49 protein-coding genes (2 of these 49 running past the window's edge) are annotated in these 56855 nt (G+C 65.3%); 24 read left to right on the top strand and 25 right to left on the bottom strand.

Annotated elements, in window-relative coordinates:
- The 6 genes from hutC to U5A52_RS29260 all read right to left on the bottom strand — a co-directional run.
- Positions 1-451, bottom strand: the 5' portion of a protein-coding gene (gene hutC, locus U5A52_RS29235; RefSeq protein ID WP_321915443.1) for a histidine utilization repressor. The gene continues 299 nt to the left of window position 1, outside the view; only the first 451 of its 750 coding nucleotides appear in the window; its start codon is at positions 449-451; its stop codon lies beyond the left edge, outside the window.
- Between the two features lie 13 nt (positions 452-464).
- On the bottom strand, positions 465-2081 hold the full coding sequence (locus U5A52_RS29240) for a histidine ammonia-lyase (RefSeq protein ID WP_321915442.1): 1617 nt from the start codon (positions 2079-2081) through the stop codon (positions 465-467).
- Positions 2082-2106: 25 nt separating this feature from the next.
- Positions 2107-2898: an ABC transporter ATP-binding protein gene (locus tag U5A52_RS29245; protein ID WP_321915441.1), complete on the bottom strand. Its 792-nt coding sequence runs from the start codon at positions 2896-2898 to the stop codon at positions 2107-2109.
- Positions 2899-2923: 25 nt separating this feature from the next.
- Positions 2924-3670 (bottom strand): ABC transporter permease, encoded by a 747-nt coding sequence (locus U5A52_RS29250; protein WP_321915440.1) that lies wholly within the window; start codon positions 3668-3670, stop codon positions 2924-2926.
- A gap of 17 nt (positions 3671-3687) precedes the next feature.
- Positions 3688-4419 (bottom strand): ABC transporter permease, encoded by a 732-nt coding sequence (locus U5A52_RS29255; protein WP_321915439.1) that lies wholly within the window; start codon positions 4417-4419, stop codon positions 3688-3690.
- A gap of 73 nt (positions 4420-4492) precedes the next feature.
- On the bottom strand, positions 4493-5344 hold the full coding sequence (locus U5A52_RS29260; protein ID WP_321915438.1) for a transporter substrate-binding domain-containing protein: 852 nt from the start codon (positions 5342-5344) through the stop codon (positions 4493-4495).
- Positions 5345-5765: 421 nt separating this feature from the next.
- Here U5A52_RS29260 and U5A52_RS29265 point away from each other — a divergent pair, with 421 nt between their 5' ends.
- Both U5A52_RS29265 and U5A52_RS29270 read left to right on the top strand, forming a co-directional pair.
- The gene (locus U5A52_RS29265; protein ID WP_321937163.1) at positions 5766-7061 is read left to right on the top strand and encodes an MFS transporter; all 1296 of its coding nucleotides are present in this window, start codon (positions 5766-5768) and stop codon (positions 7059-7061) included.
- A 58-nt stretch (positions 7062-7119) separates the two neighbouring features.
- Entirely contained in the window at positions 7120-8331 is a 1212-nt protein-coding gene (locus U5A52_RS29270; RefSeq protein ID WP_321937164.1) for a M20 aminoacylase family protein, read from the top strand.
- A gap of 14 nt (positions 8332-8345) precedes the next feature.
- Here U5A52_RS29270 and U5A52_RS29275 read toward each other — a convergent pair whose 3' ends face one another.
- Positions 8346-9071, bottom strand: coding sequence for a helix-turn-helix domain-containing protein (locus tag U5A52_RS29275; RefSeq protein ID WP_321937166.1), 726 nt, complete (start codon positions 9069-9071; stop codon positions 8346-8348).
- Between the two features lie 142 nt (positions 9072-9213).
- Here U5A52_RS29275 and U5A52_RS29280 point away from each other — a divergent pair, with 142 nt between their 5' ends.
- From U5A52_RS29280 to U5A52_RS29290, 3 genes are all read left to right on the top strand, one after another.
- On the top strand, positions 9214-10635 hold the full coding sequence (locus U5A52_RS29280) for an MFS transporter (protein ID WP_321937168.1): 1422 nt from the start codon (positions 9214-9216) through the stop codon (positions 10633-10635).
- Between the two features lie 106 nt (positions 10636-10741).
- Positions 10742-11146 (top strand): DUF302 domain-containing protein, encoded by a 405-nt coding sequence (locus U5A52_RS29285; RefSeq protein ID WP_321915433.1) that lies wholly within the window; start codon positions 10742-10744, stop codon positions 11144-11146.
- A gap of 169 nt (positions 11147-11315) precedes the next feature.
- Positions 11316-12650, top strand: a complete 1335-nt coding sequence (locus U5A52_RS29290; protein WP_415774070.1) for a multidrug efflux MFS transporter — start codon at positions 11316-11318, stop codon at positions 12648-12650.
- A 168-nt stretch (positions 12651-12818) separates the two neighbouring features.
- Here the strand turns inward: U5A52_RS29290 and U5A52_RS29295 are convergent, their stop codons facing one another.
- On the bottom strand, positions 12819-13076 hold the full coding sequence (locus tag U5A52_RS29295; RefSeq protein WP_321915432.1) for a hypothetical protein: 258 nt from the start codon (positions 13074-13076) through the stop codon (positions 12819-12821).
- A 622-nt stretch (positions 13077-13698) separates the two neighbouring features.
- On the opposite strand from U5A52_RS29295, the gene U5A52_RS29300 reads away from it, so the two are divergent.
- Positions 13699-15381, top strand: a complete 1683-nt coding sequence (locus U5A52_RS29300) for an alkaline phosphatase family protein (RefSeq protein WP_321937232.1) — start codon at positions 13699-13701, stop codon at positions 15379-15381.
- A gap of 184 nt (positions 15382-15565) precedes the next feature.
- On the top strand, positions 15566-16999 hold the full coding sequence (locus U5A52_RS29305; RefSeq protein WP_321937170.1) for a cytochrome-c peroxidase: 1434 nt from the start codon (positions 15566-15568) through the stop codon (positions 16997-16999).
- 76 nt (positions 17000-17075) lie between these two features.
- Here the strand turns inward: U5A52_RS29305 and U5A52_RS29310 are convergent, their stop codons facing one another.
- The 9 genes from U5A52_RS29310 to U5A52_RS29350 form a co-directional block, all read right to left on the bottom strand.
- Entirely contained in the window at positions 17076-18053 is a 978-nt protein-coding gene (locus tag U5A52_RS29310) for an alpha/beta hydrolase (protein WP_321937172.1), read from the bottom strand.
- A 138-nt stretch (positions 18054-18191) separates the two neighbouring features.
- Entirely contained in the window at positions 18192-18530 is a 339-nt protein-coding gene (locus U5A52_RS29315; RefSeq protein WP_321937174.1) for a cupin domain-containing protein, read from the bottom strand.
- Between the two features lie 9 nt (positions 18531-18539).
- The gene (locus U5A52_RS29320) at positions 18540-18968 is read right to left on the bottom strand and encodes an OsmC family protein (protein WP_321915428.1); all 429 of its coding nucleotides are present in this window, start codon (positions 18966-18968) and stop codon (positions 18540-18542) included.
- A 93-nt stretch (positions 18969-19061) separates the two neighbouring features.
- Positions 19062-19859, bottom strand: coding sequence for a c-type cytochrome (locus U5A52_RS29325; RefSeq protein WP_321915427.1), 798 nt, complete (start codon positions 19857-19859; stop codon positions 19062-19064).
- The gene (locus tag U5A52_RS29330; protein ID WP_321937175.1) at positions 19856-21481 is read right to left on the bottom strand and encodes a cbb3-type cytochrome c oxidase subunit I; all 1626 of its coding nucleotides are present in this window, start codon (positions 21479-21481) and stop codon (positions 19856-19858) included. Before U5A52_RS29330 ends, U5A52_RS29325 begins: the two co-directional genes overlap by 4 nt.
- The gene (locus U5A52_RS29335; RefSeq protein ID WP_233885424.1) at positions 21471-22046 is read right to left on the bottom strand and encodes a cytochrome C oxidase subunit II; all 576 of its coding nucleotides are present in this window, start codon (positions 22044-22046) and stop codon (positions 21471-21473) included. Before U5A52_RS29335 ends, U5A52_RS29330 begins: the two co-directional genes overlap by 11 nt.
- Before the next feature lie 28 nt (positions 22047-22074).
- Complete coding sequence (locus tag U5A52_RS29340) at positions 22075-22257, bottom strand: hypothetical protein (RefSeq protein ID WP_158759912.1); 183 nt, start codon at positions 22255-22257, stop codon at positions 22075-22077.
- 7 nt (positions 22258-22264) lie between these two features.
- A complete protein-coding gene (locus U5A52_RS29345; protein ID WP_321937234.1) occupies positions 22265-23548 on the bottom strand; it encodes a c-type cytochrome in 1284 nt (427 codons plus the stop codon).
- A 79-nt stretch (positions 23549-23627) separates the two neighbouring features.
- Complete coding sequence (locus tag U5A52_RS29350) at positions 23628-24233, bottom strand: c-type cytochrome (protein WP_321915491.1); 606 nt, start codon at positions 24231-24233, stop codon at positions 23628-23630.
- A 523-nt stretch (positions 24234-24756) separates the two neighbouring features.
- On the opposite strand from U5A52_RS29350, the gene U5A52_RS29355 reads away from it, so the two are divergent.
- Positions 24757-25497: a FadR/GntR family transcriptional regulator gene (locus U5A52_RS29355; RefSeq protein WP_321937178.1), complete on the top strand. Its 741-nt coding sequence runs from the start codon at positions 24757-24759 to the stop codon at positions 25495-25497.
- A gap of 78 nt (positions 25498-25575) precedes the next feature.
- On the opposite strand, the gene U5A52_RS29360 is transcribed toward U5A52_RS29355, so the two are convergent.
- A complete protein-coding gene (locus tag U5A52_RS29360) occupies positions 25576-27159 on the bottom strand; it encodes an aldehyde dehydrogenase (NADP(+)) (protein WP_321915423.1) in 1584 nt (527 codons plus the stop codon).
- A gap of 282 nt (positions 27160-27441) precedes the next feature.
- Between U5A52_RS29360 and U5A52_RS29365 the strand changes: the two genes are divergently transcribed.
- From U5A52_RS29365 to kdgD, 4 genes are all read left to right on the top strand, one after another.
- Positions 27442-28773 carry an MFS transporter gene (locus U5A52_RS29365; RefSeq protein WP_321937180.1) on the top strand — a complete coding sequence of 444 codons (1332 nt, stop codon included), beginning with the start codon at positions 27442-27444 and terminating at the stop codon, positions 28771-28773.
- A gap of 39 nt (positions 28774-28812) precedes the next feature.
- Positions 28813-29901 (top strand): lactonase family protein, encoded by a 1089-nt coding sequence (locus tag U5A52_RS29370; protein ID WP_321915421.1) that lies wholly within the window; start codon positions 28813-28815, stop codon positions 29899-29901.
- A gap of 65 nt (positions 29902-29966) precedes the next feature.
- Positions 29967-31316, top strand: a complete 1350-nt coding sequence (gene gudD / locus U5A52_RS29375; protein WP_321937181.1) for a glucarate dehydratase — start codon at positions 29967-29969, stop codon at positions 31314-31316.
- A gap of 51 nt (positions 31317-31367) precedes the next feature.
- Positions 31368-32285 (top strand): 5-dehydro-4-deoxyglucarate dehydratase, encoded by a 918-nt coding sequence (gene kdgD / locus U5A52_RS29380; protein WP_321937182.1) that lies wholly within the window; start codon positions 31368-31370, stop codon positions 32283-32285.
- Positions 32286-32399: 114 nt separating this feature from the next.
- Here the strand turns inward: kdgD and U5A52_RS29385 are convergent, their stop codons facing one another.
- On the bottom strand, positions 32400-32669 hold the full coding sequence (locus U5A52_RS29385) for an H-NS family nucleoid-associated regulatory protein (protein WP_321937183.1): 270 nt from the start codon (positions 32667-32669) through the stop codon (positions 32400-32402).
- 85 nt (positions 32670-32754) lie between these two features.
- Entirely contained in the window at positions 32755-33477 is a 723-nt protein-coding gene (locus U5A52_RS29390) for a cytochrome b/b6 domain-containing protein (RefSeq protein WP_321937184.1), read from the bottom strand.
- A 180-nt stretch (positions 33478-33657) separates the two neighbouring features.
- Here U5A52_RS29390 and U5A52_RS29395 point away from each other — a divergent pair, with 180 nt between their 5' ends.
- The gene (locus tag U5A52_RS29395; protein ID WP_321915416.1) at positions 33658-34257 is read left to right on the top strand and encodes a TMEM175 family protein; all 600 of its coding nucleotides are present in this window, start codon (positions 33658-33660) and stop codon (positions 34255-34257) included.
- A 54-nt stretch (positions 34258-34311) separates the two neighbouring features.
- On the opposite strand, the gene U5A52_RS29400 is transcribed toward U5A52_RS29395, so the two are convergent.
- Positions 34312-34881, bottom strand: coding sequence for a DUF4142 domain-containing protein (locus U5A52_RS29400; RefSeq protein ID WP_321915415.1), 570 nt, complete (start codon positions 34879-34881; stop codon positions 34312-34314).
- 414 nt (positions 34882-35295) lie between these two features.
- On the opposite strand from U5A52_RS29400, the gene U5A52_RS29405 reads away from it, so the two are divergent.
- A complete protein-coding gene (locus tag U5A52_RS29405) occupies positions 35296-36624 on the top strand; it encodes an MFS transporter (RefSeq protein WP_321915414.1) in 1329 nt (442 codons plus the stop codon).
- Between the two features lie 10 nt (positions 36625-36634).
- Complete coding sequence (locus tag U5A52_RS29410; protein WP_321937187.1) at positions 36635-38296, top strand: class I adenylate-forming enzyme family protein; 1662 nt, start codon at positions 36635-36637, stop codon at positions 38294-38296.
- A gap of 64 nt (positions 38297-38360) precedes the next feature.
- Here U5A52_RS29410 and metE read toward each other — a convergent pair whose 3' ends face one another.
- Positions 38361-40655: a 5-methyltetrahydropteroyltriglutamate--homocysteine S-methyltransferase gene (gene metE, locus U5A52_RS29415; protein WP_321937189.1), complete on the bottom strand. Its 2295-nt coding sequence runs from the start codon at positions 40653-40655 to the stop codon at positions 38361-38363.
- A 127-nt stretch (positions 40656-40782) separates the two neighbouring features.
- Here metE and U5A52_RS29420 point away from each other — a divergent pair, with 127 nt between their 5' ends.
- The 3 genes from U5A52_RS29420 to U5A52_RS29430 all read left to right on the top strand — a co-directional run bounded on the left by U5A52_RS29420 (position 40783) and on the right by U5A52_RS29430 (position 44626).
- Entirely contained in the window at positions 40783-41691 is a 909-nt protein-coding gene (locus U5A52_RS29420) for a LysR family transcriptional regulator (protein ID WP_321915411.1), read from the top strand.
- Between the two features lie 238 nt (positions 41692-41929).
- Positions 41930-42880, top strand: coding sequence for a choline ABC transporter substrate-binding protein (locus tag U5A52_RS29425; protein ID WP_321915410.1), 951 nt, complete (start codon positions 41930-41932; stop codon positions 42878-42880).
- A 99-nt stretch (positions 42881-42979) separates the two neighbouring features.
- Positions 42980-44626: an APC family permease gene (locus U5A52_RS29430; RefSeq protein ID WP_415774071.1), complete on the top strand. Its 1647-nt coding sequence runs from the start codon at positions 42980-42982 to the stop codon at positions 44624-44626.
- Positions 44627-44783: 157 nt separating this feature from the next.
- Here the strand turns inward: U5A52_RS29430 and betA are convergent, their stop codons facing one another.
- From betA to betI, 3 genes are read right to left on the bottom strand one after another with little or no spacing between them, the layout of a single operon-like run.
- A complete protein-coding gene (betA, locus tag U5A52_RS29435; RefSeq protein ID WP_321937191.1) occupies positions 44784-46511 on the bottom strand; it encodes a choline dehydrogenase in 1728 nt (575 codons plus the stop codon).
- 11 nt (positions 46512-46522) lie between these two features.
- Positions 46523-47992, bottom strand: coding sequence for a betaine-aldehyde dehydrogenase (betB, locus tag U5A52_RS29440; protein WP_321937192.1), 1470 nt, complete (start codon positions 47990-47992; stop codon positions 46523-46525).
- Between the two features lie 19 nt (positions 47993-48011).
- Positions 48012-48626 carry a transcriptional regulator BetI gene (betI, locus tag U5A52_RS29445; protein WP_321937194.1) on the bottom strand — a complete coding sequence of 205 codons (615 nt, stop codon included), beginning with the start codon at positions 48624-48626 and terminating at the stop codon, positions 48012-48014.
- A 346-nt stretch (positions 48627-48972) separates the two neighbouring features.
- On the opposite strand from betI, the gene U5A52_RS29450 reads away from it, so the two are divergent.
- The 6 genes from U5A52_RS29450 to U5A52_RS29475 form a co-directional block, all read left to right on the top strand.
- The gene (locus tag U5A52_RS29450) at positions 48973-50115 is read left to right on the top strand and encodes a porin (RefSeq protein WP_321915406.1); all 1143 of its coding nucleotides are present in this window, start codon (positions 48973-48975) and stop codon (positions 50113-50115) included.
- Positions 50116-50318: 203 nt separating this feature from the next.
- Positions 50319-51704 (top strand): L-serine ammonia-lyase, encoded by a 1386-nt coding sequence (locus U5A52_RS29455; RefSeq protein WP_321915405.1) that lies wholly within the window; start codon positions 50319-50321, stop codon positions 51702-51704.
- Positions 51705-51742: 38 nt separating this feature from the next.
- Positions 51743-52987 carry a sarcosine oxidase subunit beta family protein gene (locus tag U5A52_RS29460; protein ID WP_321915404.1) on the top strand — a complete coding sequence of 415 codons (1245 nt, stop codon included), beginning with the start codon at positions 51743-51745 and terminating at the stop codon, positions 52985-52987.
- Positions 52988-53000: 13 nt separating this feature from the next.
- A complete protein-coding gene (locus U5A52_RS29465; protein ID WP_321937196.1) occupies positions 53001-53324 on the top strand; it encodes a sarcosine oxidase subunit delta in 324 nt (107 codons plus the stop codon).
- On the top strand, positions 53321-56329 hold the full coding sequence (locus tag U5A52_RS29470; RefSeq protein ID WP_321937198.1) for a sarcosine oxidase subunit alpha family protein: 3009 nt from the start codon (positions 53321-53323) through the stop codon (positions 56327-56329). The genes U5A52_RS29465 and U5A52_RS29470 overlap by 4 nt, the downstream gene beginning before the upstream one ends.
- Positions 56319-56855, top strand: the 5' portion of a protein-coding gene (locus tag U5A52_RS29475) for a sarcosine oxidase subunit gamma (protein WP_321937200.1). It continues 99 nt past the right edge of the window; 537 of the gene's 636 nt are visible here — the first part of the coding sequence; the start codon lies at positions 56319-56321; its stop codon lies beyond the right edge, outside the window. The genes U5A52_RS29470 and U5A52_RS29475 overlap by 11 nt, the downstream gene beginning before the upstream one ends.

Genomic DNA, 56855 nt, shown 5'->3' on the forward strand with positions numbered 1-56855 from the left:
CTTCGTCTTCCTCGTAGTGAACGATGCGCGAATGGAACACGGAACCGCCGCTGAGCTCGAGCGCGGCCAGCGCCTGATCGTTCGCGCTTGCTTCCAGCGTCAGCACCCGTGCGCTGTGCCGGTGACCCCGCGCGGCGATTTCGTCGGCAATATTGCGCACCTCGAGGACGGTCGATTCGACATCGCGCGACGCGACGAACGTTCCCGCGCCCTGAACGCGCTTGAGGACATGCTCGGCCGACAGTTCGCGCAGCGCGCGCGATACGGTCATTCGCGCGACGCCGAATTCCTTGACGAGCTCCGTTTCCGACGGAATGGCCTCACCGGGTTTCCATGTCCCGTCCGTGATGCGATCGACCACGTAGCGCTTGATCTGCTCATACGCTGGAGCGACCTTGTGCGCGGTAGCGGAACGCGTTGAGGTGTCGATGAGCGAAGAAGGCGCGTGCATGCCTGTCCTCGCTTCAGACGCCGACCGCGCCGGGCAGCGCGTCGTTGCTTGCCGGGGCTGCGGTACTGCGCGCCACGGAGCGCATGTCGGGTTCCGCCTCCCGCGAGATGCCAGGCGAGCGCTCATGCGCGGGGCCGGGAAGCGGCGGCGGCGCGCCGTCGGCCACGAGGCGAAACGCAAACGTCATGTCGTCGGAGAGCGGGCGGTCGTCGCGATAGGTCGGCAGCGCGGCGCGCACGCTGGCGTAGAGCGCGTCCGTGTACGGCGCACGCGCCGCATCGAGCGGCTGCAGATCGTAGGCTTGCGCCGCGGCGAGCAGTTCGATGCCGAGAATCCGGTTGCTGTTCTCGATGATCGTGAGCGCCTTGAGCGCCGCGGGCGTCGCATGGCACAAGTGGTCTTCCTGCAACCCCGAGGTCACGCCGCCGTCGAGACTCGCGGGCGCGGCCTCACGGCGGTTTTGCGCGACGAGCGAGGCGGCCGTGTACTGCGCGATCATGAAACCCGAGCGCGTGCCGCTCGCGTGAGCGAGGAAGGCCGGCAGGCCGCTCACGAGCGGGTTCACCAACCGGTCGAGACGCCGTTCGGCCATGGCGGCGACCTGTGCAATCGCGGTTGCGAGACTGTCCATCGCCAGGGCGATCGAGGCGCCGACCGCGTGCGCCTGCGAGTACACCTGCGGCGATTCCGGTGTGCCCGCAACGATCGGGTTGTCGGTCACCGAGGCAAGCTCGCGGTTCACGACTTCGACCGTCGCGGCGAGCGTGTCTCGCGCGGCGCCGTGCACGTGCGGAATCGTGCGCACGCTGAGCGGGTCCTGCGTGCGCCGCCCGAGCGACTTTTCGAGCAGCGAACTGCCGGTGAGCGCTGCGCGCAGGCGCTCGCCGACACGCGCGAGGCCCGGCGACACGCGAAACGCGAGCGAATGCGTGTCGAACGCCGCGATCTGGCCGCCCAGATTCTCGAAGCTCATCGCGGCGACGACGTCCGCCCAGTCGAGCAGCCGCTCCGCGCGCTGAAGCGCGAGCGCGGCGAGTCCGGTTACGCACGGTGTGCCGTTTACGAGGCTCAAACCCTCTTTCGCCTCGAGCGAGAGGGGCTGCAGACCGAGCCGCTGCAGGGCGTGTGCGCCGCTCAGGCGTTCGCCGTTCCAGCGCACATGTCCCGCGCCCACGCACACGAGCGCGATGTGCGCCATGTGGCTCAGATAGCCGACGGAGCCGAACGCGGGCACTTCGGGCAGGCAATTCGCATCGAGCAGCGCGGCGAGCCGCTCGACGACATCGAGCCGCACGCCCGAATGGCCATGCGCAAAGTTGTTGATGGCCGCAGCCATGATCGCGCGCGTTTCCTCGGCGCCGAGCGGCTCGCCCACGCCCACGGCGTGGCTCATCAGGATGTTGTGCGACAGGTCGTGCTGTTCGTCTTGCGAGACGACCACGTCGCACAGCGCGCCGACGCCCGTGTTCACGCCATAGGCGCGGATGCTGCGCGCGACGATCTGTTCGACGAGGGCACGGGCGCTGCGAATGCTCGCCTGTGCGTGCGCGCCGAGCATCAGCGGTTCGCCCGCGGCAATGGCGGCGATTTCGCGCCAGTCGAGCGGATTCTGGGTACGTGTGATTGCCATGAGAGAGCTTGTGCGTTGCGCGGGTTCAGTGAGCGTTGCGATCCTGGTGACTCGAGACGAACTGGCGGAAGCGTTCGGATTTCAGCTCGCCGAAGACCTCGTCTGGCGTGCCGTCCGAATCCACCTGGCCCTGGTGCAGGAACATCACGCGATTCGAAACGTGGCGCGCGAAACCCATCTCGTGCGTGACGACGAGCATCGTGCGGCCTTCGGCGGCGAGCGTGCGCATCACGCGCAGCACTTCGCCGACCAGCTCGGGATCGAGCGCCGAAGTCGGCTCGTCGAACAGCATTACCTTCGGATGCATGGCGAGCGCGCGCGCAATGGCGACGCGCTGCTGCTGACCGCCCGACAGATGCGCCGGATAGTAGCCGCGCTTGTCCGCGAGACCGACCTTGGCGAGCAGCGCTTCGGCTTCTTCGACCGACTCGGCGCGGCTGCGCTTGAGCACGCGCATGGGCCCTTCGATCAGGTTCTCGAGCACGGTCATGTGCGACCACAGGTTGAAGTTCTGAAACACCATGCCGAGTTGCGAGCGCACGCGGTCGACCTGGCGGCGGTCGCCCGGATGCAGCTTGCCGTCGCGGCGGCGCTTCATCTTGAGCTCTTCGCCCGCGAGCGCGACCGAACCGTCGTCGGGCGTCTCGAGCAGGTTCAGGCAGCGCAGCAACGTGCTTTTGCCCGAGCCGCTCGCGCCGAGAATCGAAATGACGTCGCCTTCGTGTGCGTCGAGCGAAATGCCCTTAAGGACGTGATGGTCGCCGAACGATTTGTGGATGTTGCGTACCGACAGTGCAACGGGTGCAGATGGGTTCATCAATCTCTCCGGATAGGGCGGCGGGTCACGATACGGCGCGGCTGGCTTCGAGCGGCGCGGCGGGCTTGCGTACGGCGGGCGGCGCCGCGCGCAGATGGCGCGAGAGCCGTTGCTCGAGGAAGCCGATCACGCGCACGACGACGAAGTTCAGGAACAGGTAAATGAGCGCAGCGCACGTGAACACCTCGGTCGTGCGATAGGTCTGCTGGATGATCTGCTGCGCGACTCCCGTCACTTCCCACACGGTGACGAGGCTTGCCAGCGCCGTCGACTTGACGAGCAGCACGGCTTCCGTCGAATACGCGGGCAGGCACTGGCGCAGCGCGATGGGTCCGATCACGCGGCGCAGCAGGGCGAAACCGGAAAGGCCGATCGAGTAGCCGGCTTCGATCTGCCCGACGGGCACGGCCATGAGGCCGCCGCGAATGATCTCGGCCGTATAGCCCGCCGTGCACAGCGCGAGCGACAGGACGGCGCAAACATAGGGTTCGCGCAGCACCGGCCACAGAAAGCTCTCGCGAATCACGCCGAACTGCCCGAGGCCGTAATAGACGAGGAACATCTGGATCAGCAGCGGGGAGCCGCGAAATACGAGGATATATGCGCGCGCAAAGCGGTTCGGCAGCCAGTGCGGCGACACCCGCATCGTGACGATCACGAGCGAGAGCAGGCCGCCCAGCACGAGCGAGGCGAAGAAAAGGCCCAGCGTTGTCGGCACGGCGCCGATGAGCTGGCGCAAGGTGTCGAGCAGGAACGCGAAATCGATGGTCATGATTGAGCGCTCCGTGATCAGTTGCGCGCGAAGTTGCGCTTGAATGAGCGGCCGACGATCGCTTCGGCACGCCCGAAGACACGGTTCGACACGCCCGTCATGGCGAGATACAGCACGCCGCCGGCGACGAAGAAGAGGAAGTACTGGTGGGTCGAGCCCGCCGCGATCTGGCTCGAACGCAGCAGCTCGGCGAGCCCGGTCACCGATATCAGCGCGGAATCCTTGAGGCTCAGTTGCCAGACGTTGCCGATGCCGGGCAGCGCGTAGCGCAGCACCTGCGGGATCAGGATGCGGCGGAACATCGTGAGCGTCGGCATGCCTATCGCGCGAGCGGCTTCGATTTCGCCGCGCGCAACCGCGAGCACGGCGGCGCGATAGACCTCGGCCTGATAGGCGCCCGAAATCATGCCGACCGCGAACGCGCCAACGGCGAAGGGCGGCACGCCGACGAAACCGTCTGCGCCGAACCACTGGCCAACGGTGGTGACGAGCGAGGAGCCGCCGAAGTAGAACAAATAGATGACGAGCAGTTCGGGCACGCCGCGAAACACGGTCGTGTAGAAGTCGCCGAATACGCGCAGCACGCGCCAGCGCGAGAGTTTCGCGGCGGCAATGAGCGCACCGAACACCGCGCCGATCGCGAGTGCGGCAAGCGTCAGGACGACAGTCATCAACGCGCCGAGCAGCAGTACGCTACCCCAGCCGTCCGGCCCGAGGCCGAGTGTGTTGAAGATCGATAACAGAGACATGGCTTGGATCCACGCGGGTCGGGAAACAAAGGCGCGCGCCGGAAGTGGCGCGCGCGTGGCCTGGATGCGGCGCTTATGGCGTCACGTCGGTCTTGAACCACTTCAGGGCGAGTTTCTTCACGGTGCCGTCGGCAAGCGCCGCGGCGATCGCGGTGTCGAACTTCGCCTTCAGGTCGGCGTCCTGCTTGCGGAATGCAAGGCCTTCGCCGGGACCCCAGATCGGACCGGAGATCATCGTGCCGGCAATCACCACAGGCGACTTGTCGGAGTTGGCGGTGTAGTACGTCACGTCGTCGAAGGTGGCGTCGATGCGGCCGTTTGCGAGGTCGAGGTCTCGCTCGGGCGCGGTCTTGTACACGCGCACCGAGGCGACGTCCTTGAAGTTGGCGTTGATGAATCCCGTATAGACAGTGCCCGACTGGATGCCGATGGTCTTGCCCTTCAGCGCGTGGCGCATCGACTCGATGGCGGGCGCGTTGCTGCGCGAGTCGGCGTCGAGCTTCAGAGGCGGCGTGTTCGGGCCGCCCTTGGGCAGAACCTTCGTATCGGACACGGCGAACGTTGCCGGCGTGGATGCATAGGGCTTCGAGAAGGCGATGATCTTCTCACGCTCGGGCGTGATCGAGATCGCATCCATCAGGACATCGAACTTTCCGGCCTGGAGACCCGGAATCATGCCATCCCAGTCCTGAGCGACGAGCTTGCACTGGATCTGTGCACGCGCGCACAAGTTTTCGACCAGTTCCGGTTCGAAGCCACCGAGTTTGCCGCCGGGCAGCGTCAGGTTCCAGGGGGCATAGCTGCCGTCGAGCGCGATCGTCACGCTTTTCCATTCCTTCGCGCCGGCACTGCCGCTTCCAAGCAGCGTGACGCCGAGTGCTGCGCCGATCAGCGCTTTTGCCAGCCGGGTGTACTTCGCCTGCATGACCATGCTCCTTTGTCGGTGGGTACTGTGGACCCGTGGGTACGTTATTTCGCTCGCGTGACTTGCATAGACAAGAATGGCGAGAAAAGAATTTGAGTGCAAGAGAATTTCAGAAATACGGGCTCATGGAAAACCCTGTAAATCCGCGTGTAATGGCGCTAAATCCATGCGCTTGCGCGCGACGTTGCGTTGCCGGGCGGGCGGCGCTGGTGCTCAGGCGCGTTCCTTACAAATTTGTCTAGTCATGTCGATAGCCGGGAAATCGGGCCCCGGCGCGATGGCCGTTGCATTTCGCTGCGATTCCATCCGGTTATCAAGATGAAAATTTGTGACTTCTTTCAAAAATGAGAGCGGCCTGAATATCGTTCGGCCAGTTCCCATTCCCGCTGTCCCACCGCACCACCGCTCGCGGAGATCTGCCATGAATGACGCAACGCTCAGCGCCGCCGCCCCGATTGCACCGCCCGCGGCCACTCGCCAGAGCCAGTTCCGCCTGATCGCCGCGTGTTCGATCGGCAATGCGCTCGAAATGTACGACTTCACGGTGTACAGCTTTTTCGCGCTCCTGATCGGCCGGCTCTTTTTCCCCTCAGACAGCCCTTACGGCTCGCTGCTGCTTGCCGTGGCGACGTTCGGCATCGGCTTCGTCATGCGCCCGCTGGGCGGTCTCGTGATCGGCAGCTACGCCGACCGGCGCGGGCGCAAGGCCGCCATGACGCTGACCATCGCGCTGATGGTGGCGGGTACGCTGTGCATTGCGTTCGCGCCCACCTACGCGCAGGCCGGCGTGATGGGCTCGCTCGTGATCCTCGCGGGGCGGCTCCTGCAAGGCTTCTCGCTCGGCGGCGAAATCGGCGCGTCCACGGCCATGCTGATGGAGTCCGGCGAAGTGGGGCAGCGCGGCTTTCGCGTGAGCTGGCAACTGGGCAGCCAGGGCATCTCGGCGCTCATCGGCGCGCTCACGGGGGCCGTGCTCTACGCCACGCTTTCGCCGCAGGCGCTGGAGAGCTGGGGCTGGCGTCTGCCGTTTCTCGGCGGTCTGCTGATCGCGCCGGTGGGCCTCTATATCCGCTCGAAACTCGACGAAACGCACGAAGCCGAACCTGACGCACCGAGCCCGCTCGGCACGCTCATGCGCGAGTACGGCGCAAAGGTGGGACTCGGCATTCTCTCGATCACGGCGGGCACGGTGGGCATGTATCTCGTGGTGTTCTTCATGCCGACCTACATGATCCGCGTGCTCAAGATGCCGCCGTCGCTCTCGCTGCTGTCGGGCTGCGCCACGGGCTTCACCATGCTCGTCGCCTCGCTCGTTTCCGGGCGGCTGGCCGACCGGCTCGCGCGCCGCAAGCGGCTCGTGATGGGGGCGCTCCTCTTCAATATCGTGGCCATCGTGCCAGCGTTCTGGCTGATGACGCGCATGCCGAGCGTGCCGCTCGTGCTCGCGCTCTCGGTCATGATCACCGCCGCCGCGAATCTCGGCTCCACGCCCATGCTGCTGATGCTCATGGAAATGCTCCCCGCCAGCGTGCGAGCAAGCGGTCTTTCGGTCATCTATAGCGTGGGCGTGACGGTGTTCGGCGGCAGCTCGCAATTCATCGTCACGTGGCTGCTTGCGAAGACCGGCAATCCGCTTTCGCCTGCGTTCTATCTCGTCGTTTGCGGCCTCATCTCGCTGTGCGCCATCGGTGCGATTCGCGAGCAGCGCGTCAGCTAACGCTGCGTTGCGCGTGGTCTCTCGCCTTTCGATCCTTCACACGAATAACGGAATCCTCATGAAACGTGAACCGTCGCTCACCCCGTTCCAGTTGCTGCCGACCTTGCTGCCCGAGATCGAGATCGACGCCGAGACTTTCATCGGCATTCGTCGCCAGATTCATTCGCAGCCCGAACTAGGTTTCGAGGTCGGCGCCACGGCGAAGCTCGTCGCGATGCTGCTGGAGAAGTGGGGCTATGAAGTGCATACGGGCATCGGCAGGAGCGGTGTGGTGGGGCAGCTCAAAGTGGGCGAGGGCAAGCGGCGCCTGGGTATTCGCGCCGACATGGATGCGCTGCCGATCGTCGAGAACACGGGCCTGCCGTACGCGAGCCAGACGCCCGGCAAGATGCACGCATGCGGCCACGACGGCCACACGGCGATCCTGCTTGCCGCTGCGAAAACGCTGGCGGAGCGCCGCGACTTCGACGGCACGCTCAACCTGATCTTCCAGCCCGATGAAGAAAATCTGTGCGGCGCGAAGGCGATGATCGAAGACGGTCTCTTCGAGCGCTTTCCCTGCGATGCCGTCTACGCGCTGCACAACATGCCGGGCGTGCCGGCCGGGACGTTCCGCGTGCTGCCGGGCTCGGTGAGCTTGTCATCGGATGTGGCCGACGTGACGCTCAAGGGCGTGGGCGGCCACGGCGCGATGCCGCACCGCGTGAAGGACCCCATCGTGGCCGCGGCGGCGCTCGTGACGGCGCTGCAAACCATCGTTGCGCGCAACGTGGCGCCCGACGAATCCGCGGTGGTGTCCGTGGGCTACATTCGCGGCGGCGCGACCCACAACGTGATACCGGAGACGGTCACGCTCGGCCTGAACATCCGCGCGGCGCGCCCCGAAACGCGTGCGCTCGTGGAAGCACGCGTGCGCGAGATCGTGACGCTCACGGCGCAGGCGCACGGCGTAGAGGCGCAGATCGACTACCGGCAGCTCACGCCGCCGATGGTCAATACGCCGGAAGAAACCACACTCGCGCAGCAGGTCTGCGCGGAACTGGTGGGCGAGGACAACGTGGTCATGCAGGCGCCGAAGGGCTTGAACGGCAGCGAGGACTTCGCGTGGATGCTGAACGCGGTGCCCGGTTGCTACCTGCTGCTCGGCAACGGCGAAGGGGAATTCGGCGGCTGCATGGTGCACAACCCCGGCTACGACTTCAACGACCAGGTGCTGCCACTCGGCGCGGCGTGCTGGGTGCGGCTCGCGCAGCGGTTCCTCGTGGCATGACGAGGCGCGATTAGTTAGTCATTCGAATCATCTGCGTGGGTGCTCAGCAACTCGGGCGTCAGGCCCAGCCGCTCGCGCAGATCGATCCAGCCGCGCGGCGTGACCTGCACCGCGCGCGAAGCATTTGCGCGCCGCATCCAGCCGCGTTCGCAGAGCAGCGTGAGAAAGGCCACGCCGAGCGGCCCGGCCAGATGATGCTGGCGCTCGGTCCAGTCGAGACATTGGCGGGCGATGCCGTGACGCCCCGGCTTGAGCGCGGCGACGTCGAGCCCGAGTTCGCCGAACCATGCCGCGCCTGCGGGCGTCACCGCGAAGCGCTTGTCGGCTTCGGCGGTGATGAGGCCGGCATGCGCGAGACGCGTCGTTAGCGCCACGCCGACCTGGCCCGCGAGATGGTCGTAACAGCAGCGCGCGAAACGCAGGTTCTGCGCTTCGCGGCCGAGCGGCTTGCGGCGCACCGGCACGCGCGCGCCGACTGTCGCGAGGTTTTCGAGCAAGGCGGCGACCTGCGCATCCGCGAGCCGGTAGTAGCGGTGGCGGCCTTCCTTTTCCACGGCAAGCAGCCCGCCGTCCAGCAGTTTCGCCAGGTGGCTGCTCGCGGTTTGCGCGGTCACGCCGGCCGCGTAAGCCAGTTCGCCGGCGGGCAGGGCGCGGCCGTTGGCGAGCGCCATTAGCATCGCGGCCCGCGCGGGGTCGGCGATCAGGAATGCCGTGGCGGACACCCTCGGGTGCAGGTTCATGCGTTTCTCCAGGACATACCCATAGCGTAACGCGCGAGCAGGGTCGCATGTTTCGATACGCATCGAAGCATCGCCGCTGCCGTGCAACTGATACTGGGCTCATGGCCGGTGCCCAACGCGCGCCGGCGTTGCAGGAGAGCCCATGCAGACGCACGAATCACACAGCATCGAACAGCCACGCCGCGTGCTTTGGGCCACGAGCATCAGCTATGTCGTGGTGATCCTCGACACCTCGATCGTCAACGTCGCGCTGGAGCGTATCGGCGCGAGTCTTGCGGGCGGCGTGTCCGGGCTGCAGTGGGTCGTGAACGCCTATACGCTCACGTTCGCGAGTCTGCTGCTTTCAGGCGGCACACTCGGCGACCGGCTCGGCGCGCGCCCTGTCTATATGGCCGGCCTCGCGGTCTTCACCGCGGCCTCGGTGTTGTGTGGCGCCGCGCCGAGCCTCGCGCTCCTCACGCTCGGACGCGTGCTGCAAGGCATGGGCGCGGCGCTGCTCGTGCCCGCTTCGATGTCGCTCATCAACGGCGCGTGCGCCAACGCGCGCGAGCGCGCCGCCGCCTTCGGCGTGTGGGCCGGGATGGGTGGCATCGCGATGGCGGCGGGTCCGGTGCTGGGCGGCGTGCTGATCGGGCTCGTCGGCTGGCGCAGCATTTTCCTGCTCAACGTGCCGGTGTGCCTTGCAGGCATCGTCATGGCCGCGCGCGTGGCGCCGCAACCGCGAGGAGGCGTGCCGCGCAGGCTCGATCTCGCGGGCCAGACGGCGGCCATCGCGGCGCTGGCGCTGCTCAATGCGGCCATCATCGAGGCGCCTGCGTACGGCTGGCATGCACCGATCGTCGCGGGCGGTCTCGTGCTGGCGCTTGTGGCGGCGATCGCCTTCGTCGCGCTCGAAAAGCATCACGCGCAGCCGATGCTGCCGCTCGGCTTCTTCCGCGAGCCCGTGTTCAGCGCCGCCGTGCTGGTGTCGATGATTTCGGCGTTCACGTTCTACGGTCTGCTATTCGGACTGAGCCTCTATCTGCAGCAGGAGCGCGGCTATGCGCCGTTGCGCGCGGGCCTCGCTTTCTTGCCGCTCACGGTGATGGTGCCGCTCGGCAGTCTGCTTTCGCGGCGCGCAGTCGCGTGGCTTGGGCCGCGCGCGCTAGTTGCGCTCGCGTGCCTGCTCGCGGCAGCGGGCTACCTCAGTGCGGCCATCGGCGGCTCGACGGCGCGATACGGCTTGCTGGCCGTGCCGCTGCCGGCCATTGGTTTCGCCGCGAGCCTGATGATGCCCGCGTGCACGGCGGCGCTCATGGCGACAGTCGATCAGGGCCGCGCGGGCATCGCGGCTGGCGTGCTCAATGCCGCCCGGCAGACGGGCGCGGCGCTCGGCGTGGCCGTTGCGGGCGCGATGATCGCACGGCGCGCGTCGATCGGTGCGGGCATGCGTGTGAATCTGCTGATCGCCGCCATGCTCTCGGCGGGCGCCGCGTGGGTGTGGTGGCGTGCGTGGTCCCACCGCGCCCATGCCGCCCAGTCGGGCGACGAAACAAAGACGCGTGCCGCCAGGCAGGGAGCCTGAGTCCTCCCTGCGTGCGCCCCGAATCATTCGCTGTGAATTCTGGGATAAAGTGCCGTTGCATGCATCGCGCATTCGCGCGGGCCGTGCGCCATAGGAGGAGTTTGTCATGGCCGAGTACGGGCAACATCCCTCGTCGGTGCTGTCGCTCAAGAGCGCGCACGACTTCGACACGACGATCGCGCGCCTGAAGGCGGCGCTCGCCAAGGCGGGCGCGGATATCTTCGCCGACGTCGACCAGCGCGAAGCCGCCGAGACCGCCGGGCTGAGCCTGCGCCGCACGCGTCTGATCCTGTTCGGCAATCCGAAGGCCGGCACGCCCGTCATGGCGGCCAACCCGCACGCGGCGGTGGAACTGCCCCTGCGCATGGTGATCTGGGAAGACAACGAAGGGCACACGCGGCTCGACTATCGCGACGTCTCGCAGACGCTCGGCCCGCTCTACGGCATCGACACCGAAGTGCTCGTGCCGCTGCAGCGCGTGGTGGGGCTGCTGCAGGTTGCCGTGCAATAAACGGCCAACGCGACGCCGGCAAGTGAGCAAACCGGGCGAACTGGGCACCCATCTTCGGCGGATGCTTAACAAATTGACAGACGCGGCGCGCTTCGCTTAACGTAGGCGCCTTGCAGCTTCACCCGGCAAGCGGGTGAAGCGCGTTGCCCGCCGCTGCCTCGATCCGCCGATGACCTCCCGCGCAGAAGACCCCGACGATCCGCCACGCGATCGCGCCGGGGCGTCCGCTTCGACTTCCGTTTCTTCATCCACGCCTTCGCCCGCCGTATCCGGCGCGAAGCCAGCGCGACCCGAAAATCCGCACGATGCGGCGGTTGCGCAACACTGGCGGCGCAATCTCGCGGTCTGCGTGGTGGGATCGTTCACGACGCTCGTCGCCATGACCCTGATGCTGCCGTTCCTGCCGCTCTACGTGGAGGAGCTGGGCGTGCGCGGCCACGCAGCGATCGTGCAGTGGTCGGGCATCGCGTACAGCGCGACGTTCTTCACGGCCGCGCTCGTCGCGCCGGTGTGGGGGCGCCTCGGCGACCGCTACGGCCGCAAGCCCATGCTCGTGCGCGCGAGCCTCGGCATGGCGATCACGATGTCGCTCATCGGCATGTCGCGCAACATCTGGCAGCTTGTCGCGCTGCGTCTGCTCGCGGGTTTCGCGGGCGGTTATTCGTCGGGTTCGACCATCCTCGTTGCGACACAAACGCCGCGTCACCGGTCGGCGTGGGCGCTCGGCGTGCTGTCGTCGGGCATCATGGCCGGCAATCTCATCGGGCCGCTGCTGGGCGGCGCACTGCCGCCGCTCATCGGCTTGCGCGCCACGTTCTGGGTGGCGGGCGCAACGATCTTCGCGGCCTTCATCGCGACCTGCGTGTTCGTGAAGGAAGCGCCGCGCCCCGCGCGCGTAGCGCATGCCGCGCACAAGGGCGGCTGGTCGGCGCTGCCCGACAAGCGCCCGATCGCCGCCATGCTCGTGACCGGCATGCTGCTCATGCTGGCCAACATGTCGATCGAACCCATCATCACCGTGTACGTGGCGACGCTCGTGCACGACCCCGCGCGCGTGACTTTCGTCGCGGGCCTCGCGATGTCGGCGGCGGCGCTCGGCAGCATCGTCGCGGCTTCTCGCCTCGGGCGCGTCGCGGACCGCGTGGGGCACGCGAAGGTGATCGTCGGCGCGCTCGCGGTCTCGGCCGTGCTGCTCGTGCCGCAGGCGTTCGTCACGGCGGGCTGGCAGCTCGTCGCGCTGCGCTTTCTCATGGGCGTGTCGCTCGCGGCGCTCCTGCCGTGCATCGCGACGGTCATTCGTCACAACGCGCCGGACCATGCCGCGGGCAGTGTGCTCGGCTATTCGGTGTCGGCGCAATTTGCGGGGCAGGTGCTCGGGCCGCTGATCGGCGGCTTCGTCGGCGGACATCTGGGCATGCGCGCCGTGTTCCTCGGCACGAGCCTGCTGATGCTGGCGGGCGCGCTGTTTACCTGGCGCGCCGTGGGTTTCGCCCGGCGCGCGTAAAGCGGCCCAGGCGGCGACTGCGGCGGCGACCACGCCGCGCGCAGGCATTCAACGATCGAAAGACGAGGGCGGCGGATCGTGCGCGCCGCCGCCTCGGGCGTGCCGGCGCTCGATTAGCGGCGCGGCCCAGTGGCCCAACAGCAGTGGCCAAACCTCGGCAGCCAGATTTCAGTGCCCGAAAAACACGTCGCAATCGGGACGCGGCCAGCACATCTTGCCCGTGCGGTGGCCCGAGGCGCTGTGCGTTTCGGGCGTGCCGCCGTACGACATGTCGGTGCTGGCCTGAGCCGAAGCGTCGGCGTCATCGGTCATCGTCTGATGGGCGCGCTCCTGCGAGGCAGGGTCTTCCTTCGCGCGCGCCGTGCCGGGCGCAACGGCGGCCACGGCCGCCACGCATATGGCGATCAATGCCAGGCGTAATGTCATATCAACCTCCTTTCTCGAGTTCGTGAGTGCGCCTTCGCGGCAATGACGAAGTCACTGCGGGATAACTGCGGAGCAACTCCGCGGCGAAGGTGCGCGCGAGCAAGAGGCCAAGCCTGAAGTCGCACACTCATCTGGAAAGTCGGGATGCCTGCGCGCAGCGCACGGCTGCCGAACGTCTTAGCTCACTACTCACGTAAGAAGCGCGCCCACGCATTCGGGGGCGGCACAGCGCGGCGCGACGCAAGAAGAAGGGGCGAGCGGGCGCGCAGAGAACATCCGCACTGTATTTCCAGTTATAGCTCGCGCCGCACGGAGTGCAATGGACCGAACCGGACCTCGCGCGCAGCCGCAATCCGGGGCCGAATCCACAGCTCAGCGCGCACGGCTGCTTGCGCGATTCTTTCGGCGGTGAAATCCGATGAAAGTATTCGGAAATTAAACGTTCGCCGTGTAGTCATCTTGCGATGTTGTAATGCGCTCGCTCTGATGTAAGGCGCATGGGGGCCCGTGCGCAGAATCGATCGGGCCTCACTGAAGGCGTGGCGGCAGGGCGCACTTGTGCGCGCCGCGTCGGCAGGACTCTAAAAAGCAACTCAAACAATCGATGGAGCCTAACTACATGTTGTATCGCCGAGCATTACTCGCCCTGCCTTGTGCGGGCCTCGCTGCCGCGCTGTTTGCATGCGGCAGCAGCAATTCGAATCCGGGGACCTCTGCCGCCGCCGCGTCGGCGCAAGATACGTTGACGACGGCCACGCCGATCAAGCATCTCGTCGTGATCTACGGCGAGAACGTTTCGTTCGACCACTACTTCGCCACCTACCCGAACGCCACGAACCCGGGCGGCGAGCCGGCCTTCACGGCTGCCTCGGGCACGCCGACGGTCAACGGCCTCACGGGCGCGCTGCTCACGGCGAACCCGAACTCGAACGCGACGCTCAACGGCACGGACGCCGCCAATCCGTTCCGCCTCGACCGCACCCAGGCCGCCACGGCCGACCAGAATCACGCCTACACGGCCGAGCAGCAGGCCGGCGACAACGGCGCACTCGACCTGTTCCCGAAGTACACGGGTAAGGGCACGAGCGGCGGCGCGGGCGCCTTCGGCACGAAGGGCCAGGTGATGGGCTATTACGACGGCAACACCGTCACGGCAATGTGGAACTATGCGCAGAAGTTCGCCATGAGCGATAACGCATGGACCACGACCTACGGTCCGTCGACGCCGGGCGCGCTCGAAGTCGTGTCGGGCCAGACCAACGGTCTCGAACTCGTGAACACGTCGAAGCAGCCTTCGACGGTTGCCACGCCCACGTACTACATCGAAGACGGCGCAGGCGGCCTGACGCTGATGGGCGACGTGGACCCGGGCTACGACACGTGCTCGAGCAAGACCGACCAGGGCATGATCAACGCGCAGAACATCGGCGACCTGCTGAACGCGCAGAAGATCACGTGGGGCGGCTTCATGGGCGGCTTCAACCTGCAGACGGTCAACGCGAACGGCACGACGGGCTGCCTGCGCAGCACGGTCGCGACGGCCGTGAATGCGGCGACTGCCGACTACAGCCCGCACCACAACTGGTTCCAGTACTTCAAGACGACGGCAAACCCGCAGCACTTGCGCCCGAGCTCGACGGCGGCCATTGGCTCGACGCTCGAAACGGACGGCAAGACGCTCGACCCGGCCAACCACCAGTACGACTCGGACGACTTCTTCGCGGCCGTGAAGGCGGGCAATTTCCCGTCGGTGAGCTTCCTGAAGGCGCCGGCTGCCCAGGACGCGCACGCGGGCTATTCGGACCCGCTCGACGAGCAGCAGTTCGTGACCAAGGTCGTGAACTTCCTGATGCAGCAGCCCGACTGGAAGAACACGGCAGTCGTCGTGACCTATGACGACTCGGACGGCTGGTACGACCACCAGTACATGGCGCCGGTGCATTCGTCGCTGAACGCGGCCGACCAGCTCAACGGCAACGCCGTGTGCGGCACGGGCACGCAGCCCACGGGTATCGCGGGCGCGCCGGTCAACGGCCGTTGCGGTCCGGGCACGCGCATTCCGTTCCTCGTGATCTCGCCGTGGGCGAAGGCCAACTACGTCGACCACACGTTCATCGATCAAGCATCGGTGGTGCGCTTCATCGAAGACAACTGGCTCGGCGGCGCACGCCTTGGCGGCGGTTCGTTCGACTCAGCCGCTGGCGACATGCGCGCGCTGTTCAACTTTGGCGGTACGGGTAATTTGCCGGTGTTGTATCTCGACGGCACGCTGGGCACGCAGTTGAGCTCCGCGCCGTCGATCTGAACGACGTCCGGCGCGAGTCCTGGCCGCCCGCACGCATAAGTCTCGCGCGTGCAGGGCGGCCGGCCTCGCGCCGTTGTCACGTCGTGTGGCTCTCGCCGCGTTGCACGCCAGCTTCGATGTTCGCTGGCTGCTCGCGGCGTTCGGCTTTTCCTTCTCGTGGTATTACGCAAAGAAAGATCGAATCATGTCCGAGCTTTCCACTTCGCCTGGCTCCTCCTCACCCAAACCGCGCAGCGCGTCGAGCCCCGTGCGGCTCGTTCTGCGCGCCGTAGCCGCCGTGATCGCGCTCGGCGCACTGGGCTTTTGCGCCTACGCCGTGGCGTTTCCGGCCAACGTGCCGGACGCTGTGGGCGAGGTCGTCGAGAACCTGACCGGCGCGAATCCGCACCCCGTGGTGCTGCAGCGCCCGCCAGTCGCGCCGCTTTCGGCGATGGCGCAGCTCGGCAAGCAGCTTTTCTTCGACCCGGCGCTCTCGGGCTCCGGTCAGCAGTCCTGTGCTTCGTGCCATAGCCCCGAGCGTTCCTACGGTCCGCCCAACGGACACGACGTGCAGATGGGCGGCCTCGCGATGAACCAGCAGGGTTATCGCCCGCCGCCTTCGCTGATGTACCTGTACCGTCAGCCGAACTTCAGCATCGGTCCCGATCAGGGCGAAAACGACGACGCGCCGACGGTCGCTCAGCAGGCCACGGCCGCAGCCGATGTCGTGAAGTCGCAGAAGGTGGCGGGCGGCGCATCGACCTCCGTGGAGATGGTGCCGCAGGGCGGCCTCTTCTGGGACGGCCGCGCCGACACGCTGCAGCAGCAGGCGTACGGCCCGCTGCTCAATCCCGTGGAAATGGCGAACACGAGCATCGAACAGGTGGCCACGAAGCTCACGAAGGCGCCGTACGCCAAGCACTTCACGGAGTTGTTCGGAGACCGAATCTTCAGCGACCCGAAGATGGCCGTGGCGGAGGCCATGTTCGCGATCTCGCGCTACCAGGTGGAAGATCAGTCGTTCCATCCGTATAACAGCAAGTACGACCGCTGGCTCGAAGGCCACGCGCGCCTCTCGCAAGCGGAGCTGCGCGGCCTGCGTCTGTTCAACGACCCGAACAAGGCGAACTGCGCGGGCTGCCACCTTTCGAAGCCCGGCAAGGACGGTCTGCCGCCCATGTTCACGGACTACCAGTACGAGGCGCTCGGCGTGCCGCGCAACAACAAGCTCGCGCAGAACCAGGACCCGCACTTCTTCGATCTGGGGGTATGCGGCCCGTTCCGTTCGGACTTCAAGGACCAGACGCAGTACTGCGGCATGTTCCTCACGCCCACGCTGCGCAACACGGCCACGCGCACGGTGTTCTTCCACAACGGCGTGTATCACAACCTCGACGACGTGATGGCGTTCTACAACGATCGCAACACGGACCCGGGCAAGTTCTATCCGCGCGGACCCGACGGCAAGATCGACAAGTACGACGATATTCCGCCGCCGTTCCAGAAGAACGTGGACGTGACCGATGCGCCGTTCGACCGCAAGTTCGGCGACAAGCCCGCGATGACGCAAAGCGACATTCAGGACATCATCGCGTTCCTCAAGACGCTCAACGACGATCCGGTGCCGTCGAAGCCGTGAGCGCGGATGCGGGCCGCTACTTCGGCAAGCCGGCCGGGTAGCCGCCCGCATCCGTCACTGCGTGCCACCTCGCGCTTCAACGCGCACCCGTGCCGCCGACGAACCGCTCGATCGCAGCGATTGTCGGTCCCGGCGCTTCTTCCATGAGCCAGTGCCCCGCGCCCGGGATGACCACGCCTTGCACGTTCGTATCGACGAGCCGGGCCTGATCGATGAGGAACGTGCCGGAGGCCTTCTCCCCGGCCAGCACGAGCATGGGCATCGTGAGCGGTGTTTGCGCGAACGCCGCGAAATCGGCGGCGTCCTGCGGGAACGCGTGGAAGTATTCGAAGCCGGCCTTCATGCGGCCTGGTCGGGCGTAGGCAGCGGTATAGCGCTCGCGGTCCGCTTCGGGTACCGAGTGCTTCGGGTCCGCGGCGAAGTCATTCCAGAAGTGCTCGAAGTAGATGCGCTCGCGGCCGTCCACGAGCGCAAGCGGCGTGGTCCCGTAGAAGTTGAAGTGCCACTTGTCGCGCAGCAGCCAGACCTTTTGCCAGTCGCCAACGCCTGGCAGGAAGGCGTCCATCAGCGTGATGCTCTCGACTTCGTCCGGATATTGCGCGGCGTACGCATACGCGACCATTAGCCCGATGTCGTGGCCCACGAGCTTGACCTTGCGATAACCGAGGGCCTGGACCATTGCGTGGATGTCCTGCGCGAGCGTCTTTTTGTCGTAGCCGCGCGCCGGGATTGCCGAATTGCCCGCGCCGGGCAGGTCCGGCGCGATCACGACGCGCTGCTCGCCCAGTTGCGTCATGAGCGGTTGCCACATATGGCTGGTCTCGGCATAGCCGTGCAGCAGCAGAACCGGGGTCGCGTCGTTCTGCGGGTTGCCCGCCTGCAGATAATGCAGGCGCAGGCCGTTCGCTTCGATGTCGTGTTGCGTAATGGCAGCGGCAACGCCAGCGGCAGCGGGTTGCGGGACGGTTGCCGACATCGAGGGCATGGCCGGCGCCAGCGCGGCAGCGCAGAAGAGGGCGGCGCCAAGCCGCTTGAGCAAGCGTAAGGGTTTCATCGCGGAACTCCGTGGGTTGTCTGAACGCGTTTGCGTTGGAACCCATGATCGTTCCGCTGGCACGGTTTGCCGTGCTACGGGAGTGATGCAGACGTTCGAAAGTTTCGAACGAGTTAGCGGGGCGGCCCCAAGGCGCGGCTACTTGCCCCCATGCGCAAGATGAATCGTGACGATCACCGAAGCGTCGTCGAGCGCTTCCAGCGCGTGCTTTTCGCCGCCGCCGAGCAGCAGCATGTCGCCGGCGTGCATGGTGCGCGGGTCGCCGTTCACGAAGAAGCGGATCACGCCTTCCACGCACTGCACCGTGATCTCGCCGGGCACGCTGTGCTCCGGCAGGCGCTTGCCTGCCGGCAGCACGATGCGCATGACTTCGAGTTGCTGCGCGCGGATCAGGGTGATCGACTTCGCACTCTTGAGCGCGCCGCCTAGCGGCCGTACGTCGAAGACCTCACCCGGCGCAGCATGGGGGATGGCCATGAGCGTCTCTCAAACGAGCTTCGCGTTGAGCGTAATCGTCGCGTTGTTGGCGAACAGCTTCGACACCGGGCAGTTCTCCTTGGCGCCCTTCGAAAGCTCGTCGAACTTCGCTTGATCGATGCCCGGAATCTTCGCGGTCATGTCGAGCTGGCAGCTCGTGATGGCGAAGCCTTCACCGACCTTGTCGAGCGTGACGGTCGATTTCGTCTCGATGCTCTCGGCCGTGAAGCCCGCCTGGGTCAGGAAGAGCGAGAAGGCCATGGTGAAGCAGCCCGCGTGGGCCGCGCCGATCAGTTCCTCGGGGTTGGTGCCGGGACCGCCTTCGAAACGCGAGGCGAAGCCATAGGGTGCCTCTTTGAGCACGCCGGTTTGCGTCGAGATCGTGCCCTGACCGTCCTTGATGCCGCCGTGCCATTTTGCCGATGCCGTCTTTTGCATGATGTCGCTCCGCGAAGTTGGGTAACGATGTTGAGGTGAGGGACGTGCAGGGCGCGCAATTTGCCTACCGCCGCACGCCCCGCGTGGTTGGGTTCAGGGTTTGGCCGGCGGCGTTTCGCCCGCGTACCAGGCGGCGGCCGCGTCGATTTCCTCGGGCGTCATGTTGCGCGCGATGTTGCGCATCTGCTCGGAAATGTCGTTATGGCGCGTGCCGTTCGCGAACGCGAGCAGTTGCGCCTTCGTGTACGCCGCGGGCAGGCCGTCGAGCCACGGGCTGCCGACCTTGCTGTCCACGCCGCCATGGCAGGACGCGCAGGCGGGAATATTGCGCAGCGGCGCGCCGTGCGCCACGATGCCGGGCGCGCCGCCATGCAGGTGCGCGATCGGCTGCAGAGAGGCGTAATAGGCCGCGAGGTCGCGCATGTCCTCGTCGGACAGGTCGCGCGCCATGGGCGACATCACCGCGTTCTGACGCGCGCCCGTCTGGAAGTCGTGCAGTTCCTTGAAGACCACGATAGCGAACTGGCCCGCCAGATTCGGCGAATTAGCCATGCTGATGCCGCGCGGGCCATGGCACATCGTGCAGCGCAAGGCGAGCGTCGCGCCGCGGCCAATCGAGAGGGAAGTCGCGCCGTCTAGCATGTGCGGCGTGAGTTCGACCTGGCTCAGCTGGTAGCCCGGAGCGACCGCCGATTCGACCGGATGCCACGCGCGCGGCACGCCGGCCGCGCTGCAGATCGCCGTCCAGATGCCCTGAAAATACGGGTCGCTCTTGGCGGAAGGCAGCCAGATGAAGCCGATCAGCACGGAGACGACGAACACGACGATCGTCGCGCCCACCCCTGTGCGAAACCACACATTGCGAAACGAGAACAGGCGTTCGTCGCTCATCGCTGCGCTCCAATCGGGATCGCGGGCACGGCCGTTTCGGGCGTCGCCAGCAGCTGCGCGATCGGGTAGCCGTAGTTGGTGATCGTGAGGGCGATCATCAGCACGATCCACAGCCCGAAGCTATTGAGCGCCACCGGCAGCGTGGCCGACTCGTGCACCGGCTTGGCGAAGCGATATTCCTCGGGCGCGGCCGCCTCGCTGCGGTGACCCTGGCGCAGCACGATGAAGAACAGCACCGCCGAAATCACGAGGATCAGACCGCCAATTGCAGAAAGCACCACGAGCGCGCCCTGGCCCGCGAGCGCCGGGTCGCTGTAATCGTAGTAGGCCATGCGCCGCGGCATGCCCATGAGGCCGACCAGGTGCCACGGGAAGGTCGTGACGATCATGCCGATGAACCACAGCCAGAGCTGCCAGCGCATGAGGCGCCAGTTGTTGAGCGCGCGGCCGGTGATCTGCGGCCACAGGTCGTAGGCGATGGCGAAGTACATGATGACGATCGCGCCGCCATAGATGAGGTGAAAGTGGCCCGTGATCCACTGCGTGTTGTGCACCGCCTGGTCGAGCTGGTAGCTCATGTTGATGAGGCCGCCCGCGCCGCCGAAGCCGAGCATGACGAACGAGAACGCCACGGCCAGCATTTGCGGGTTCTCCCACGGCAGCTTCGCGATCCAGCCGAACGGCCCCGTGCCGCCGCGCAGCCGCCCGGCGATTTCAACGGAAGCGCAGATCGTGAACACGGTGAGGAGCGTGGGCACCGAGACGAGCGCCGTGAACACCGACTGCACGAACTTGAAGCCCGAGCCCACCTGCGGATCGGTGAACAGGTGGTGCAGGCCGATCGGCATGGCCACCACGAGGAACAGGATGAACGAGATGCGCGCCATCACGTCGCTGTAGAGCCGGCCGCCAATCGCGCGCGGAATGATCGTGTAGTACGCGATATAGGCGGGCATGAGCCAGAAGTAGACGATGGCATGCAGCGTCCAGGAGAAGAACACGCGCGCGAGGCCCGCGTCGATCGTATTGCGCCATCCGAAGGCCACGGGCAGGATCTGGAACAGCACTTCGATCGCCGCGCCCACCGCGGTCCAGCCCCAGAGGTACGCGCCCGCCGTGGTCGCGAACATGGCGAGCGGCAGGGGTTTGCCGCGATTCTCGCGCTTCCATTTCGCGGTGTTCACGCCCATCAGCGCGACCCAGACCCACGAGCCCACCACGACGAGCACGACACCGAGGTAATAGAACACGTTGCCGATCATCGGCGGATAGAACGTGTAGAGCACTGAGGCGAGGCCGAGCGCGACGGGCACCGAGGCGGTGACGGAGCCGAGCGCGAGCAGGATGAAGCCGAGCCAGGCCCACTTCACGCCCACGAGCGGGCGCTTGAGCGCGAGTTCGCTGACCGCGTAGCCAAAGCCCATGGCGATGAGCGTGGGAAACACGTAGCCCATCACGGTGCCGTGCTCCGTGACCGAGCGGTAGTAAAGCTCGGGGTCGTTCAGCCACGGGTGCATGGGGCTGCGCACAAACATCTGCCACGCGCCGAGCAGCAGCGCCACGCCGAACACAATGAACGCGAGCCAGAAGTGGGCGAGTACGAGTCGCTTGTTATTTAACACAGCTGAGTCTCCGCGCTGAATTGCCTGCCTGGTTCGCCATCTGCATGAAGGCATCCTTGTCGATGACCTTCACGTGGGCCCACATGCCCTGGTGGCCCGTGCCGCAATATTCGTGGCACGGCATGAGGTGGTCGGCGGGTTTGTCGAAGGTCGTGCGGAACGTGGAGATGTAGCCCGGCTCGACCATCGAGTTCAGGTTGGTGTCCGTGACGAGAAAGCCGTGCACGACATCGGCGCTCGTTGCGCGGAACGTAATGGGCGTGTTGGCCGGCACGACGATGCATTGCGGCGTGAACGAGTACTGCTGCGCAAGAATGCGCACGGTCACGGAGCCGTCGGTTTCGACTGCGCTGCCGAGATTCGATTCGACGAATTCGCCGGACACGTGCAGCGTTTCCGGATTGACGAGTTCCACGCGCGAGGGCGGCATCATGGCCCAGTGCAGGCCCGTGAAGACCACCACGGCCACGAGCAGGGAGACGAACGCCACCATGAGCGTCGCCCAGCGGCGCTCCACGCGCGCGGCGACTTCGGCACTGGCATGGTTATCGAGCGGATTCGACATGAGGCCGGCCTTTTCTTGTCTGTCTGGTCTATTGGATGACGCCGCGCGGCAGGAACACGACGAAGTAGAAGACGAACCAGATCGCAGCCACGATCGCCGTGGCGATGCCCGCTACCGCGAGCGCGCCGCCCGGGCCGCTGGCCACGATCTCGTCGACCTGTTCGTGTTGCGGGCGCTCGCCCGGTTGTTCGGGTACGGGAGTTTCGATCATCGCAGCCTCAGAAAAGCGGCGCGGAACGCAGCGCGTTCACTTCATGTTCGGAAACCGGCGTGCCATGGTTGCCCCACGCCGTGCGGATATACGTGACCACGGCCGCCACTTCTTCATCGGAGAGCGACTGCGCGAAGGGCGGCATGCCATAGGGCATGGGGTTCTTTTGCGTGCCCGGCGCATAGCCGCCGTTGAGCACCATGCGAATGGGGTTCACGGCCGAGTTCATCTGAATGGACTGGTTGTCGGCGAGCGGCGGGAAATGCGGCGGCTTGCCCTGGCCTTGCGCCGCGTGGCACACCGCGCACTGCGACTCGTAAATCTTCTTGCCGAGCGGCACGAGGCGCGCGGCTTCCTCCGTCACGAAGGTGCTCTTGGGCGACTTGTCGACCTCGTTGTTGTGACCCGGCAGCGACTTCAGATACACGGCCACGGCGCGCACGTCTTCTTCCGTGAGGTACTGGAAGCTGTCGTAGACCACTTCGGCCATCGGTCCGTATACGGCGCCGCGTTTCGAAACACCGGCGTGCAGCAGATCGACGATGTCCTCGATGCTCCAGTCGCCGAGGCCCGCTTCCTTGTTCGAAGTGAGCGAAGGCGCATACCAGTTCTGCACGGGAATCAGGCCGCCCTGGAACTCCTTCGAGGCCGAGTTGCCGCCGAGCGCGTTGATGGCCGTATGACACATCGTGCAGTGGCCGAGGCCTTGCACGAGATACGCGCCGCGATTCCATTCGGCGGACTGCGTCGGGTCGGGCTTGAATTCGCCCTGGCGGAAGAACAGCGTGCGCCAGCCGAGCAGCAGCGCGCGCTTGTTATACGGGAAGCGCAGATCGTGCGCGCGGTTCTCCTTGTGCACGGGCGGCGTGGAGAGCAGGTACGCAAAAATGGCGTCCGAGTCCGCGCGCGTGACCTTCGTGTACGACGCGAACGGCATGGCCGGATAGAGCAGCGTGCCGTCGCGCGATTTGCCCTCGTGCAGCATGCGGTAGAACTCGTCGGCGGTCCAGGCGCCGATGCCGAACGTCTTGTCCGACGAGATGTTTGGCGTATAAAGCGTGCCGAACGGCGTTTCCATTGGACGGCCGCCGCCGAACATCTGCTGGGAAGGCACCGTGTGACACGCAATGCAGTCGCCGGCGCGCGCGAGATATTCGCCGCGTGCGATCTGCTCGGCGTTGCTCGCGATCGGCTTCGCATTGGCCGCGGCGGCTGCCGCTGCGGCGCTGGCCGCGTTGGCTGCGTTCGCGCTGGGCGCGGCCGTTTGCGCGTGCGCGAGCCCGGCGCCCATGCAGAGCGCGAGCGCCGCGCACGACAGGCGAAGCGAAGTGGGGAGAAGGGATCGAAGTCTGCGCACGTCGAGGCCCCGGCTAGTTATGGACGCTGCCGCACGCGAGCGGCAGCGGCGAGGCCGCTGCTGGCGTCGTATCGGCAGGCGCGGGTTGCGACGAGAGCCACGCCGCGATCGCGGTGATGTCGCGGTCGGCGAGACGGCTGGCGATGTCGTGCATGCAGTCCGGCGCGGCGGCTCGGCGCGTGCCGTAGCGGAACGCGCCGAGCTGCGCGCTGATGTAGTTCGGATGCAGGCCCACGAGACCCGGAATGGCCGGCTGCATACCGGTGAGCGAGGCGCCGTGGCAGAGTGCGCAGGCGGGCACGTTGCGCTTGCTGTCGCCGTTCATGACGAGCGACTTGCCGAGCGCGAGCGTGGCCGCATCGACCGTGGGTTTGGCTGGCGGCGGATAGGGCGGGTGCTCCTGCGCGAAGAACTCCGCGATCTGCTTGAGGTAGGCGTCGGGCAGATACGCCAGCAGATAGTTCATGGGCGGATAGCTGCGGCCGCCGTCGCGGAAGGCGACGAGCTGGTTGAACAGATAGCCGGCCGGCTTGCCCGCGAGACGCGGAAAGTAGTCGTTGTCGGTGCCTTCGCCGTGTGCGCCGTGGCAGGCCGCGCAACCCATCACGCGGGCCTGCATCGTGTCAGGCGCGGGCTCGGCGGGCGGCGCCGCGAAGAGCGGCGCCCAAGGCAGCGCGAGCGCAAGGATGAGGAAGACGATGCGGTTTCTCAATGATTCCCTCGGTACGGAATGTGACTACACAAACGCGTTGCGATTCGATATCAGTTGAGGCGTCGTCCGTGGGGATTCTGGTTTTCTTTGACGGCCGGGCGCGCACCTTGTTGTGGAGATTATCGGAGAACGCCGACTTGTGCAGCCAGGATGCGCAAATAAATTCGCTCCGATCGCAGCGTAACGATATGTTTGCTAACACAACGACATGCGCGTCTCATTGCGAAAAGATGAGGCGTGAATTGCATCGGAATACGAAATAAAATGAGGATCATTTCGTGGGCGAACCTGTGTGGTGTTCAGGCCGTCTCGCGCGCAGTCCATCGCGCAGTCATAGGATGTCCTTAGTCGCTTGTGCACAGGCTTTTCCTGTGGTTGTCCGACAACGTATAATGCAGCGATATACGCATATCGAGCCAAGGAGAGCCACATGGCGGAGTCGCTTGCCACGCCCATCGCCGCGCGTAGCCGCAATCTCGCCGAGCAGGTCGTCAACTTCATCAACGAACAGATCGCCACGCGCGCGCTGAAGCCCGGCGACAAGCTGCCCACCGAAAGCAACCTCATGACGCAACTGGGCGTGAGCCGCACGGTGGTGCGCGAGGCCATTTCGCGTTTGCAGGCCATGTCGGTGATCGAAACGCGTCACGGCATCGGCAGCTTCGTGCTGGAGCCGCGTCGCGAGCCGCTCGATCTCGACGTCGTGCCGGCCAGCACGCTGGACGATGTGCTGTCCGTGCTCGAGCTGCGCATCAGCCTCGAAACGGAGGCCGCGGGTCTTGCCGCGCAGCGTGCGAGCGAGCGCGACCTGGCCGGCATGCGCGCCGCGCTCGACGCACTCGACGTCGTGATCCGCTCGGGCGGCGACAGCTCGGGCGCCGACCTCGAATTTCACGTCTCGGTGGCGCGCGCCACGGGCAACCGCTATTTCGTCGATATCCTCACGCAAATGGGCGCGGCATTGATCCCGCGCCGTCGCGTCGATTCGGCGGGCATTGCGCATCGCGATCCGCAGGCTTACGCCGAACTCGTGAACCGCGAGCACGAAAGCATTTTCGACGCGATTGCCCGCCACGATCCCGAAGGCGCGCGTGCGGCCATGCGCATGCATCTGTCGAGCAGCCGCGAGCGGCTGCGCCGTGCGGCGGCGGAGTCGGGGGGGAAGGCGTAGGGCGCTTGAACTTCGAGCGCGCATGAAAAAACAGCGGCCAAGGCCGCTGTTTTCATTGACATCAACGAAAGAAGGCGATTACCCGCGCACGAGTTCGCCGTTCTTGCGGCGCCAGAGGTCGAGCGGATTGGCGTCCGCGAGCGCCTGCGGCAGCAGCTCGGCGGGGAAGTCCTGATAACAGACCGGACGCAGGAAGCGCTCCATCGCGCTCGTGCCCACCGACGTCGCGCGGCTGTCGGACGTGGCCGGGAACGGGCCGCCGTGCACCATTGCGTGCGTGACCTCCACGCCGGTCGGAAAGCCGTTCACGAGCAGGCGGCCGGCCTTGCGCTCGAGAATCGGCACGAGGCGCATGGCGGCGGGCACGTCGCTGCGATCCATCTGGATCGTCGCGGTGAGCTGGCCCGCGAAGTGCTCGGCCACCGCGAGCAGTTCGGCCTCGTCCTTGCAGCGCACGAGCGTCGAGGCTGGGCCGAACACTTCGTCTTCGAGCGCGGGCTGCGCGAGGAAGGTTTGCGCATCGGTCACGAACAGGGCGGCGAACGCCTGGTTCGGGCCGCTCGCGGGCTGGCCTTGCGCGAGCGCGCTCACACCCTGGGTTTCGGCGAGACGCCGCGCGCCTTCTTCATACGCGGCATGGATACCCGACGTGAGCATGGTCTGCGCGGGCTTCACGCCCAGCGCCTGCGCGGCGGCCTGCGCGAACTGGTCGAGCGCCGGACCTTCGATGCCGATCGCCAGACCCGGATTCGTGCAGAACTGGCCCGCGCCGAGCACGAGCGAATCGACGAAGCCCTGCGCGATGGCCGCGCCGCGAGCCGCGAGCGCTTCGGGCAGCAGGAACACGGGATTGATGCTGCTCATTTCCGCATAGACGGGAATCGGCTCGGGGCGGTTCGCGGCGATGCGCATGAGCGCCGTGCCGCCCGCGCGCGAGCCGGTAAAGCCCACGGCCTTGATGGCCGGGTGCGCCACGAGCGCTTCGCCCACGGTGCGGCCCGCGCCGACGATGAGCGAGAACACGCCTTCGGGCAGCCCCATCTCCTGCACGGCTTGCTGGATCACGCGGCCGACCATCTCCGAAGTGCCGAGGTGCGCGCCGTGCGCTTTGACGACCACCGGGCAGCCCGCCGCGAGCGCCGCCGCCGTGTCGCCGCCCGCCACCGAGAACGCGAGCGGGAAGTTGCTCGCACCGAACACCGCGACCGGGCCGAGCGCGATTTTCTGCAGACGCAGATCGGCGCGCGGCAGCGGCTTGCGCTCGGGCAGGGCGGCGTCGAGCGTGGGTGTGAGCCACAGGCCCTGGCGCACTTCCTGTGCGAACAGCTTCAGCTGACCAACGGTGCGGCCGCGCTCGCCTTCGAGGCGCGCCTTGGGCAGGCCGGTTTCCGCGTGGGCGCGTTCGGTGAGCGCGTCGCCCAGCGCGGCAATGCCGTCGGCGATGCGTTCGAGGAACGCCGCGCGCACGGCGAGGGGCAACGTGCGGTAGGCGTCGAACGCTTCGGCGGCGAGCCGGCAGGCGGCGTCGACGTCGGCTGCCGTGCCGCTGCCGAAGGCCGGCGCGGGGATCGCTTCGCCCGTGGCGGGATTGAAAGCCGCGAGCGGCTTTTCCGAGCCGCGCACAGCGCGGCCTCCAATGAGCATGTCGCCAGTGATTTGCATGTCGTCTCCGAGTTTCGTTGCAGTGATGGTTACCATGAGTTAAGTCATCGTACAACTATCATACGCCAGATCACGGTCGCCGAACATCTGCGGCAGGCACTTTTGGGACGTGATGGGCGTAGAAAGTGCGTCAATATAAGCCTTATCGGTTATGATTCCCGTTCCATGGCAGGGTAAACACGACGTTGGTTCCCGGTGCAGGCACGCTTAGAATGTCATCAGACAACGTACCACGAAACATCCAATCCGCGCGCCACCGGCACGCCTGAAGGAGACAACCCGATGTCCGCCCCTGCCAACCGTTATGAGGACCTGCTGGAGTCGGCTAGCGCCAAGGTCCTGCGGCACGTGCTCCCGCTGTTCCTCATCATGTTCATCGCCAACTATATCGACCGTGTGAACGTCGGCTTCGCCGGCGCGCACATGAAGGCCGATATCGGTCTTTCGGCGGCGGCGTACGGGTTCGGCGCGGGGCTGTTCTTCGTGGGTTACGCGATCTTCGAGGTGCCGTCCAACATCCTCATGCAAAAGTATGGCGCACGCGCCTGGCTCACGCGCATCATGGGCACGTGGGGCGTCGTGGCGGCCGCCATGGCGTTCGTGCACAACGACACCTCGTTCTACGTGCTGCGTTTCCTGCTGGGCGTTGCCGAAGCAGGCTTCTTTCCCGGCGTGATCTATTACTTCGCGCAGTGGCTGCCGCAGAAGGAGCGCGGCAAGGCGGCGGCGGTGTTTCTCGCGGGCTCGGCGTTCGCCTCGGTGCTCTCGGGCCCGATCACGGGCGCGTTGCTTTCGGTGCGCGGCCTGGGTCTGGCGGGCTGGCAGTGGATGTTCCTGATCGAAGGCGGCTTTTCCATCGTGCTGTGCGGCGTGAGCTGGGTGTTCCTCAAGTCGCGCATTCGCGACGCGCACTGGCTCACGAACGACGAGCAGGGCGCGCTCGAAACGTATCTGGCGCGCGAGCAGGCCGAGCGCGAAGCCGCAACGGGCGCGCACGTGCCGGTGCTGCGTCTCTTGAAGGACCCGCAGATCGTGCTGTTCTGCTTCCTCTATTTCGCCATTCAGCTCACCATTTACGCGGCCACGTTCTGGCTGCCCACGATCATCCGCAAGATGGGCGGCTTGAGCGACTTCCAGGTGGGCCTCTACAACGCCATTCCGTGGATGATCGCTATCGTCGCGATGTACGGTTTCGCGCTGCTCTCGGCGAAGTACCGCTTCCAGCAGGCGTGGCTCGCCATCGCGCTCGTGATCGCGGCCTGCGGCCTGTTCGCTTCGACTTCGGCGGACCCGGTGTTCTCGTTCGTGGCGATCTGCTTCTCGGCTATCGGCTTCAAGGCGGCTTCGTCGCTGTTCTGGCCCATGCCGCAAGGCTATCTCGACACCCGTGTGGCCGCCGGCGTGATCGCGCTGATCAATTCGCTCGGCAACCTGGGCGGCTTCTTCGCGCCGGCCACCTTCGGCTATCTTCAGCAGCATACGGGCTCGATTACGGGCGGTCTCTACGGCCTGGGCGTGACGTCGCTCATTGCCGCCGCCGCCGCGTTCCTTGCCCGCAACAAGCCGTCGCGCCGCACGTTTGCGGACGATTCCGTGCACAGCGGCGCGCACTGAACCCGAGCGCAACCATTAATCGAGAAGGACACACACACCATGAACCAGCCGAACCCCGACCGCTTCTTCGTCTACGTCGCGAATTCGAAAGACGGCGACATTGGCGTGTTTCATCTCGACGCGCGTAATGGCGCGCTCACGTCGCAAGCGCGCGTGGCCGCGCAGGACAACGTGATGCCGATGGCGCTTTCGCCCGATCGCCGCCGCCTCTATGCGGCCACGCGCGGCGCGGACAAGCGCATCAACGACTATGCCATCGACGCGCAGACCGGCAGCATCACACCGCGTGTGCAGACGCCGATCGAATCGAGCCTCGCGTATCTGTGCGCCGAGCCGCAAGGGCGTTTCCTGCTCGGCGCTTCGTACGGCGAGCATCGCGTGAGCCTGTATGGCGCGAACGCGCTCGAGAACGGGCAGGGCGCGCCGCTCCAGGTGATCGGCGACATCGAGCACGCGCACGCGGTGATCGTTTCCGCCGATGGGCGCTTCGCGTACGCGTCGTCGCTCGGCAGCGACCGCGTGTTCGCCTTCGCGCTGGAAGACGAAGGACGACTCGTCGAAATCGGCGCGGTCGATCTCGGTGCGGGCTTTGGTCCGCGGCACCTGCGCTTTTCGCCAGGCGGCGACGTGCTGTATGTGCTGAGCGAATTCCGCGCGACGGTGGCGGTATTCGCGCGCGACGCCGCCAGCGGCAAGCTCACCGCGCAGCACGTTTCGCCGCGCGCCGCCGCCCTCGCGCATCTGAACGACGGCTTCGCGCGCCCGAGCCCCACGGACCCCGTGCAGCCCGACCCGGCGGTGCTCGCGAAGAACGTTTGGGCCGCCGATATCCATGTTTCGCCCGATGGGCGCTTCGTCTACGTGTCCGAGCGCACGACGAGCCAGATTCTCACGCTGCGCGTGGCTCATGATGGCGCGCTCGAATACGTGGGCGCGACTGCGACCGAAACGCAGCCGCGCGGTTTTCGCATCGATCCCACGGGCCGCTTTCTCGTGGCGTGCGGAGAAAAATCGCAGCACGTCTCGGTCTATGCAGTCGATGCAACCACCGGCGCACTCACACCCCTCTCGCGCGGCGAGGGCGGCAACGGTGCGAACTGGGTGGAGATCGTCGCCGCGAGCGCTTAATCGGTTCAACCCCAAGTTTCGATTGTCAGGGCGCAGCGCGCCGCACTTTTACAGGTAATCCGTTCATGTCTACACAAACCGTTCAACCGAACGCCACGCCCGTTGTGACCGAGCTGCGCGTCGTGCCCGTGGCGGGCCGCGACAGCATGCTGCTGAACCTCTCCGGCGCGCACGGTCCGTTCTTCACGCGCAACGTCGTGCTGCTGCGCGACAGCGCGGGCCATACCGGCATCGGTGAAGTGCCGGGCGGCGAGGCGATCCGCAAGACGCTCGAAGACGCGCGCGCGTTCGTGGTCGGCCAGTCCATCGGCAATATGCAATCGGTGCTCAACACCGTGCGCAAGCAGTTCGCCGACCGCGACTCGGGCGGCCGCGGCCTGCAGACCTTCGACCTGCGCACCACGATTCACGCCGTCACCGCGCTCGAAGCCGCGCTGCTCGACCTGCTCGGCCAGCATCTGAACGTGCCCGTTGCCGCGCTGCTCGGCGAAGGGCAGCAGCGCTCCGAAGTGGAGATGCTCGGCTACCTGTTCTTCATTGGCGATCGCAACAAGACCGATCTCGAGTACGCGAGCGGCGCCGATGGCCGCGACGACTGGGAGCGCGTGCGCACCGAAGAAGCGATGACGCCGGACGCGGTCGTGCGCCTGGCGGAAGCCGCGAAGGCGCGTTACGGCTTCAACGACTTCAAGCTCAAGGGCGGCGTGCTGGCGGGCGACGCGGAAATGGAAGCGGTCACGGCGCTGGCCGAGCGCTTTCCCGAAGCGCGCGTGACGCTCGACCCGAACGGCGCGTGGTCGCTCGCGGAAGCGATCCGCCTGTGCCGCGACAAGCACGACGTGCTCGCCTACGCCGAAGACCCCTGCGGCGCGGAAAACGGCTATTCGGGCCGCGAAGTGATGGCCGAGTTCCGCCGCGCCACGGGCCTGCCCACGGCCACCAACATGATCGCGACCGACTGGCGCCAGATGGGCCACGCCATTCAACTGCAATCGGTGGACATTCCGCTTGCCGACCCGCACTTCTGGACCATGCAGGGCTCGGTGCGCGTAGCGCAGATGTGCAACGACTGGGGCCTCACGTGGGGCTCGCACTCGAACAACCACTTCGACATTTCGCTCGCCATGTTCACGCACGCGGCGGCTGCCGCGCCTGGCAAGATCACCGCGATCGACACGCACTGGATCTGGCAGGACGGCCAGCGCCTCACGCGCGAGCCGCTGCAGATCGTGGGCGGCAAGGTGCAGGTGCCGCAAAAGCCGGGCCTTGGCATCGAGATCGACATGGACGAGCTGGAAAAGGCGCACGCGCTCTACCAGGAGCACGGCCTCGGCGCGCGCGACGACGCGATCGCCATGCAATACCTCGTTCCCAACTGGAAATTCGACAACAAGCGTCCGTGCCTCGTGCGCTGAACGCCACCTTCGACTGAACACCTTTACTGACTTCGCAACAGGATCAAGACCATGACCACGCCGCAAGAACTCAAGCAAATCGTCTCCGAAGGCCTGCTTTCGTTCCCCGTGACCGACTTCGACGCGCAAGGCAACTTCCGCGCGAACACGTACGCCGAGCGCCTTGAATGGCTGGCCCCGTATGGCGCGAGCGCGCTGTTCGCGGCGGGCGGCACGGGCGAATTCTTCTCGCTCACGAAGAGCGAATACTCGCAGGTCATCAAGACGGCCACCGAAACCTGCAAGGGCAAGGTGCCGATTCTCGCGGGCGCGGGCGGCGCGACGCGCGTGGCGATCGAATATGCGCAGGAAGCCGAGCGCAACGGCGCGCAGGGCATTCTGCTGATGCCGCACTACCTCACGGAAGCCTCGCAGGAAGGCATTGCCGCGCACGCCGAGCAGGTCTGCAAGGCCGTGCCGAACATGGGCGTCATCATTTACAACCGCGCCAATTCGAAGCTGAACGCGGACATGCTCGAGCAACTCGCCGATCGCTGCCCGAACCTGATCGGCTTCAAGGACGGCGTGGGCGAAATCGAGGCGATGGTGACGATCCGCCGGCGTCTGGGCGACCGCTTCTCGTACCTGGGCGGCCTGCCCACGGCCGAGGTCTATGCAGCGGCGTACAAGGCGCTGGGCGTGCCCGTGTATTCGTCGGCAGTGTTCAACTTCATTCCGAAGACGGCCATGCAGTTCTATCGCGCGATTGCCGCCGACGACCACGCGACGGTCGGCAAGCTCATCGACGAATTCTTCCTGCCGTACCTCGCGATCCGCAATCGCCGTGCGGGCTACGCGGTGAGCATCGTGAAGGCGGGCGCGAAGCTCGTGGGCCACGACGCCGGCCCCGTGCGCGCGCCGCTCACCGACCTCACGCAAGAGGAAGTGGTGCAGCTCGACGTGCTGATCAAGAAGCTCGGCGCGCAGTAACGCGCCCGGTGTTCACGCCATGCTCGCGCCAGCCGGCGCGTGGCATGGCTGGCTGCACGACACGCGACAGGGCCCTTGCGGCCCTGTTTGCGTATGAAGCGCGAATGCGGTTGGTCAGGCGTTGTCGGCGGTGTCGCCGAACAGGTCCAGATTGGCGCGCTCGCGCTTTTTGCCTTCATTGCCTTCATTGCCTTCGGTCTTGCGCGCGCGGCGCACGGCTTTTTCGCGGCGCGGCTTGCCGAACACCTCGTCGGGCGTGAAGCCGAATTCGGCGATTGCCGCGCGCACGGTAGCCAGCGCCTCGTGGGCCGCTTCGGCGCGCGCCGCTTCGATGCGCTCGTCAAGCTCGCGCTTCTGGGCGAGCAATTCGCGGTAGGTAGCCATCAATCATTCTTGTCGAGTGAAAACGAGCCGCTGATTTTACGCGCTGTGCGGGCTTCGCGTGGGTTTGACACATCAATTTGCGGCATCACACATAGGCGGCGAGGAGGGCGGTCACGACGCCCGATAACCCCATCAGCAAGGCCGCGAGCCAGAGCGATCCGCGCGCGGGCGCACGCACCGAGGCGGGCAAGCGCTTTTTACCGCTTACCATCGGGCCGATCAGATTGTGGCCTTTCACGAGTGCATAGACGGCAATCGCGCACACGTGCAGCACGACGGCCGCCGCGAGCAGATCCCAGCCCCACGCGTGCAGGCCGGCGATGGCATTGGCGATTTTTGCGGGCACGATTTCGCTGAGCGGGCCTTCGTCGGCGATATCGTTGTTGTCGTAGAGTCCGGTGAGCGTTTCGATTAGCAGCAGTGCGAGCAGCAGCAGAACCATCCAGCCGCCCGCCGCGTTGTGGCCCACCTGCACGTCGGGCTCGTGCCGCAACACGTGGCGCAGATGTTCGATCGCCCTGCGCGGCGAGGCGACGAAGCGCGAGAAGCGCGCCGTCTCGCTGCCGAAGCACCCCCACAGAATGCGAAACAGCACGAGCGCGAGCAGCGTCTCGCCAAGGCGCACGTGCATCTGCATCCAGTTCATGCGCTGCGTGACGTAAGCGGCGGCCACGAGCACGACGCTCAGCCAGTGGAAGAGCCGCGTGGGCAGGTCCCAGACGCGCACGCGGCGGTCCGGGCGTTCAGCGTGTTCGGGGTGCTTGGGGTGCTCGGGGCGGTTGCGGGATGCGGAGGTCGGGGCGTTCATGATCCGTGGCTGGCTTTCTGGCGGGCGTGGCGCTCAAAGGCATCATAGGTCAGGAACGCTTGCGCGCCATGTGCAGCGCACGATACGCAACCGTGTTGCCCCCGCGGCTACGTGGCGTCGCGCCGCGACTTCGGCCATACTTGCCGCTTGCCTTACATCCCTTGCAGACCGATCCCACAGATGGAAAAAAATCGACTCGAAGCATTCAGCGATGGCGTGCTCGCCATCATCATCACGATCATGGTGCTGGAACTCAAGGTGCCGCACGGCGACACGCTCGCCGCGCTCGCGCCGCTCTGGCCGGTTTATCTGAGCTATGTGCTGAGCTTCATCTACGTGGGCATCTACTGGAACAACCATCACCATATGCTGCAGGTGGCGCGCCGTGTGAACGGCTCCGTGCTCTGGGCCAACCTGCATCTGCTGTTCTGGCTTTCGCTGCTGCCGTTCACCACGGGCTGGATGGGCGAGAACGAATTCGGACGCTGGCCGACCGCGCTTTACGGCGTGAACCTGCTGCTCTGCGCGGTGGCCTATGTCGTGCTGCAATTCACGCTTGTGCGCTATCACGGCACGCAAAGCCCGCTTGCCATTGCATTGGGCAGTGACGTGAAGGGCAAGATTTCGCCAGTGATTTATCTGGCCGGGTTTGCGCTTGCAGCGCTCGACTATCCCCGCGTTGGCGCGATTTTCTATTTCATTGCGGCGTTGCTCTGGCTCGTGCCCGATCAACGCATGGAGCGGCTGGCTCTCGCCGCGAGCGAAAAGAAGGAAGAGTAAACGCCAAAGGGGCCGGCGCGCGAGCGGCCGGCCCCTTTGCGCATCACATCGTCATCAGCCTGCCAGGTGCTTGCGCTTGGCAAGTTCCTGCGCCTTGGCATAGTCGGCCTGGATCACGGGCAGGCCTTCCGTTGCGGCCTTCTTGAGGCCCGCGTCGCGGCCCGAGGCGATCTCCGCCTGGAACGCCGAGAGCGTTTTCTGCTGGCCGGCCAGCGCGACCTGCTCGATATACGTCTTGTCGAAATCCGCGCCGCGCAAATTGTTGATGCTGCTGATCACCGCCGCATCCGGGTCGTTGCGCGGCACGTCAACGCCGCGCGGGCTCGCCGCGCGCATCGAGTCGGAGAGCTTCGAATAGTCGGCCACCAGTTTTTCCGCGAAGGCCTTCACTTCGCGGTCGGTCGAGCGCGAGTCGGCAATGCGCGCGGCGTCGCGCTGCGTGGCGACGGTTTGCGTGCCGTCTGCGATGAAGGCCTTGTCGGCTTCGTGAAGCCGAACGGCCGCGCCCGAGGTGGAGGCAGAAGCCGCGGAAGGCGCGGGGGTCTGCGCATGAGCGCTCAGCGAAACGGCGCAAAGGCTGGCGGCCGAAGCCGCGATGAGCGAGGCAAGCGAGAGGCGAGTCATGTGAACTCCTTTCTGCATAGTTGGTATCGATTACGCGCGCAGTGCCGCGCCATTCCATGTGGCATGTGGTGCGGCTTTGTGCGCGACCGTTCTGGCGTGTCAGCCTTGCTGCTCAACGGTCTGAGGAATTCTATGAACTCGCTTGCCATTCAGGTGAAACGATTGCTTCGCTTGTGTAACGGTTGGTAAGAGAGCATGCGAGAGCCATAACGATCCGCGTATTCACATCGACGTCATGGGTTTATGCAAAACGGCGTTCTCCATTCGCGTCAACCGGCGCACAATGTCCCTCGCGCGTATTGTTGCCCCCACAGCGAAAAGTCCCACGATGTGGGCACGAACGCGGTTTGAGTCCCACGAGCGCGCGCAAAAAGCGCGCGCAAAAAAAACGTAGGCCAACGAGGAGGAGACAGGATGGACGACAAACTGGTTGCACCCGCATCCACCAGCACGCCGGCAGCCTCAACCACCGCCGCCGCGAACTTTCGCTGGCGCGTGCTGATCTGGCTGCTGTTCGGCGGCATCATCAACTACCTCGATCGCGCGAATCTCGCGATCGCCGCACCCGGCATGATTCACGACCTGGGCCTCACGCGCACGCAAATCGGCCTGCTGGGCACCGTGTTCGCCTGGACCTACGCGGTCATGCAATTGCCTGCGGGCTGGATCATCGACCGCTTCGGCGCGAAGCGCGCCTATGCAGTGGGCATGATCTGGTGGAGCGTGGCGACGTGGCTCACCGGCGTGGTCGGCTCGATCTCGGGCCTCATCGTCATGCGCGCGCTGCTTGCCGTGGGCGAGGCGCCGTGCTGGCCGACCTCCGCGAAGATCACGGCGGCATGGTTTCCCGCCAAGGAGCGCGGCTTTGCCACCGGCATTTGGGATTCGTCGTCGAAGTGGGGGCCTGCGCTCGCACCCGCCGTGCTGGTCGCGCTGATGATTGCCTTCGGCTGGCGCTCGCTTTTTCACGTGACGGGCGCTATCGGCATTGTCTTTGCGGTGCTGTTTCTGTTTCTCTATCGCAACCCCGTGCAGAGCAAGCGGCTCACGCGCGAGGAGTTCGCCTACATCGAAGCGGGCGGCGGCGGCCACGAGCGTTCGCTCACGACCGCGCCCATTCGCTGGCGCGCGCTGTTCGCTTCGCGCAGCGTGTGGGGCATGATTTTCGGTTACTTCTGCGCAATCTGGCTGTGGAATATCTTTCTCGTGTTCCTGCCGCTCTATCTGCTCGATCGCTTTCATATTTCGTTCGCACAACTGGGCTTCTACGCAAGTATTCCGTGGTTCGGCGGTGCGGCCGGCGAGATCGTCGCGGGCTGGATCGCCAAGAAGCTCGTAGATCGGCATGTGGCAACGCCCATGGTCGCCAAGCGCTTGCTGATCGTGGTGGGCGCGATTGGCGCGGGCGTGTGCGCGGCGGCGTTGCCGCTCGCGGGCACGATCGGCGCGAGCGTTGCGCTGATGACGCTGGGGCTCGCGTTCATCGCCGCCACCATCGGCAACGCGTGGGCGCTCGCCGCCGACATCGCGCCGTCTTCGATGGTCGCTTCCGTGAGTTCGATCCAGAACTTCGGCGGCTATTTCGGCGGCGCGTTCTCGCCGGTCGTGGCGGGCTTTATCGTCGACCGCACGGGATCGTATTCGCTCGCGTTCATCATGGGCGGTGCGATTGCGGGGTGCGCAGCGCTGTTCTACTGGTTCATGGCGCGCAAAACGGTGGGTCAGCCGGCCGAAGCGGCTTGAGGAGGCCAACGTGAACGCCTACGAAAGCTTTCCCTGGCGCACGCTATACGACACCGGTATCCAGGCGAATCCTCAGCAGGACTATGCGAACGGTCTGGACATGTTCGCGGCGGCGCTCGCTCGCGCGCCGCACGAAAGCGCGCTGCTTTACTTCGACGGCAGGCTCGACTGGCAGGCGCTCGACGCGTGGAGCGACCGCATCGCCTGCGTACTGATTGACGAAGGCGTGCAGCGCGGCGATCGTGTGGCGCTTTACTTGCAGAACGTGCCGCAGTTCGTGATGGCCTTGCTCGGCATCTGGAAAGCGGGCGCCGTGATGGTGCCGGTCAATCCGATGAACCGTGCGCGCGAACTGAAACTGCTGCTCGACGATTCGCAAACGCGCGCGCTGATCTGCGATGCCGCGCTCGAAGGCGATGTCGTTCGCGAAGTGCTAGCGGGCATCGAAGCCGATGGCAACGCCGCGCCGCGTGTACTGAGCACGCGCGCGCGTGCGCTGCAAACACGCGACGATCCACGCGTGTTCGGTGCACACGGCGAAGAGAGCGGGGAGGCACGCGATCTTTTGCAGGCAGCCCAGTCCGTGCAGAAAGGGCGCAAGCCGCCGCCAGTCACGCTTGCGGCGAGCGACCCCGCCATGCTCGTCTATACCTCGGGCACGAGCGGCCGCCCGAAAGGCGCGATCTGCACGCACGGCAATTTCGCGTTCAACGCGCAGACCTACCGCGACTTCTGCGGCCTGCGCGAAGGCGGCCCGATACTGGGCGTCGCGCCGCTCTTTCACATTACCGGCCTGGTTGGCCATATTGGCGCGGCGTGGATTGCGCGCGCACCGCTCATTCTCACGCACCGCTTCGACCCGGCAGCCACGCTCGACGCCGTCGAGGAGCACCGCGCGGAGTTCACCATCGGCGCGATCACAGTGTTCATCGCGCTGCTGCATCACGCCGATGCAACCCGCGAGAACCTGGCCACGCTCACGAAGATCTATTCGGGCGGCGCTCCCATCGCGCCGAGCGTGGTGGAGGCGTTCCGCGCGAAGTTCGGCCACGTGATCCACGGCGCCTACGGGCTCACCGAAACGAATTCGCCCACGCACATGGTGCCGCTCGGAAAGATGGCGCCCGTCGATCCGCGCAGCGGCGCGCTCGCCATGGGCGTGCCGGTGCCGGGCGCCGAAGCGGCGATCGTCGGCGACGACGGACAGGTGCTCGCGGCCGGTGAAACGGGCGAGATCGTCTGCCGTGGACCGATGGTCGTGCCCGGGTACTGGAACAACGCGGCAGAGACGGCCCATGTGTTTCGCGGTGGCTGGTTCCATACCGGCGACGTCGGCTTCATGGACGAAGCGGGCTGGTTCTATCTCGTCGACCGCAAGAAGGACATGATCAACGCGGCCGGCTTCAAGGTTTGGCCACGCGAAGTGGAAGACGTGCTTTACGGCCATCCTGCGGTGCGCGAAGCGGCCGTGGTGGGCGTGCCCGATCCCTATCGCGGCGAAACCGTGAAGGCCGTGGTGAGCCTGCGTGCGGGCGCAGTGGCCGATGCGGCGGAGTTGATTGCGTTCTGCAAGGCGCGCATGGCGGCGTACAAGTATCCGCGCATCGTCGAGTTCCGCGACGAGTTGCCGAAGACGGCTACGGGGAAGATATTGCGGCGGGAGCTAAGGTAACGGTTGCGCGAGCAACTTGATCAGGACGCGCCCCGAGACCGGCCCGGGGCGCATTTTGGCAAACTTATTGCACCTGACTGCGCAGCGCCTTGGCGGCAGCAACCATGTTGGTCAGCGCAGGAACGACCTCCGCCCACTGTCGCGTCTTCAACCCGCAGTCCGGATTGACCCACAGACGCCCAGCCGGAATACGCTCGGCGGCCTTCTGCATCAGTTGCACGATGTGCGCTTCGGTCGGGATATTCGGCGAGTGAATGTCGTACACACCCGGTCCGATTTCGTTCGGATACTTGAAGTTGTCGAACGCGTCGAGCAGTTCCCTATCCGAGCGCGACGTCTCGATCGTAATGACGTCCGCATCCATATCGGCGATCGACGCGATGATGTCGTTGAACTCCGAATAGCACATATGCGTGTGGATCTGCGTTTCGTCTTCCACGCCGTTCGCGGTGATGCGGAACGATTCCACGGCCCAGCGCAGATACTCGCCCCACTGTGCGCGGCGCAGCGGCAAACCTTCGCGCAGCGCGGCTTCGTCGATCTGGATCACGCCCACGCCGGCCTTCTCCAGGTCGAGCACTTCTTCGCGAATGGCGAGCGCGAGCTGGTAGCACGAGACCGAACGCGGCTGGTCGTCACGCACGAAGGACCAGTTGAGAATCGTCACCGGGCCCGTAAGCATGCCCTTCATGGGCTTGTTCGTGAGCGATTGCGCATAGGTGATCCATTCCACGGTCATTGCCTTCGGGCGGCTGATATCGCCGAACAGAATGGGCGGTTTCACGCAGCGCGAGCCGTACGACTGTACCCAGCCGAACTGGCTGAACGCGTAGCCGTCTAGCTGCTCGCCGAAGTATTCGACCATGTCGTTGCGCTCGGCTTCGCCGTGCACGAGCACGTCGAGGCCCAGTTGCTCCTGCTCGCGCACGCTGCGTTCGATTTCGGCGCGCATGGCGGCCTCGTAGCCCACGTTGTCGAGCGCGCCGCTTTTGAACTGGCTGCGCGCCTGGCGGATCTCCGCCGTTTGCGGGAACGAGCCGATCGTCGTGGTCGGGAAGGCGGGCAGCTTCAGGCGTGCGGCCTGTTTCGCGGCGCGCTCGGCGTAAGCGTGCTGGCGATTGCCGAGTTGCGCGTCGATGCGCGCGATCGCGGCCTTCACCGCGGGGTTGTTCACGCGCGGCGACTGGCGGCGCGCTTGTACGGCGGCGGCGTTCGCGGCGAGTTCGGCGGCGACCTTGTCGCGGCCACCCTTCAGCGCCGTGGCGAGCACCTTTACTTCGTCGAGCTTTTGCAGCGCGAAGGCGAGCCACGAACGGATTTCAGCATCGAGCTTTTCTTCGCTCGCGAGATCGACCGGCACGTGCAGCAGCGAGCACGAAGGCGCGATCCAGAGGCGCTCGCCCAATTGCTTCACGAGCGGTTCGAGCCATTCGAGCGCCGCGTTCAGGTCGGTCTTCCAGATGTTGCGGCCGTTGATCGCGCCCACCGAAAGCACGCTCTGCGCAGGCAGCTTTTGCGCGGCCAGCGCGACTTCCGTGCGGGCGTTGATCGCGTCGACATGCAGGCCGTCGACGGGCAGTGAGCACGCGAGGTCTAGATTTTCCTGTAGTTCTCCGAAGTACGTGGCCAGCAACAGCTTGACGCTGCGCAGCTCGAACCCTTCATAGGCTGTCGCAAATGCCGCGCGCCATGCCGGATCGAGTTCGGTCACGAGTATCGGCTCGTCGATCTGCACCCACTCGACGTCCATCACGCGGAAGTAGTCGAGCAGCGCGCGATACACGGGCATGAGGCGTGGCAGCAGTGCAAGCTTGTCGGAGTCGTCCTTGGCCTTGCCGAGCCACAGGTAAGTGAGCGGCCCGATGATCACGGGCTTGGCCTTCACGCCCAGTTCGCGCGCTTCGCGCAGCTGTTCGGAAAGACGCGACGTGTCGAGGTTGAATTGCGTATCGGCCGTGAATTCGGGGACGATGTAGTGATAGTTCGTGTCGAACCACTTCGTCATTTCGCCGGCCGCAACGCCGCCGCAGCAAGCGGCATGGTCCTCGGCGCCATGGGCCGAGCGGCCGCGCGCCACGCGAAAGTAGTTGTCGAGCTTGTCGCCATGGAAGCCCTGCGCGCGCCCGGGCAGGTTGCCGAGCGTGAAGCTCATGTCGAGCACCTGGTCGTAGAACGCAAAGTCGCCGGCGGGCACGAAGTCGAGACCCTTCTGGTTTTCCCAATGCCGTGCGCGCAGTTGCACGCCAAGCGCCTTCAGTTCGTCGCGTGAAGATTCGCCTTTCCAGTAGCGTTCCAGACCGAATTTGAGCTCGCGTTTCGCGCCGATGCGCGGGAAGCCGAGATTGTGCGTGGTGACCATGTGCGTTGCCGTCCGAAATGAAGGTGCTGAAAACGATCCAGAGTGGCAGCGATCATAGAGGTATTCGATGATGAATAAAAATGGCATTATTTCATCCATCCATTAGTTTTATTCATCTGTTATTTCCATGCTCGAACGTGTTCATCTTGTCATCGTCCGCGAAGTTGCCCGCCAGGGCTCGCTTACCGCAGCCGCGGAGTCGCTTTTTCTCACGCAGTCGGCCCTAAGCCACACGGTCAAGAAAATCGAGCAGCAGCTCGGCACCCCGATCTGGGACCGTGAGGGCCGCAGCCTGCGGCTGACGCAGGCCGGGCAGTACCTGCTGTCATTGGCCGAACGGCTTTTGCCCCAGTTCGAACTCGCGGAAGAACGCATGAAGCAGTACGCGGCGGGCGAGCGCGGCACGCTGCGCATCGGCATGGAATGCGCGCCGTGCTATCAGTGGCTGCTCAAGGTGGTGTCGCCGTATCTGGCACGCTGGCCCGATGTCGACGTGGACGTGAAGCAGCGTTTTCAGTTTGGCGGCATCGGCGCGTTGATCGGCTATGACATTGACGTGCTCGTCACGCCCGATCCGCTCATCCGGCCCGGACTGCGTTTCGATCCGGTATTCGACTACGAACAGGTGCTGGTGGTCGCCGAAGACCATCGGCTCGCGAACGTGCGCTATGTGAAGCCCGAGCAGCTGATCGACGAAACGCTCATCACGTATCCCGTGGATACCGACCGGCTCGATATCTACAACCAGTTTCTGCGGCCCGCGAGCATCACGCCGCGCCGTCACAAGACGATCGAAACGACCGACATCATGCTGCAGATGGTCGCGAGCCATCGCGGCGTGGCCGCGTTGCCGCGCTGGCTCGCGGAAGAGTACGCAGACCGCATGCCGCTTGCGATCGTGAAGCTCGGCAAGCAGGGCATTGCGAAGCAGATCTTTCTCGGCACGCGGGAGGGCGACGCCGTGGTCGATTACCTGAAATCCTTCGTCGAATTCGCGCGCGACCCTGTCTGGCAAACGCCCCGCGTGCAAGGCTGATGCCGCGCGGCGCATGTAAAGCCTTACGTTTTTAAAATGAAAGGAATGCAGCCTAAGTTCGTATATTGATCGTTCAATTAACTTAAAGCTGCTGTTCAGCGGGCTCCGCTGGAATCGCTTGTCGCTTCTGCGCAATTGCTCGTCGCAATTGCTACGTTAGTCCGCTTTTTGCCGGACAACTATGTGTCATGAGACTTCATGACCCAGCGACGCAGTTCGATTCCTCGAGGAGATGACGATGTGCCGATTCCCCCTGCTTAAGACAGGCGCGCTCGCGTGCGCCGCAGTCCTCAGCGCCAGCGCCTTCGCGGCCGATCCCGCCGCATGCAAGGACGTGCGTTTCGCCGACGTGGGCTGGACCGATATCGCGGCGACCACGGGCGTTGCATCGACGATTCTCGGGGCGCTGGGCTATACGCCGACGAAAACGATCGCCTCGGTGCCGATCACGTTCGCCGGGCTCAAGAGCAAGCAGATCGACGTATTTCTCGGCTACTGGTCGCCGACCATGGACCCGATCATCGAGCCCTTTACGAAAGCGGGCTCGATCAAGGTCCTCTCGACGCCGAATCTCACGGGCGCGAAATACACGCTCGCCGTGCCCGATTATGTCTACCAGGGCGGCCTGAAATCGTTCCAGGACATTGCGAAATTCGCGGACAAACTGCAAGGGCGCATTTACGGCATCGAACCCGGCAACGACGGCAACGCGCTGATCCAGAAGATGATCGGCGCAAACCAGTACGGACTCGGCAAATTCAAGCTCGTCGAGTCGAGCGAAGCGGGCATGCTCGTGCAGGTGAACCGCGCCGTGCGCGAGAAGCAATGGATCGTGTTCCTCGGCTGGGAGCCGCATCCGATGAACGTGCAGATGAAGATCGACTATCTCTCTGGCGGCGACGACGTGTTCGGGCCCAATTACGGCGCGGCGCGCGTGCTGACCGCCGAACCGCCCGACTATGCGGCGCGCTGCCCGAACGTGGCGAAGTTCGTCTCCAATCTGCAGTTCACGACCGCCATCGAGAACCATTTGATGGTGCCGATCGCCAACAAGGAAGACCCCAACAAGGCCGCCGCCGACTGGCTGCGCGGCAATCCGCAGGTGCTCGACAACTGGCTCGCCGGCGTGACCACGCTGGACGGCAAGCCGGGCCTGCCTGCCGTGCGCGCCTCGCTGGGCGTGCATTGACGTGCCCTGGTCCGCGGTGAAAGCCGCGGACCACCCTGCGGTACATCCCTATTTGCGCGGCAATTTTGGTTGATTAGCGTTCAAAAGAGGAGGAGGCAGATGGAGCAAGCGGGAATTGGGACGCACGGCGCCGAGGAGAGCGCCGCACGAGGCGGTCATGGCCATGCGCTGCAGCGCGGCCTTACATGGAAAGATGCGTTCTGGGTGACGAGCGGCGTGCCCGCGGGCGTGCTGTTCACGATTGGCGGCGTATGCGCGACGATCGGCCAGCCAGCCTGGGCCATCTGGATCGCGTCGATCACGATGGGCCTCGTGCAAAGCGCCACGTACGCCGAGATTTCAGGGCTCTTTCCGCATAAATCGGGCGGTGCTTCGGTGTACGGAGCAATTGGCTGGGTGCGCTACAGCAAGATGATCGCGCCGGTTTCCGTGTGGTGTAACTGGCTCGCGTGGTCGCCCATGCTCGCGCTGGGCTGCGGACTCGCCGCGAACTACGCGCTCGCCACGCTGTTTGCGCCCGAGGCGGCCATCATGCAGTGGCACTGGACGCTCGCGAACCTCGACTTCATCAAACCGGGTCTCACCCTGCGCATCAACGCCACCTTCCTGATCGCAGCGGCGTTCCTGCTCATCACCTTCCGGCTTCAGCATAGCGGCGCTTCCAAGGCCGCGAAAACGCAGAAGATTCTGGGCATTGCTTCGCTCACGCCGCTTTTGATCGTCGGACTCGTGCCGTTCGTCACGGGTGACGTGCCTGCAAAACATCTGTTTCCGCTGCTGCCGCTCGGGCACGATGCGCATGGCAATCTGACGGCGTCGGTTTTCGGCGCATGGAACGGGCAGGGCGTGGTCATGGCGCTGGGCGCGATGTTCATGGCGGGATGGGCGTCATACGGTTTTGAAACGGCAGTGTGCTATACACGCGAGTTTCGTGACCCACGGCGCGATACGGCGAGGGCGATTTTCTGGTCGGGCGCGCTTTGCCTCGTTGTCATGACGCTCGTGCCGCTCGCGTTTCAGGGGTCGCTCGGCACCGCGATGATGCTCGATCCGCGCATCGGCGACGGCACGGGCGTGGGCACCGCCATGGCCGCAATGGTGGGCGGCGGCGCCTGGGTGGGCAACGCCGTGGTGGTCATGCTCATGCTGTCCATTTTGCTGATCGTGATGACGTCGATGATGGGCTCATCGCGCACGCTCTATCAGGCTTCGGTGGATGGCTGGCTGCCGCGCTATCTCTCGCGGGTGAACGAGCATGGTGCGCCGACGGCGGCGATGTGGACCGATCTCGGCTTCAATCTCGTCCTGCTCGCGATGTCGGACTATATGACGGTCCTGTCGATCTCGAACGTCTGCTACATGTTGTTCGTTTTCCTGAATTTGCAGTCGGGATGGATTCACCGCATGGACCGTGGCGCGTGGGCGCGTCCGTTTCGTTGCCCGACGTGGCTGCTCGCGCTGGGTGCGCTGTGCGGGTATGCGAACCTCGTGTTCGTCGGTGCTGGCGCCAATCTGCAAGGAGAGGGCACGCTGCGCGATGGCCTCATTGCGATGCTGCTGATCGTGCCGGTGTTTGCATTCCGGCATTACTGGCAGGATCGCGGGCGGTTTCCGGCCGGCAGTGCGCTCGATATGGAAGTGAGCGTGCCGGCGCGCAGCCGGTGGTTGAATCTCGCGCCTTACGGCGCGCTCGTTGCGGCGGCGCTGACGATCGCGGTTTCGCATTGGCTGGCCGCTTCGGTCTGAGTTGGCTTCAGTAATTGGCTTCAGTGTTGGCGGCATCATGCGGGCTAGTTGCCCGTGTGGTGCCGCTTTTTTGTTGCCTTGCGCGCACACGGTCTGAAGGCAACAAAAAAGGCGGCGCGCAGATCCCCGCGCGCCGCCTCTGGCCGATAAGCGTGTCTTAAAGCGTCACTGCGCGTACTTTTTCCGTACGCGCCGCGCCATTCGAGGCGGACATTCCCGCACCCCGAGCCGGCGCCCCGTTCGCCACGAAATACGGCGCATGCGAACGCGCCAGCGCGTCACGCCCGCGAATCCGGTCCGCAATCTTCTCCGCGATCATGATCGTCGGTGCGTTGAGGTTGCCGGTGGTAATGCGCGGCATGATCGACGCATCCACGACGCGCAGCCCGTCAACGCCATGCACGCGGCCTTCGCCGTCCACCACGGCCATATCGTCGTAACCCATCGCACACGAGCACGACGGGTGATAGGCGGTTTCCGCGCGGTTGCGCACGAAAGCATCGATCTCTGCATCGGTCTTGAGCGCCGCGCCGGGGTTCAACTCGCGTCCGCGAAAACGGTCGAGCGCAGGCTGCGCAATGATTTCGCGGGTGATGCGGATCGCGTCGCGGAATTCGCGCCAGTCGAGCGCTTCGGCCATGTAGTTGAAGAGAATCGACGGATGCTGGCGCGGATCGCGCGAGCGCAGCTTCACGCGCCCGCGGCTCGGCGAGCGCATCGAGCCCACGTGCGCCTGGAAGCCGTGCATCTTGATCGCATTGCTGCCGTTGTAGTTGATCGCAACCGGCAGAAAATGATACTGAAGGTTCGGCCACGGATCGTCGTCGCGTGTGCGGATAAAGCCGCCCGCCTCGAAATGATTGCTCGCGCCAATACCGGTGCCGCGCAGCATCCATTCAATGCCGATGGCCGGTTGATTGCGCATGAGCAGCGCAGGATAGAGCGAGACTGGCTCCTTGCACTCGTACTGCATGTACATTTCCAGGTGGTCCTGAAGATTCTGACCCACGCCCGGCAGATCGAGCACAACGGGGATGTCGAGTTCGCGCAGCCATGCGCCAGGACCGACGCCCGAACGCTGCAGAATTTGCGGCGAGGCGATCGCGCCCGCGCACAGCAGCACTTCGCGGCGCGCATAGCGCGTCACGCGCGCGGGCCCATCGAGAAAGACAACGCCGCACGCCCGCTTGCCGCTGAACAGAATGCGGTCCGTCACGGCATGCGTGACGATGTCGATGTTCGGCCGATGCTTTGCCTGATCCAGATAGCCGCGCGCGGTGCTCGCGCGCCGGCCTTTGGCGGTCACGGTGCGATCCATCGGCCCGAAGCCTTCCTGGCGGTAGCCGTTGAGGTCGTCGGTGCGGGCGTAGCCTGCCTGCACGCCGGCTTCGATCATCGCTTCGAAGAGCGGATTCACGCCCGGCTTGCTCGTTGTCACGTGAACGGGACCTTCGCCGCCGTGATAATCGTTCGCGCCGACGTCGCGCGTTTCGGCCTTGCGGAAATAGGGCAGGCAGTCCAGATAGCTCCAGTTTTCCAGGCCTTTGCGCTCGGCCCAGCCGTCGTAGTCGAGCGCATTGCCGCGTATGTAGCACATGCCGTTGATGAGCGACGAGCCGCCCAGCCCCTTGCCGCGCCCGCATTCCATGCGCCGGTTGTTCATGTGCGGCTCGGGGTCGGTTTCATAGGCCCAGTTGTAGCGGCGCCCTTGCAACGGGTACGCGAGCGCCGCGGGCATCTGCGTGCGGAAATCGAAGCGGTAATCGGGGCCGCCCGCTTCCAGCAGCAGCACCGTCGCGTCGCGGTCTTCGGTGAGGCGCGCGGCGAGCACATTGCCCGCCGACCCTGCGCCAATGATGATGTAGTCGTACTCTTGCGCTGCCATGCAGGACTCCCTCAGAAAACGGGCTGATACGGTCCCAGTTCCACCTGGACGGATTTGATGCGCGTGTAGTGTTCGAGCGTCGTGATGCCGTTTTCGCGGCCCACGCCCGATTGCTTGTAGCCACCCACGGGCATTTCGGCGGGCGACTCGCCCCACGTGTTGATCCAGCAGATGCCGGCTTCGAGCCGATGAATCACGCGGTGCGCGCGCGAAAGGCTTTCCGTCACGACGCCGGCGGCCAGGCCGTACAGCGATTCGTTGGCGCGCGCGATGACTTCGGCTTCGTTGGCGAAGGCGAGAATGCTCATCACCGGGCCGAAAATTTCTTCCTGCACGATGCGCATGTCGTCGCGGCAGCCGGAGAACACGGTGGGCTGCACGTATTGACCGCGCGCGAACTCGCCCTGGGTGAGGCGCGCGCCGCCCGCGATCAGCCGCGCGCCTTCGCGCTTGCCGCTCTCGATGTAGCCGAGCACCTTGTCGAGTTGCGCGGCGCTCGCGAGCGGCCCGAAGTTGGTGGCGGGATCGGCGGGATGGCCCACGCGGATGCGCTGCACGCGTTCGAGCACACGTGCTTCGAACGCGGCAATCACGGATTGGTGAACGAACACGCGCGTGGCGTTGGTGCACACCTGGCCGGCGCTGAAAAAGTTGGCGGTCACGGCGATATCGGCGGCGCGATCGAGGTCGGCGTCTTCGAAGACGATGAGCGGCGACTTGCCGCCCAGTTCCATCGTGACTTCCTTGAGCGTGGAGCCGCCTGCGGCCGCCATGACCTTCTTGCCCGTTTCGACGCCGCCCGTGAAGGAAATCTTTTCGATGCCGGGGTGCATGCTCAGCATGGCGCCCACGCGGCCGTCGCCATGCACCACGTTGAACACGCCCGGCGGCACGCCCGCCTCGATATAAATCTCGGCGAGTTTCGAAGCCGAAAGCGGGGTGATCTCGCTCGGCTTGAAGATCATCGCGTTGCCGGCCGCAAGCGCAGGCGCCGACTTCCAGCAGGCGATCTGCAGCGGGTAGTTCCACGCGCCAATGCCGGCCGTGACGCCCAGCGGCTCGCGCCGCGTGTAGACGAACGAGGTCTCGCGCAGCGGAATCTGCTGGCCTTCCAGCGCGGGTGCGAGACCCGCGTAGTACTCGATCACATCCGCGCCGGTGACGATATCCACGCTGCGCGTTTCGGCGATCGGCTTGCCCGTGTCGCTCGTTTCGAGCGCCGCGAGTTCGTCGTTGCGCTCGCGCAGCAGCTCGACCGCGCGCCGCAGCACGCGCGAGCGCTGCATCGCGGTCATGGCCGCCCAGACGCGTTGGCCGGCGCGCGCTGATTGCACCGCACGGTCGATGTCGGCGGCGCTCGCGTGCTGCACGGTGGCGAGCCTCATGCAGGTGGCGGGATCGTAGGTGTCGAACGTCTCGCCGCTGGAGGCGTCGGTGTAGTCGCCGTCGATAAAGAGGCGTTGCAGGGGAAAGAGAGACATCGATAGGCTCCGGGCCGGGTTATTTGGCCGACTTGCCTGAGCGCGACTTCGTGCGCGCTTCGAGCAGCAGGTCGATGTAGTCGTTGGCCACGCGCAGCGCAGCCTTCGTGTCGAACGGTTCGCCCGTGAGTGCGCCGCGCAGCCACAGGCCGTCGATCAGCGCGGCGAGCCCGCTCGCGGCGCGCCGGGCCGCGGCGCCTGGCAGCACCTTCTCGAACTCCGCGCAGAGGTTCGAATGCAGCCGCCGCGTGTTGACGCGCTGCAGCCGGCGCAGCGCGGGCTGATGCATGCTCTCGGCCCAGAACGCGAGCCACGTCTTCATGACGGGCGAGTTCACCTGCGAAACGTCGAAGTTGGCCGCAACGATGGCGCGCAGGCGCGCGCGCGGCTCGTCTTTCGCGGCGAGGCGCCTGCGCACCGTGGCTTCCCAAAGGTCGTGCAGCACGTGGCGCATGGTGGCTTCGAGCAGGCCGTCCTTGCCGCCGAAATAGTGACTGACGATGCCGGTGGAAATTTTCGCGTGCTGCGCGACGGTGGCGAGCGTGGTGCCCGAGAGACCCGACTGGTCGATCGATTGCAGGGTCGCGTCGATGAGTTGCGCGCGACGCACGTCGCGCATTCCGATCTTGGGCATGGGGATTCCGGGCAATGCGGGAAGGTTTCCACTCTAGGTATTTTTTATTGAATGTTCAATCAATAAAAACGTAGAAATGGCGGGATCGGCGGATTTTACAAAGTCCGCGTCGGATTACCGATGATCGCGACCGCGCAATGCCTCGCGAGGCCCGCCACACAACGGTTTGCGCCTGTTTTTCAGGCCTTTTTTCGCTGCGGGCGTGTCGCGTTAGCGCCAGCGCGTGTCGTGTCTGCGCAAGTCGGGTGAGATTTGGACTTGTACGTTTTGATCCACCGCGCAAGACGCCACGCGCTTTCTGTGCGGCCCGACAACCTGTATCGCCAGACAAGAGAGACCCGACATCATGAGAAAACCGAATGCGGTGGCACTGAGCGGCATCGCGATGGCATTGAGCGCTGTTTCGACCGCAAGCCATGCCCAAAGCAGCGTCACCCTGTACGGGATCATCGACGCAGGCGTGACGTACGTGAGCAATGCGGGCGGTTCGCATCAAGTGAAATTCGACGACGGCATTGCTCAGGCGAACCGCTGGGGCCTCAAGGGCACCGAGGATCTCGGCGGCGGGTTGAAGGCCGTGTTCCAGCTCGAGAGCGGCTTTCACCTTGGCAACGGGCAGATCGCCAACGGCGGCTCGCTTTTCGGCCGTCTCGCTTATGTCGGACTCCAGAACGATTGGGGCACGCTCACGTTCGGCAATCAGGCCGACATGACGCAGGAGTTCGTGTATCTCTACAACGTCACGGCGTGGGCGAGCGGCTACGCGATCAACCAGGGCGACTTCGACCGCATGAACGGCGACCATCTGCCGAACGCCGTGAAGTTCATGTCGAACACGTTCGGCGGATTCCAGTTCGGCGGCATGTACTCGTTCAGCAACACGCCCGGCGACTTTCACACCGGCAGCGCCTGGAGCGCGGGCGCACAGTACCAGAACGGCCCGTTCGCAATGGGCGCGGCCTACACCCAGCTCAACAACCCGTCGGGCATTTACGCGTTCGACCCGTACAACATGATCGGCGTGCGCACGTTCTTCGGCAGGCCGACCGTCAGCGTCGATCCGGCCACGGGCGCGGTCAGCTCGCTCTATAGCGAGACGCCGTTCCCCGTGGACAAGCAGGCGACCTTCGGCACCGGCGCGAGCTACGCGATCGGCGACGTCACGTTGATGGCCGCTTTCACGTACACGCAGATTAAGGCGTTCGGCGAGAGCGAGCACATGCAGGTGGGCGAAGGCGGCGCGAACTGGCAGGTCACGCCCGCGTTCAGCGTGGCGGGCGGCTACCAGTACACGCACTTCGACGGCCACCACTGGAACCAGATTTCGGCGGGCCTGCACTACCTGCTTTCGAAGACCACCGACGTTTATCTCTCGGGCGACTGGCTCAAGGCCTCGCAGGGTGTGGACGCGGTGATCGGCTACAGCTTCACGCCTTCTTCGACCACCACGCAGGCCGATGTGCGCGTGGGCTTGCGGCATTCGTTCTGACCGCGCAGACGGATGTTTTTCCGCCGCAAGACCTCGGGAAAACCCGCAGTGCAACCCTGGCGCAACGCGCGCCCGAGTTGCCCGAAGCCCCGTCTGGCGGGGCCGTCCAACGGCGATGGCGTTTTTGTTCTATCGGCTGCCACGGCCTCTTTGGTCTACTTGCACTCAAGCTCATCCATGCGCTCAGCGCGAAGGGAAGTCAGATGAACGTCAGCGTTTTCGACCTGTTCAAGATCGGAATCGGTCCGTCCAGCTCGCACACGGTCGGCCCCATGGTCGCTGCGTGCCGCTTCGCGTCCCATATCGAGGACGCCAATCTGCTCGCCTTTGTGCGCCGCGTCAAAGTCGAGCTGTACGGCTCGCTCGGCGCGACGGGCAAGGGCCACGGCACCGACAAGGCCGTGCTGCTCGGCCTCGAAGGCAACTTGCCCGACTCGGTCGATCCCGACCAGATCGAGCCGCGTCTGGCCGCCATTCGCCGCGAGAAGACGCTCGTGCTGCTCGGCAAGCAGACCATTCGCTTCGACGAAAAGGAGTGCATCGGCTTCTTTCGCAAGACGATGGGCGGCGCAAACACGCTGCACTCGAACGGCATGCGCTTTCAGGCCTTCGACGAAAACGGGCAGTTGCTCGTTGAAAAGGAGTACTACTCGGTGGGCGGCGGCTTCGTCGTGAATCGCGACGGCGACCGCGTCAACGGCGTGCGCAGCGGACGCGACGTGCCCTATCCGTTCCGCACGGGCGATGATCTGCTGCGCGTATGCAGCGAGAGCGGGCGTTCGATCGCCGAAGTCACGTTGGCAAACGAGTGCGCCGCGCGCTCGCCGGAAGACGTGCGCGAAGGGCTGCTCGCGATCTGGCGCGCGATGGCCGCCTGCGTGGAGCGCGGCTGCAAGATGCACGGCGAGCTGCCGGGCCCGATGCAGGTGAAGCGCCGCGCCGCCGATCTCTCGGTGCATCTGCGTTCGCGCTCGGAAGAATCGTTGCGCGATCCGCTTTCCATGCTCGACTGGGTCAACCTCTACGCGATGGCCGTGAACGAGGAGAACGCGGCGGGCGGCCGTGTCGTCACCGCGCCCACGAACGGCGCGGCGGGCGTGATTCCCGCGGTGCTGCACTACTACGTGAAGTTCGTTGCGGGCGCAAACGAAGACGGTATCGCCAACTTCCTGCTCACGGCTGCCGCCATCGGCATCATCTACAAGGAAACGGCGTCGATTTCAGGCGCGGAAGTGGGCTGCCAGGGCGAAGTGGGCGTGGCGTGCTCGATGGCGGCAGCGGCGCTTGCTGCCGTGATGGGCGGCACGCCTGCCCAGGTGGAGAACGCCGCCGAAATCGGCATGGAGCACAACCTCGGCATGACCTGCGACCCGGTGGGCGGCCTCGTGCAGATTCCGTGCATCGAGCGCAACGCGATGGGCGCGATCAAGGCGATCAACGCCGCGCGCATGGCGCTCAAGGGCAACGGCGAGCACTACGTCACGCTCGACAACGTCATCAAGACGATGCGCGAGACGGGCGCCGACATGAAGACGAAATACAAGGAGACGTCGCGCGGTGGTCTCGCCGTGAACGTCATCGAGTGCTAACGCAAGCTAATGGTAACGCGCAACAAGGGGTCTGCGAGATGAGCCGCTATTCGATATTCAGTCTGTTCCGCAACGGGTTGTCGTATCACGAGAACTGGGAGCGGCAGTGGAGAAGCCCGGAGCCGAAAAAGGAGTACGACGTCGTGATCGTCGGTGGCGGCGGGCATGGTCTCGCAACGGCCTATTACCTCGCGAAAGAGCACGGCGTGAAAAACGTCGCGATTCTGGAGAAGGGATGGATCGGCGGCGGCAATACGGCGCGCAACACGACCATCGTGCGCTCGAATTATTTGTGGGACGAGTCGGCGGCGCTGTATGAAAAGGCGATGAAGCTCTGGGAAGGGCTCTCGCAGGACCTCAACTACAACGTGATGTTCAGCCAGCGCGGCGTGATGAATCTCGCGCACACACTGCAGGACGTGCGCGACACCGAGCGGCGCGTGAACGCGAACCGCCTGAACGGCGTGGACGCCGAGTTCCTCACGCCCGAGCAGATCAAGGAAATCGAGCCGACCATCAACCTCAATAGCCGTTACCCCGTGCTGGGCGCCTCGATCCAGCGCCGCGCGGGCGTGGCGCGCCACGACGCCGTGGCATGGGGCTTCGCGCGCGGCGCGGACCAGCACGGCGTGGACATCATTCAGAACTGCCAGGTGACGGGCATTCGCCGCGACGGTGCGCGCGTGACGGGCGTGGATACGTCGAAGGGATTCATCAAGGCGAAAAAGGTCGCCGTGGTGGCGGCGGGCAACACCACGACGCTCGCGGACATGGCAGGCGTGCGTCTGCCGCTCGAAAGCCACCCGCTGCAGGCGCTGGTTTCGGAGCCGATCAAGCCGGTGGTCAACACCGTCATCATGTCGAACGCGGTGCACGCCTATATCAGCCAGTCCGACAAGGGCGATCTCGTGATCGGCGCGGGCGTGGACCAGTACACGGGCTTTGGCCAGCGCGGCAGCTTCCACATTATCGAGGGCACGTTGCAGGCCATCGTCGAAATGTTCCCGGTGTTTTCGCGCGTGCGCATGAACCGGCAGTGGGGCGGCATTGTCGATGTCTCGCCGGACGCCTGCCCGATCATCAGCAAGACCGACGTGAAGGGTCTCTATTTCAACTGCGGCTGGGGCACCGGCGGCTTCAAGGCGACGCCGGGCTCGGGCTGGGTGTTCGCGCACACCATTGCGAAGGACGAACCGCATCCGCTGAACGCGCCGTTCTCGCTGGACCGCTTCTATAGCGGCCATCTGATCGACGAGCACGGCGCAGCCGCCGTTGCGCACTAAAGGAGACCACACCATGTTGCTGATCGAATGTCCGTGGTGCGGTCCCCGCGCCGAAATCGAGTTCACCTGCGGCGGCGAGGCCGACATCGCGCGCCCGCTCGACACCGACCAGCTCACCGACGAGCAATGGGGCGACTACCTCTTCATGCGTCACAACCCGCGCGGTGTGCATAAAGAGCAGTGGCTGCACGCGCAGGGCTGCCGCCGCTGGTTCAAGGCGACGCGCGACACCGTCACCTACGAGATCCAGAGTTACGAGACCTTCGGCGCGCCGAGTGTGAAAAATGCGGTAGCAAATGAGGCGCAAGGCAACAAGCAAGGGAGCACGCAGCGATGAGCCAGAAGAACCGTCTGGGCGCCGGTGGGCGCGTCAACCGCGCGATTCCGCTGAACTTCACGTTCAACGGCCGCACGTATCAAGGCTTCCAGGGCGACACGCTCGCCTCCGCGCTGCTCGCCAACGACGTGCATTTCGTCGCGCGCAGCTTCAAGTACCATCGCCCGCGCGGCATCATGACGGCGGACGTGGCCGAGCCCAACGCCATCGTGCAACTCGAGCGCGGCGCGCATACGGTGCCCAATGCTCGCGCGACCGAAGTCGAGCTTTACCAGGGGCTCATTGCGACGAGCGTGAACGCCGAGCCCAGCCTCGAAAACGATCGCATGGCGATCAACCAGAAGTTCTCGCGTTTTTTGCCGGCGGGCTTCTACTACAAGACCTTCATGTGGCCGCGTAAATGGTGGCCGAAATACGAAGAAAAGATTCGCGACGCCGCGGGTCTCGGCAAAGCGCCCGAAGTGCGCGACGCCGACCGCTACGACAAATGCTTCGCGCATTGTGACGTGCTCGTGATCGGCGGCGGCCCCGCGGGTCTTGCGGCCGCCCATACGGCGGGCGCGAGCGGCGCACGCGTGATTCTCGTGGACGACCAGCGCGAACTGGGCGGCAGTCTGCTGTCGTGCAAGGCCGATATCGACGGACGTCCCGCATTTCACTGGGTCGAGAAGATCGAAGCCGAACTCAGGCAAATGCCCGACGTGAAGATCCTTTCGCGCAGCACGGCTTTCGGCTACCAGGATCACAATCTCGTGACCGTCACGCAGCGTTTGACGGAGCATCTGCCGGTTTCCACGCGCCAGGGTACGCGCGAACTGCTGTGGAAGATCCGCGCGAAACGCGTGATTCTCGCAACGGGTGCGCACGAGCGTCCCATCGTATTCGGCAACAACGATCTGCCGGGCATCATGATGGCGTCGGCGGTATCGACGTATATCCATCGCTATGGTGTGCTGCCGGGCCGCAATGCCGTCGTGTTCACGAACAACGACGCGGGCTACCGCTGCGCGCTCGACCTGAAGGCATGCGGTGCCACCGTCACCGTGGTCGATTCGCGCTCGCAGGGCAACGGCGCATTGCAGGCCGCCGCGCGCCGCCAGGGCGTAAAGGTAATGTACAACGCGGCCATTCATTGCGCGCATGGCAAGCAGCGCGTGAGTTCGGTCGATGTGGTCGGCTACGCGAACGGCCAGGCCGGCGCGCAGCAGGGCACGCTCGCATGCGATCTCGTTGCGGTGTCGGGCGGTTTCAGCCCCGTGCTGCACCTGTTCGCGCAGTCGGGCGGCAAGGCGCACTGGAGCGACGCGAAGGCGTGCTTCATGCCGGGCAAGCGCGTGCAGGAGGAAGTGAGCGTTGGCGCGGCGGTGGGCGAATTCGGCCTGGCCCGCGCACTCACGCAGGGTGTGGACGGCGGCATCGACGCGGTCAAGTCGCTCGGCTTCCCGGTCAAGCGGCCCACCGTGCCGAAGGCCGCCGAGGTTGCGGAAACGCCGCTTGAGGCGCTGTGGCTCGTCGGCAGCCGCAAGGACGCGGCGCGCGGGCCCAAGCAGTTCGTCGACTTCCAGAACGACGTTTCGGCCGCGGACATTCTGCTCGCCGCACGCGAAGGCTTCGAGTCGGTCGAACACGTGAAGCGCTACACGGCCATGGGTTTCGGCACCGACCAGGGCAAGCTCGGCAATATCAACGGCATGGCGATTCTCGCCAGCGCGCTCGGCAAGACGATTCCCGAAACGGGCACGACGACGTTCCGCCCGAATTACACGCCCGTCACGTTCGGCACGTTTGCGGGCCGCGAACTCGGCGACATGCTCGACCCGATCCGCAAGACCTGCATTCACGAATGGCACGTGCAGCATGGCGCGGAATTCGAGGACGTGGGCAACTGGAAGCGTCCGTGGTACTACCCGAAGAGCGGCGAGAATCTGCACGCAGCCGTGAAGCGCGAGTGCCTTGCGGTGCGCAACAGCGTGGGCATTCTTGATGCCTCTACGCTCGGCAAGATCGACATTCAAGGCCCCGACGCCGCGAAGCTGCTCAACTGGGTGTACACGAACCCGTGGCTCAAGCTCGAAGTGGGCAAGTGCCGCTACGGCCTGATGCTCGACGAAAACGGCATGGTGTTCGACGACGGCGTGACGGTGCGCCTCGGCCAGCAGCACTACATGATGACCACCACGACGGGCGGCGCCGCGCGCGTGCTCACGTGGCTCGAACGCTGGCTGCAGACCGAATGGCCCGATATGAAGGTGCGTCTGGCTTCCGTCACCGACCACTGGGCGACGTTCGCCGTGGTCGGCCCGAAGAGCCGCAAGGTGCTGCAGAAGGTGTGCAAGGACATCGACTTCGACAACGCCGCATTTCCGTTCATGTCGTATCGCAACGGCACGGTCGCGGGCGTGAAGTCGCGCGTCATGCGCATCAGCTTCTCGGGCGAGCTGGCCTATGAGGTGAACGTGCCGGCCAATGCGGGCCGCGCCGTGTGGGAGGCGCTGATGGAAGCGGGCGCCGAGTTCGACATCACGCCTTACGGCACGGAAACGATGCACGTGTTGCGTGCGGAGAAGGGCTACATCATCGTGGGCCAGGATACGGACGGGTCGGTTACGCCATTCGACCTCGGCATGGGCGGCCTGGTCTCGCAGACGAAGGACTTCCTCGGCCGCCGCTCGCTCAAGCGTTCGGACACCGCCAAGGAAAACCGCAAGCAGTTCGTCGGACTGCTAACGGACGACGCACAATACGTGTTGCCCGAAGGCGGCCAGATCATCGCGCCCGACGCGCAGGCGCGGCCCGATGGCACGACGCCGATGATCGGCCACGTCACGTCGAGCTACTACAGCCCGATCCTCCAGCGTTCGATTGCGCTCGCGGTCGTGAAGGGCGGCTTGAACAAGATGGGCGAGCGCGTGGTGATTCCCATGGCCGATGGCCGGCGCGTCAGCGCGCAGATCGCAAGCCCGATTTTCTACGACACGGAAGGAGTGCGTCAGCATGTTGAATGAAACGAAGGACCCCCTGCCGGTCGCGGAGCGCATCGTTGGCGTGCGCCTCGAGTCGCCGCTCGTCGGCGCAGCGGATCTGATCAAAGCGCAGGAAGGGCGCGCCTCGAAGGCGTTTGCCATGCGCGAGCTGCCGTTTCGCGACCTCGTGAACGTGCGCGGCGAATTGAGCGACCCGGCGTTCGTCACGGCGTTCGCCAGCGTAGTGGGCTGCGAGCCGCCCGCCGCGCCGAACACCGTCGCACGCAGCGATCAATACGACGTGCTCTGGCTCGGGCCCGATGAGTGGCTCGTGCGCTCGCTCGCACCGGTGCAAACCGGCATGCTCGAAGCGAAGCTCGCCGCCGTGCTTGGCGATGCTTATGCGGCGGCCGTGGACGTCGGCAGCGGCAGCACCGTGGTCGAGATCGAAGGCACGCGGGCGCGCGACGTGCTCTCGCGCGGCTGTCCGCTCGATCTGCATACGCGCCTGTTCAAGCCGGGGCAATGCGCGCAAAGCGTGTATTTCAAGGCGTCGATCGTGCTGATA

The sequence above is a fragment of the Paraburkholderia sp. J8-2 genome (assembly GCF_905220195.1).
Lineage (GTDB): Bacteria > Pseudomonadota > Gammaproteobacteria > Burkholderiales > Burkholderiaceae > Paraburkholderia.

Bases quoted from the DNA above. Each gene is read 5' to 3' on its own strand.
- U5A52_RS29240 (WP_321915442.1), bottom strand. From the start codon at position 2,081: ATGGCAATCACACGTACCCAGAATCCGCTCGACTGGCGCGAAATCGCC.
- U5A52_RS29245 (WP_321915441.1), bottom strand. From the start codon at position 2,898: ATGAACCCATCTGCACCCGTTGCACTGTCGGTACGCAACATCCACAAA.
- U5A52_RS29250 (WP_321915440.1), bottom strand. From the start codon at position 3,670: ATGACCATCGATTTCGCGTTCCTGCTCGACACCTTGCGCCAGCTCATC.
- U5A52_RS29255 (WP_321915439.1), bottom strand. From the start codon at position 4,419: ATGTCTCTGTTATCGATCTTCAACACACTCGGCCTCGGGCCGGACGGC.
- U5A52_RS29260 (WP_321915438.1), bottom strand. From the start codon at position 5,344: ATGCAGGCGAAGTACACCCGGCTGGCAAAAGCGCTGATCGGCGCAGCA.
- U5A52_RS29265 (WP_321937163.1), top strand. From the start codon at position 5,766: ATGAATGACGCAACGCTCAGCGCCGCCGCCCCGATTGCACCGCCCGCG.
- U5A52_RS29270 (WP_321937164.1), top strand. From the start codon at position 7,120: ATGAAACGTGAACCGTCGCTCACCCCGTTCCAGTTGCTGCCGACCTTG.
- U5A52_RS29275 (WP_321937166.1), bottom strand. From the start codon at position 9,071: ATGAACCTGCACCCGAGGGTGTCCGCCACGGCATTCCTGATCGCCGAC.
- U5A52_RS29280 (WP_321937168.1), top strand. From the start codon at position 9,214: ATGCAGACGCACGAATCACACAGCATCGAACAGCCACGCCGCGTGCTT.
- U5A52_RS29285 (WP_321915433.1), top strand. From the start codon at position 10,742: ATGGCCGAGTACGGGCAACATCCCTCGTCGGTGCTGTCGCTCAAGAGC.
- U5A52_RS29290 (WP_415774070.1), top strand. From the start codon at position 11,316: ATGACCTCCCGCGCAGAAGACCCCGACGATCCGCCACGCGATCGCGCC.
- U5A52_RS29295 (WP_321915432.1), bottom strand. From the start codon at position 13,076: ATGACATTACGCCTGGCATTGATCGCCATATGCGTGGCGGCCGTGGCC.
- U5A52_RS29305 (WP_321937170.1), top strand. From the start codon at position 15,566: ATGTCCGAGCTTTCCACTTCGCCTGGCTCCTCCTCACCCAAACCGCGC.
- U5A52_RS29310 (WP_321937172.1), bottom strand. From the start codon at position 18,053: ATGAAACCCTTACGCTTGCTCAAGCGGCTTGGCGCCGCCCTCTTCTGC.
- U5A52_RS29315 (WP_321937174.1), bottom strand. From the start codon at position 18,530: ATGGCCATCCCCCATGCTGCGCCGGGTGAGGTCTTCGACGTACGGCCG.
- U5A52_RS29320 (WP_321915428.1), bottom strand. From the start codon at position 18,968: ATGCAAAAGACGGCATCGGCAAAATGGCACGGCGGCATCAAGGACGGT.
- U5A52_RS29325 (WP_321915427.1), bottom strand. From the start codon at position 19,859: ATGAGCGACGAACGCCTGTTCTCGTTTCGCAATGTGTGGTTTCGCACA.
- U5A52_RS29335 (WP_233885424.1), bottom strand. From the start codon at position 22,046: ATGTCGAATCCGCTCGATAACCATGCCAGTGCCGAAGTCGCCGCGCGC.
- U5A52_RS29340 (WP_158759912.1), bottom strand. From the start codon at position 22,257: ATGATCGAAACTCCCGTACCCGAACAACCGGGCGAGCGCCCGCAACAC.
- U5A52_RS29345 (WP_321937234.1), bottom strand. From the start codon at position 23,548: ATGGGCGCCGGGCTCGCGCACGCGCAAACGGCCGCGCCCAGCGCGAAC.
- U5A52_RS29350 (WP_321915491.1), bottom strand. From the start codon at position 24,233: ATGCAGGCCCGCGTGATGGGTTGCGCGGCCTGCCACGGCGCACACGGC.
- U5A52_RS29355 (WP_321937178.1), top strand. From the start codon at position 24,757: ATGGCGGAGTCGCTTGCCACGCCCATCGCCGCGCGTAGCCGCAATCTC.
- U5A52_RS29360 (WP_321915423.1), bottom strand. From the start codon at position 27,159: ATGCAAATCACTGGCGACATGCTCATTGGAGGCCGCGCTGTGCGCGGC.
- U5A52_RS29365 (WP_321937180.1), top strand. From the start codon at position 27,442: ATGTCCGCCCCTGCCAACCGTTATGAGGACCTGCTGGAGTCGGCTAGC.
- U5A52_RS29370 (WP_321915421.1), top strand. From the start codon at position 28,813: ATGAACCAGCCGAACCCCGACCGCTTCTTCGTCTACGTCGCGAATTCG.
- gudD (WP_321937181.1), top strand. From the start codon at position 29,967: ATGTCTACACAAACCGTTCAACCGAACGCCACGCCCGTTGTGACCGAG.
- kdgD (WP_321937182.1), top strand. From the start codon at position 31,368: ATGACCACGCCGCAAGAACTCAAGCAAATCGTCTCCGAAGGCCTGCTT.
- U5A52_RS29385 (WP_321937183.1), bottom strand. From the start codon at position 32,669: ATGGCTACCTACCGCGAATTGCTCGCCCAGAAGCGCGAGCTTGACGAG.
- U5A52_RS29390 (WP_321937184.1), bottom strand. From the start codon at position 33,477: ATGAACGCCCCGACCTCCGCATCCCGCAACCGCCCCGAGCACCCCAAG.
- U5A52_RS29395 (WP_321915416.1), top strand. From the start codon at position 33,658: ATGGAAAAAAATCGACTCGAAGCATTCAGCGATGGCGTGCTCGCCATC.
- U5A52_RS29400 (WP_321915415.1), bottom strand. From the start codon at position 34,881: ATGACTCGCCTCTCGCTTGCCTCGCTCATCGCGGCTTCGGCCGCCAGC.
- U5A52_RS29405 (WP_321915414.1), top strand. From the start codon at position 35,296: ATGGACGACAAACTGGTTGCACCCGCATCCACCAGCACGCCGGCAGCC.
- metE (WP_321937189.1), bottom strand. From the start codon at position 40,655: ATGGTCACCACGCACAATCTCGGCTTCCCGCGCATCGGCGCGAAACGC.
- U5A52_RS29420 (WP_321915411.1), top strand. From the start codon at position 40,783: ATGCTCGAACGTGTTCATCTTGTCATCGTCCGCGAAGTTGCCCGCCAG.
- U5A52_RS29425 (WP_321915410.1), top strand. From the start codon at position 41,930: ATGTGCCGATTCCCCCTGCTTAAGACAGGCGCGCTCGCGTGCGCCGCA.
- U5A52_RS29430 (WP_415774071.1), top strand. From the start codon at position 42,980: ATGGAGCAAGCGGGAATTGGGACGCACGGCGCCGAGGAGAGCGCCGCA.
- betA (WP_321937191.1), bottom strand. From the start codon at position 46,511: ATGGCAGCGCAAGAGTACGACTACATCATCATTGGCGCAGGGTCGGCG.
- betB (WP_321937192.1), bottom strand. From the start codon at position 47,992: ATGTCTCTCTTTCCCCTGCAACGCCTCTTTATCGACGGCGACTACACC.
- betI (WP_321937194.1), bottom strand. From the start codon at position 48,626: ATGCCCAAGATCGGAATGCGCGACGTGCGTCGCGCGCAACTCATCGAC.
- U5A52_RS29450 (WP_321915406.1), top strand. From the start codon at position 48,973: ATGAGAAAACCGAATGCGGTGGCACTGAGCGGCATCGCGATGGCATTG.
- U5A52_RS29455 (WP_321915405.1), top strand. From the start codon at position 50,319: ATGAACGTCAGCGTTTTCGACCTGTTCAAGATCGGAATCGGTCCGTCC.
- U5A52_RS29460 (WP_321915404.1), top strand. From the start codon at position 51,743: ATGAGCCGCTATTCGATATTCAGTCTGTTCCGCAACGGGTTGTCGTAT.
- U5A52_RS29465 (WP_321937196.1), top strand. From the start codon at position 53,001: ATGTTGCTGATCGAATGTCCGTGGTGCGGTCCCCGCGCCGAAATCGAG.
- U5A52_RS29470 (WP_321937198.1), top strand. From the start codon at position 53,321: ATGAGCCAGAAGAACCGTCTGGGCGCCGGTGGGCGCGTCAACCGCGCG.